53 protein-coding genes and 1 pseudogene (1 of these 54 only partly in view) are annotated in these 55388 nt (G+C 65.0%); 26 read left to right on the top strand and 28 right to left on the bottom strand.

Annotated features, from left to right (window positions below; translation table 11 throughout):
- Positions 1–964 carry the 3' portion of a TonB-dependent siderophore receptor gene (locus J4P02_RS12080; protein WP_426190407.1) on the top strand. The gene continues 1466 nt to the left of window position 1, outside the view, so only the last 964 of its 2430 coding nucleotides appear in the window; its start codon lies off the left edge, out of view; its stop codon occupies positions 962–964.
- 81 nt (positions 965–1045) lie between these two features.
- Here the strand turns inward: J4P02_RS12080 and J4P02_RS12075 are convergent, their stop codons facing one another.
- Genes J4P02_RS12075 through J4P02_RS12065 form a run of 3 tightly spaced genes read right to left on the bottom strand, consistent with a single transcriptional unit; the run spans position 1046 to position 3855 of the window.
- On the bottom strand, positions 1046–1732 hold the full coding sequence (locus tag J4P02_RS12075; protein WP_426190405.1) for a hypothetical protein: 687 nt from the start codon (positions 1730–1732) through the stop codon (positions 1046–1048).
- Between the two features lie 12 nt (positions 1733–1744).
- Positions 1745–2638 (bottom strand): TIGR03915 family putative DNA repair protein, encoded by an 894-nt coding sequence (locus tag J4P02_RS12070; RefSeq protein WP_426190403.1) that lies wholly within the window; start codon positions 2636–2638, stop codon positions 1745–1747.
- Complete coding sequence (locus J4P02_RS12065) at positions 2635–3855, bottom strand: putative DNA modification/repair radical SAM protein (protein ID WP_426190401.1); 1221 nt, start codon at positions 3853–3855, stop codon at positions 2635–2637. The genes J4P02_RS12070 and J4P02_RS12065 overlap by 4 nt, the downstream gene beginning before the upstream one ends.
- A gap of 175 nt (positions 3856–4030) precedes the next feature.
- On the opposite strand from J4P02_RS12065, the gene J4P02_RS12060 reads away from it, so the two are divergent.
- Positions 4031–4684 (top strand): sel1 repeat family protein, encoded by a 654-nt coding sequence (locus tag J4P02_RS12060; RefSeq protein ID WP_426190399.1) that lies wholly within the window; start codon positions 4031–4033, stop codon positions 4682–4684.
- Positions 4685–4757: 73 nt separating this feature from the next.
- On the opposite strand, the gene J4P02_RS12055 is transcribed toward J4P02_RS12060, so the two are convergent.
- Together J4P02_RS12055 and J4P02_RS12050 are read right to left on the bottom strand one after the other, a co-directional pair.
- A complete protein-coding gene (locus tag J4P02_RS12055; protein WP_426190397.1) occupies positions 4758–6146 on the bottom strand; it encodes an ATP-binding protein in 1389 nt (462 codons plus the stop codon).
- The gene (locus tag J4P02_RS12050; protein ID WP_426190395.1) at positions 6143–6853 is read right to left on the bottom strand and encodes a response regulator; all 711 of its coding nucleotides are present in this window, start codon (positions 6851–6853) and stop codon (positions 6143–6145) included. Before J4P02_RS12050 ends, J4P02_RS12055 begins: the two co-directional genes overlap by 4 nt.
- 216 nt (positions 6854–7069) lie before the next feature.
- Here J4P02_RS12050 and J4P02_RS12045 point away from each other — a divergent pair, with 216 nt between their 5' ends.
- From J4P02_RS12045 to J4P02_RS12025, 5 genes are read left to right on the top strand one after another with little or no spacing between them, the layout of a single operon-like run.
- Positions 7070–9442, top strand: coding sequence for a TonB-dependent receptor (locus J4P02_RS12045; RefSeq protein ID WP_426190393.1), 2373 nt, complete (start codon positions 7070–7072; stop codon positions 9440–9442).
- A gap of 29 nt (positions 9443–9471) precedes the next feature.
- Positions 9472–10152: a Fe2+-dependent dioxygenase gene (locus tag J4P02_RS12040; RefSeq protein ID WP_426190391.1), complete on the top strand. Its 681-nt coding sequence runs from the start codon at positions 9472–9474 to the stop codon at positions 10150–10152.
- Between the two features lie 25 nt (positions 10153–10177).
- The gene (locus tag J4P02_RS12035; protein ID WP_426190389.1) at positions 10178–11290 is read left to right on the top strand and encodes an ABC transporter substrate-binding protein; all 1113 of its coding nucleotides are present in this window, start codon (positions 10178–10180) and stop codon (positions 11288–11290) included.
- Positions 11287–12351, top strand: a complete 1065-nt coding sequence (locus J4P02_RS12030) for a FecCD family ABC transporter permease (protein ID WP_426190387.1) — start codon at positions 11287–11289, stop codon at positions 12349–12351. The genes J4P02_RS12035 and J4P02_RS12030 overlap by 4 nt, the downstream gene beginning before the upstream one ends.
- The gene (locus J4P02_RS12025) at positions 12348–13127 is read left to right on the top strand and encodes an ABC transporter ATP-binding protein (protein WP_426190385.1); all 780 of its coding nucleotides are present in this window, start codon (positions 12348–12350) and stop codon (positions 13125–13127) included. The genes J4P02_RS12030 and J4P02_RS12025 overlap by 4 nt, the downstream gene beginning before the upstream one ends.
- A gap of 4 nt (positions 13128–13131) precedes the next feature.
- Here the strand turns inward: J4P02_RS12025 and J4P02_RS12020 are convergent, their stop codons facing one another.
- From J4P02_RS12020 to J4P02_RS12000, 5 genes are all read right to left on the bottom strand, one after another.
- Complete coding sequence (locus J4P02_RS12020; RefSeq protein ID WP_426190383.1) at positions 13132–13929, bottom strand: transglutaminase domain-containing protein; 798 nt, start codon at positions 13927–13929, stop codon at positions 13132–13134.
- The gene (locus J4P02_RS12015) at positions 13926–14876 is read right to left on the bottom strand and encodes an alpha-E domain-containing protein (protein WP_426190381.1); all 951 of its coding nucleotides are present in this window, start codon (positions 14874–14876) and stop codon (positions 13926–13928) included. Before J4P02_RS12015 ends, J4P02_RS12020 begins: the two co-directional genes overlap by 4 nt.
- Before the next feature lie 3 nt (positions 14877–14879).
- The gene (locus tag J4P02_RS12010; protein WP_426190379.1) at positions 14880–16289 is read right to left on the bottom strand and encodes a circularly permuted type 2 ATP-grasp protein; all 1410 of its coding nucleotides are present in this window, start codon (positions 16287–16289) and stop codon (positions 14880–14882) included.
- A gap of 468 nt (positions 16290–16757) precedes the next feature.
- The gene (locus J4P02_RS12005; RefSeq protein ID WP_426190377.1) at positions 16758–17258 is read right to left on the bottom strand and encodes an AAA family ATPase; all 501 of its coding nucleotides are present in this window, start codon (positions 17256–17258) and stop codon (positions 16758–16760) included.
- Between the two features lie 68 nt (positions 17259–17326).
- The gene (locus tag J4P02_RS12000) at positions 17327–18517 is read right to left on the bottom strand and encodes an EAL domain-containing response regulator (RefSeq protein WP_426190375.1); all 1191 of its coding nucleotides are present in this window, start codon (positions 18515–18517) and stop codon (positions 17327–17329) included.
- A gap of 260 nt (positions 18518–18777) precedes the next feature.
- On the opposite strand from J4P02_RS12000, the gene J4P02_RS11995 reads away from it, so the two are divergent.
- On the top strand, positions 18778–22380 hold the full coding sequence (locus J4P02_RS11995; RefSeq protein WP_426190373.1) for a transporter substrate-binding domain-containing protein: 3603 nt from the start codon (positions 18778–18780) through the stop codon (positions 22378–22380).
- A 14-nt stretch (positions 22381–22394) separates the two neighbouring features.
- Here J4P02_RS11995 and J4P02_RS11990 read toward each other — a convergent pair whose 3' ends face one another.
- Positions 22395–23150 (bottom strand): ArsR/SmtB family transcription factor, encoded by a 756-nt coding sequence (locus J4P02_RS11990; protein WP_426190371.1) that lies wholly within the window; start codon positions 23148–23150, stop codon positions 22395–22397.
- Between the two features lie 81 nt (positions 23151–23231).
- Here J4P02_RS11990 and J4P02_RS11985 point away from each other — a divergent pair, with 81 nt between their 5' ends.
- The 3 genes from J4P02_RS11985 to J4P02_RS11975 are packed head-to-tail and all read left to right on the top strand — an operon-like array spanning position 23232 to position 25265.
- A complete protein-coding gene (locus J4P02_RS11985; protein ID WP_426190369.1) occupies positions 23232–24374 on the top strand; it encodes a cytochrome P450 in 1143 nt (380 codons plus the stop codon).
- A complete protein-coding gene (locus tag J4P02_RS11980) occupies positions 24371–24739 on the top strand; it encodes an antibiotic biosynthesis monooxygenase family protein (protein ID WP_426190367.1) in 369 nt (122 codons plus the stop codon). The genes J4P02_RS11985 and J4P02_RS11980 overlap by 4 nt, the downstream gene beginning before the upstream one ends.
- 31 nt (positions 24740–24770) lie before the next feature.
- Complete coding sequence (locus J4P02_RS11975) at positions 24771–25265, top strand: DUF1543 domain-containing protein (protein ID WP_426190365.1); 495 nt, start codon at positions 24771–24773, stop codon at positions 25263–25265.
- On the opposite strand, the gene J4P02_RS11970 is transcribed toward J4P02_RS11975, so the two are convergent.
- Complete coding sequence (locus J4P02_RS11970; protein ID WP_426190363.1) at positions 25247–26200, bottom strand: LysR substrate-binding domain-containing protein; 954 nt, start codon at positions 26198–26200, stop codon at positions 25247–25249. The two genes, J4P02_RS11975 and J4P02_RS11970, sit on opposite strands and share 19 nt — an antisense overlap.
- Before the next feature lie 120 nt (positions 26201–26320).
- Here J4P02_RS11970 and J4P02_RS11965 point away from each other — a divergent pair, with 120 nt between their 5' ends.
- Positions 26321–26956 carry a LysE family translocator gene (locus J4P02_RS11965; RefSeq protein ID WP_426190594.1) on the top strand — a complete coding sequence of 212 codons (636 nt, stop codon included), beginning with the start codon at positions 26321–26323 and terminating at the stop codon, positions 26954–26956.
- Positions 26957–26974: 18 nt separating this feature from the next.
- Here J4P02_RS11965 and dmeF read toward each other — a convergent pair whose 3' ends face one another.
- Positions 26975–27967, bottom strand: coding sequence for a CDF family Co(II)/Ni(II) efflux transporter DmeF (gene dmeF, locus J4P02_RS11960; protein WP_426190361.1), 993 nt, complete (start codon positions 27965–27967; stop codon positions 26975–26977).
- 9 nt (positions 27968–27976) lie between these two features.
- Entirely contained in the window at positions 27977–28252 is a 276-nt protein-coding gene (locus J4P02_RS11955; RefSeq protein ID WP_426190359.1) for a metal/formaldehyde-sensitive transcriptional repressor, read from the bottom strand.
- Between the two features lie 212 nt (positions 28253–28464).
- On the opposite strand from J4P02_RS11955, the gene J4P02_RS11950 reads away from it, so the two are divergent.
- Entirely contained in the window at positions 28465–29487 is a 1023-nt protein-coding gene (locus J4P02_RS11950; protein ID WP_426190357.1) for a diguanylate cyclase domain-containing protein, read from the top strand.
- Here the strand turns inward: J4P02_RS11950 and J4P02_RS11945 are convergent.
- The 4 genes from J4P02_RS11945 to J4P02_RS11930 form a co-directional block, all read right to left on the bottom strand.
- Positions 29481–29924, bottom strand: coding sequence for an NUDIX hydrolase (locus J4P02_RS11945; RefSeq protein ID WP_426190355.1), 444 nt, complete (start codon positions 29922–29924; stop codon positions 29481–29483). The two genes, J4P02_RS11950 and J4P02_RS11945, sit on opposite strands and share 7 nt — an antisense overlap.
- 27 nt (positions 29925–29951) lie before the next feature.
- On the bottom strand, positions 29952–30290 hold the full coding sequence (locus tag J4P02_RS11940; protein ID WP_426190353.1) for an FKBP-type peptidyl-prolyl cis-trans isomerase: 339 nt from the start codon (positions 30288–30290) through the stop codon (positions 29952–29954).
- Between the two features lie 73 nt (positions 30291–30363).
- Complete coding sequence (locus tag J4P02_RS11935) at positions 30364–30756, bottom strand: Imm10 family immunity protein (RefSeq protein ID WP_426190351.1); 393 nt, start codon at positions 30754–30756, stop codon at positions 30364–30366.
- 23 nt (positions 30757–30779) lie between these two features.
- Complete coding sequence (locus J4P02_RS11930; protein ID WP_426190349.1) at positions 30780–31211, bottom strand: DUF4265 domain-containing protein; 432 nt, start codon at positions 31209–31211, stop codon at positions 30780–30782.
- 191 nt (positions 31212–31402) lie between these two features.
- On the opposite strand from J4P02_RS11930, the gene J4P02_RS11925 reads away from it, so the two are divergent.
- From J4P02_RS11925 to J4P02_RS11910, 4 genes are all read left to right on the top strand, one after another.
- Complete coding sequence (locus tag J4P02_RS11925; RefSeq protein ID WP_426190347.1) at positions 31403–32002, top strand: LemA family protein; 600 nt, start codon at positions 31403–31405, stop codon at positions 32000–32002.
- Between the two features lie 54 nt (positions 32003–32056).
- Complete coding sequence (locus tag J4P02_RS11920) at positions 32057–33067, top strand: M48 family metallopeptidase (protein WP_426190345.1); 1011 nt, start codon at positions 32057–32059, stop codon at positions 33065–33067.
- A 216-nt stretch (positions 33068–33283) separates the two neighbouring features.
- Entirely contained in the window at positions 33284–35107 is a 1824-nt protein-coding gene (locus J4P02_RS11915) for a monovalent cation:proton antiporter-2 (CPA2) family protein (RefSeq protein WP_426190341.1), read from the top strand.
- Between the two features lie 135 nt (positions 35108–35242).
- Entirely contained in the window at positions 35243–36349 is a 1107-nt protein-coding gene (locus J4P02_RS11910) for a DNA alkylation repair protein (RefSeq protein ID WP_426190339.1), read from the top strand.
- 16 nt (positions 36350–36365) lie between these two features.
- Here J4P02_RS11910 and J4P02_RS11905 read toward each other — a convergent pair whose 3' ends face one another.
- Both J4P02_RS11905 and J4P02_RS11900 read right to left on the bottom strand, forming a co-directional pair.
- Complete coding sequence (locus J4P02_RS11905) at positions 36366–36734, bottom strand: hypothetical protein (protein WP_426190337.1); 369 nt, start codon at positions 36732–36734, stop codon at positions 36366–36368.
- 31 nt (positions 36735–36765) lie between these two features.
- Positions 36766–37386 (bottom strand): TetR/AcrR family transcriptional regulator, encoded by a 621-nt coding sequence (locus J4P02_RS11900; RefSeq protein ID WP_426190335.1) that lies wholly within the window; start codon positions 37384–37386, stop codon positions 36766–36768.
- A 153-nt stretch (positions 37387–37539) separates the two neighbouring features.
- Here J4P02_RS11900 and J4P02_RS11895 point away from each other — a divergent pair, with 153 nt between their 5' ends.
- From J4P02_RS11895 to J4P02_RS11885, 3 genes are all read left to right on the top strand, one after another.
- Entirely contained in the window at positions 37540–39042 is a 1503-nt protein-coding gene (locus J4P02_RS11895; RefSeq protein ID WP_426190333.1) for an MFS transporter, read from the top strand.
- A 96-nt stretch (positions 39043–39138) separates the two neighbouring features.
- The gene (locus J4P02_RS11890; RefSeq protein ID WP_426190331.1) at positions 39139–39558 is read left to right on the top strand and encodes a hypothetical protein; all 420 of its coding nucleotides are present in this window, start codon (positions 39139–39141) and stop codon (positions 39556–39558) included.
- Positions 39559–39675: 117 nt separating this feature from the next.
- Complete coding sequence (locus J4P02_RS11885; RefSeq protein ID WP_426190329.1) at positions 39676–40611, top strand: phytanoyl-CoA dioxygenase family protein; 936 nt, start codon at positions 39676–39678, stop codon at positions 40609–40611.
- Positions 40612–40617: 6 nt separating this feature from the next.
- On the opposite strand, the gene J4P02_RS11880 is transcribed toward J4P02_RS11885, so the two are convergent.
- Positions 40618–41523 carry a LysR family transcriptional regulator gene (locus tag J4P02_RS11880; RefSeq protein ID WP_426190327.1) on the bottom strand — a complete coding sequence of 302 codons (906 nt, stop codon included), beginning with the start codon at positions 41521–41523 and terminating at the stop codon, positions 40618–40620.
- 130 nt (positions 41524–41653) lie between these two features.
- On the opposite strand from J4P02_RS11880, the gene J4P02_RS11875 reads away from it, so the two are divergent.
- Both J4P02_RS11875 and J4P02_RS11870 read left to right on the top strand, forming a co-directional pair.
- The gene (locus J4P02_RS11875; protein ID WP_426190325.1) at positions 41654–43300 is read left to right on the top strand and encodes a GMC family oxidoreductase; all 1647 of its coding nucleotides are present in this window, start codon (positions 41654–41656) and stop codon (positions 43298–43300) included.
- Between the two features lie 195 nt (positions 43301–43495).
- The gene (locus tag J4P02_RS11870; RefSeq protein ID WP_426190323.1) at positions 43496–45121 is read left to right on the top strand and encodes an MFS transporter; all 1626 of its coding nucleotides are present in this window, start codon (positions 43496–43498) and stop codon (positions 45119–45121) included.
- Between the two features lie 83 nt (positions 45122–45204).
- Here J4P02_RS11870 and J4P02_RS11865 read toward each other — a convergent pair whose 3' ends face one another.
- Positions 45205–46431 carry a DUF2599 domain-containing protein gene (locus J4P02_RS11865; protein WP_426190321.1) on the bottom strand — a complete coding sequence of 409 codons (1227 nt, stop codon included), beginning with the start codon at positions 46429–46431 and terminating at the stop codon, positions 45205–45207.
- Positions 46432–46619: 188 nt separating this feature from the next.
- On the opposite strand from J4P02_RS11865, the gene J4P02_RS11860 reads away from it, so the two are divergent.
- A complete protein-coding gene (locus J4P02_RS11860; RefSeq protein WP_426190319.1) occupies positions 46620–47363 on the top strand; it encodes a glycine-rich domain-containing protein in 744 nt (247 codons plus the stop codon).
- 66 nt (positions 47364–47429) lie between these two features.
- Here J4P02_RS11860 and J4P02_RS11855 read toward each other — a convergent pair whose 3' ends face one another.
- On the bottom strand, positions 47430–48857 hold the full coding sequence (locus J4P02_RS11855; RefSeq protein ID WP_426190317.1) for a serralysin family metalloprotease: 1428 nt from the start codon (positions 48855–48857) through the stop codon (positions 47430–47432).
- A gap of 282 nt (positions 48858–49139) precedes the next feature.
- On the opposite strand from J4P02_RS11855, the gene J4P02_RS11850 reads away from it, so the two are divergent.
- A complete protein-coding gene (locus J4P02_RS11850) occupies positions 49140–49436 on the top strand; it encodes a hypothetical protein (protein WP_426190315.1) in 297 nt (98 codons plus the stop codon).
- 45 nt (positions 49437–49481) lie between these two features.
- Entirely contained in the window at positions 49482–49811 is a 330-nt protein-coding gene (locus J4P02_RS11845; RefSeq protein WP_426190313.1) for a DHCW motif cupin fold protein, read from the top strand.
- Positions 49812–49817: 6 nt separating this feature from the next.
- Here J4P02_RS11845 and J4P02_RS11840 read toward each other — a convergent pair whose 3' ends face one another.
- Complete coding sequence (locus J4P02_RS11840) at positions 49818–52178, bottom strand: DNA polymerase II (RefSeq protein ID WP_426190592.1); 2361 nt, start codon at positions 52176–52178, stop codon at positions 49818–49820.
- Between the two features lie 569 nt (positions 52179–52747).
- On the opposite strand from J4P02_RS11840, the gene J4P02_RS11835 reads away from it, so the two are divergent.
- Positions 52748–53077, top strand: coding sequence for a hypothetical protein (locus J4P02_RS11835; protein WP_426190311.1), 330 nt, complete (start codon positions 52748–52750; stop codon positions 53075–53077).
- A gap of 127 nt (positions 53078–53204) precedes the next feature.
- On the opposite strand, the gene J4P02_RS11830 is transcribed toward J4P02_RS11835, so the two are convergent.
- The 4 genes and pseudogenes from J4P02_RS11830 to J4P02_RS11815 form a co-directional block, all read right to left on the bottom strand.
- Positions 53205–53597 carry a DUF2846 domain-containing protein gene (locus J4P02_RS11830; protein ID WP_426190590.1) on the bottom strand — a complete coding sequence of 131 codons (393 nt, stop codon included), beginning with the start codon at positions 53595–53597 and terminating at the stop codon, positions 53205–53207.
- A gap of 347 nt (positions 53598–53944) precedes the next feature.
- Positions 53945–54196 carry a DUF7660 family protein gene (locus J4P02_RS11825; protein ID WP_426190309.1) on the bottom strand — a complete coding sequence of 84 codons (252 nt, stop codon included), beginning with the start codon at positions 54194–54196 and terminating at the stop codon, positions 53945–53947.
- A gap of 110 nt (positions 54197–54306) precedes the next feature.
- A complete protein-coding gene (locus tag J4P02_RS11820) occupies positions 54307–54624 on the bottom strand; it encodes a hypothetical protein (protein ID WP_426190307.1) in 318 nt (105 codons plus the stop codon).
- 5 nt (positions 54625–54629) lie between these two features.
- Positions 54630–54986 (bottom strand): annotated as a pseudogene (locus J4P02_RS11815) (hemagglutinin repeat-containing protein); the annotation flags it as partial.
- Positions 54987–55388 lie beyond the last annotated feature (402 nt).

Below are 55388 nucleotides of genomic sequence, written 5' to 3'. Positions count from 1 at the left end.
GAGCTGGGGCGGCTGGCGCTACGACTATGCCGGCTCGCCGGCCGGGGTCATCGACAACCTGAATGACTGGGATGGCCACTCGCCCAAGCCCAGCCAGAACGTCAGCGGCAAAGCCTCGATGGACGAAAACCAGTACGCCGCCTACCTGACCTCGCGCCTGCGCCTCACCGACGACCTGAGCCTGATCCTCGGCAGCCGAGTGATCAACTGGCAGCGCGACACCAACGATCGCCCCTACGGCGGTAGCGAAACCGAGGTCAAGCGTGAAGAGAACGGCGTGTTCATCCCTTACGCCGGGGTGGTCTACGACCTGGACGACACCTGGTCGGTGTACGCCAGCTACACCAGCATCTTCAACCCCCAGGCCTCCTGGGTGCGCAGCGAAGACAACAAGCCCCTGGACCCAATGGAGGGCAAGGGCTACGAGGTGGGGATCAAGGGCAGCCACTTCGACGGCCGCCTGAACTCCAGCCTGGCGCTGTACAAGCTGCAACAGGACAACCTGGCGATCTGGCAGCACGACAACGTCTACAGCGCCGAGCAGGACACCACCTCCAAGGGCGTGGAACTGGAGTTCAACGGCGAGCTGGCCGAAGGCTGGCAGGCGTCCGCCGGCTATACCTACTCGGTCACCACCGACGCCGACGACCAGCGGATCAACACCGGCCTGCCGCGCAACAGCTTCAAGACCTTCACCAGCTACCGCCTGCACGGCCCGCTGGACAAGCTCACCCTGGGCGGCGGAGTCAATTGGCAGAGCAAGGTCGGCAACGACCTGCACACCTTCACCCAGGGCAGCTACGCAGTCACCAACCTGATGGCCCGCTACGACATCAGCCGCAACCTCAGTGCCTCGCTCAACCTCAACAACCTGTTCGATCGCGAGTACTACAGCAACGCCGGCACCTACGGCAACTACGGCGCCCCGCGCAACCTGATGACCAGCTTCAAGTACAGCTTCTAACGACAGCCCAAGCGCGTCGAGGCTGACTCTCGACGCAGCCAGCCCCACCCGCCTGCCCCAGAGTGAAGGCGGGCGCGGCCCTCAGTGGCCGATAGCGAACAGGGTGATGACCTGTCGCACCCCATCCACCACCAGTAGCGCCGCCTGGGAGGCCATCGAGGTGTAGAGAAAACTGACAATCAGCACACAGAGCTCGAACCAGACGAACATCGGCCAGTTGCTGGCGCGCATCGGTCGCTGCTGCATCAGTTGCCTCACCCCGTTGCGTGGCAGGTGATAGACGATCTCGAACACCTGGGTCTCACGAAAATTCTTGAACACCGCATACACCACGGCAAACCCTGTGGCTCCCGCTATCCACCAGAAAGCGACACGTTCGACAGCGTTTTGCCCCTGCGGCTGATAGCTGACACTTTGCTGAAAAAACGGAATGCCCACTGCCGAAACTAGCGGGATGACTATCCCGAAGTAGATCACCAAACCCAGGCTGGCCATGGCCACACCACTGGCAAACACACTGATGCGGATCACCCAGGCCAGAAACCCGGGAGAAAACTTCGAATAGGCCCTTTGGGTTTCGATCACCAGCAGCGGGATCAGCATGGTCAATACCCCAACCCCGATATCCACGGCCTTGAACCCGGTCTTGGGCAGCAGCAGTGCCGCCAGGAAGGTCACCCCACGGCTGCCCACCCGCCACATCATTTTGGCGTCGTCGCTCACCGACTTCGACCAGAATTCCTCGGTTATTCCTTTGCCATCATCCATAGGCTGCCTGCCTTATTGTTCAACGCCGCGCATTGTCATGGATGGCCCCGATGCCTGCCCAGCGCTTTCGCTGCGGGCCTGGCCAATCCGCTTGCCCGGACGTGCCGCCACCGCGCTGGCCTGGCCATCGCGCTGCTTGCCGTGGCGTGCCTGGTTGATCAGGGCGGGAATCAGCGGACCTTCCGGCAGGTGCTTCCAGAAGCGCATTGGCAAATGCCCCTGCATGGCCTTGGGGTTGAGCCGCGCCGGGTTGAAGATATGGCTGTAGTAGGCCAGCCACAGCTCGCCGCCGGGGTCTCCGCTGGCCTGGGCCAGTTGCTGCCAGGCAGCGGGGCAACGTCGTTGGTAGTGCAGTTGCGTGCCGTCGAAATACACCCCGTCCCGGGGCGTGGCGATCATCCAGCGCTGGCGCCCCATGCGCCCGATAAAGTGCCGGCTGGCCGCATCCAGGATGTCGTGAGCCGGTTCGTGCCAGGCCACGAACTGCGGCTGCTCGGGCCCGGTTGAAGGCCCTTGGGCCAGGCTGACAAAGCGCACGAAGGCATGCAGGTGATGGGCCTCGCGGTCCACCTGCTTGATCCGCCGCTGCAGTTCGCTGCCCAACCGATCGCCGCTGAGCATGGCCGTGCGATCGCCATGACTGACCCGCCACAGCACCTCGTACAGCAGGCTCCAGCGCTGTTCGCCGCGATAGCAGGCGGCGCGCTGCAACAGCTCCAGCAGGGCCAGGGGCACTCGCGCCTGGAACGGCCCGGCGTGGGCCGGAAGGTCCTCGTCACTGGCAAACAGATCGGCCTCTCGCGCCCCGGCCCAACTGACCCGGCTCGGGTCGATGGAATGGCTGAGCAGCCAGCGCGCCTGCTGGCGCCAGGTGTCGAACAGCTCGTCGCAGTCCAGGCTGATCATCCCCAGAGCCCCATCTGCTGCGGTTGCGGGCGATCCCGCAGTTGCTGGTAAAGCTGCGCGCTGCTGGTTTCCGCCTGCTGCGGGTGATAGTCGCTGGTGATGAAGAACGGCCTGGCCTTGCTCAGCACGCAGCGCATGCGCGCCAGGTCCTCGTAGCGGATGCGCCGCTCGCGGCGCAGTTCCACCAGGCGCTGGGTGGTGCGCAGGCCGATCCCCGGAATGCGCGCGATCAGCGCCGGTTCGGCACGGTTCAGGTCCAGGGGAAACACACTGCGGTTGTCCAGGGCCCAGGCCAGCTTGGGGTCGATGTCCAGGGCCAGGTGCCCCGGCCCCTTGAGCAGTTCGTTGGCACTGAAGCCGTAGCCCCGCATAAGAAAATCGGCCTGGTACAGGCGGTGCTCGCGCAGCAGTGGCGGCGCGGCCAGGGGCACGCTTTTCGGGCTGTTGGGAATCGGGCTGAAGGCCGAGTAATAGACCCGGCGCAGACGGAAGTTGCCGTACAGGGCCTCGGCACTGTGGAGGATGGTGCTGTCGTCGCTGTCATCGGCGCCGATGATCATCTGGGTGCTCTGCCCGGCCGGGGCGAAGCGTGGCGCCCGGGGTTCGTTGCGCACGCTCTGCTCGCCGGTGTAGATGGTGCCCATGGCCTGCTTGATCGAACCCAGGTGTTTTTCCGGGGCCAGGGCCTTGAGGCCCCGGTCGGTGGGCAACTCGACATTGACGCTGAGGCGATCGGCATAGCGTCCGGCCTCCTCGATCAGCCGCGGGTCGGCGTCGGGGATGGTCTTGAGGTGGATATAGCCACGGAACTCGTGCTTCTCGCGGAGCAGCCTGGCCACCTGCACCAGTTGCTCCATGGTGTAGTCCGCCGAACGGATGATCCCGGAGCTGAGGAACAGCCCGCTGACGCAGTTGCGCCGGTAGAAATCCAGGGTCAGGCGCACCACTTCCTCAGGGCGAAAGCGCGCCCGCGGCACGTCGCTAGAACGGCGGTTGACGCAGTACTGGCAGTCGTAGAGGCAGAAGTTGGTCAGCAGGATCTTCAGCAGCGAAACGCAGCGCCCGTCCGGCGTATAGCTGTGGCAGATGCCCATGCCATTGCTCGAGCCCAGCCCGCTCTTGCCTTCGGAGCTGCGTTTGGGTGCGCCGCTGCTGGCGCAGGAAGCATCGTACTTGGCGGCGTCGGCGAGGATGCTCAGCTTGTCGATCAATTGCATGGAAAGGCCCGGATACTGTTTTTATATACAGTACAGAGTGCGCCCGCAAAACCACAAGAGACTGGCCGGGTGGAAACTGAAAAAAACTGAGCGCCACGCGCCAGCGGCCTGGTGCTATTGACGAAAAACCTTAAGATACGCCCGCCCCCACAGCCCCTGGAAAGGACTCTGCCCCATGCCCCGCCTCTACCGTTTCTACCTGTTCGGCATCGCCCTGCTGTCGAGCCTGGCGGCCAGCGCCGCGCCCAACGACCAGGCGCTGATCGATGCCGTTTACAACAAGGTCCAGGCCCAACAGGAATGGCAGGCCCAGGCCAGGCACTGCCCCGCCGAGCAGATGCCGAGCATGGCGAGCAAACGCGCCACCCAGGCCAACCGCTGCGAAAACCCGGAGCAACTGGGGGCCTGCCTGCAACGCTGCGAAGGCGGCGACGCTAGCGACTGCTACTGGCTGGCCAACACCCTGCAACAGAGCAAGGGCCCCGCGGCCGGCTATGAACCGCTGTACCAGCGCGCCTGCAGCCTGGGCCTGGTATCCGGGTGCACCAACCGCGCCGCCGGCATGCTGGTGGCCGAAGGCGATAGCCAGAAGAGCCAGCAGTGTGCCGCGCAGACCTTCAGCAAGGCCTGCGACCTGGATGACCCCTGGGCCTGCACCATGTACGGCTTCCACCTGAGCCGCGGCATCGGCACAGCGCCGGACGCCGATCGGGCGCTGCAAGTGCTGGATAAATCCTGCAAGTACGGCACTGCCGACCCGGCCTGCCGCGGCGCCCGCCAGTTGCAGGAAGAAATCCGCCAGGCCATCCAGGCGGCCCGCCCTCAATAGCACCTCGACCCAGGGCAGGTCCTTCAGTCAGGCCTGTGCGCCGCGCCTTGAACCGGGCGCGCAGGCCTTCCCCTCACAGCACCGCACGCGGCAGGTACAGGCTGGCTTGCAGCCCCCCTTCCGGGCGGTTTTCCAGTTGCAGCCGGCCGCCATGGGCCTGGGCCACCGAATGGGCAATGCTCAGGCCCAGGCCGAAACCGCCGGTGGCGGCATTGCGCGATTCATCGACCCGGTAGAAGGGTTCCAGCACCTGTTGCAGCAAGGCCTCGGGAATGCCTGGGCCCTGATCGCGCACCTGGATCTGCAACCACTGCTCATCGTCCAGCACCGCTATGTCCACCTGCCGGCCATAGCGCACGGCATTCTCCAGCAGGTTGTGCACGCAGCGCTTGAGGCTGCGGGCGTATCCGGGCAGCGGTGCGTGGGCCGCGCCGTGGATCGGGATCGATACCCCCAGGTCCTGGAAGTCGCTTTGCAGGCTTTGCAGCAAGGCGTTGATCTCGATGTTCAAGCGCTGCTCGTTGACCTCGCCGCTGGCGACGAAGTCCAGGGTGCTGGTGACCATCTGCTCCATTTCCTCAAGGTCGCGGCGCAGGTGCTCGCGGATCGGCGTGGCCCCCAGCAGCTCGGTGCGCAGGCGCATGCGGGTGATGGGCGAGCGCAGGTCGTGGGACACCGCCGCGAGAAACCGCGTGCGCTCGGCCAGGCTGGCGATCAGCCGTTGCTGCATCAGGTTGAAGGCCTCGGCGGCGCGGCGCACTTCCAGGGGCCCGTCGAGCGGCAGCGGTGGGCGCTGGATATTCTTGCCCAGCTTGCGCGCCGCCTCGGTCAACTGGGTCAGCGGGCGGATCGCCAGGCGCACCGCCACCAAGGCCAGCAGCACCACCAGCAGAATCCGCAGCAGGTAGATGCGCAGCACGTAATCCAACACCAGGTCCCCCGGGGCCTTGCTGCTCCAGCCCTGGGCTTCCCGGGCATCGACCCGCAGCCAGCGGCCGTCGGGCAGTTGCAGCTCCAGCAGAAACAGCCCCACGGTCGGCCGCGCCGAAAGCAGCGCCGGCAAGCGCGCCGGGCTGCCGGCGTGGTCCACCAGGGCCAGGCGCAGCACCCGCAGTGATTCCGGGTGGCCGATCTTTTCCCGCAGCACCTTGTTCAGCAGGCGCACCGTGGGCTGGGTCGCCGGGTCGTCGGCGGTGGGCTGGTCGCTGGGCCGCTCCTGCAGGCTCAGGTGCAGGTCGGGGCTTTCCAGCATCTGGATCAGGCTGTCCACCTGCTGCGGGTTGCGCGCCGACACTCGGATCAGGTCCGCCAGCCGGCTGGCCACCAGCCGCGCGGGAATCTCCAGGGCCTGGCGATGGCGGATATCGAACCAGATGCTGCTGGTGGCGATCTGCGCCGCCAGCATGCCCACCACCAGGATGATCACCAGCCGGCCGAACAGCGAATCGGGAATCAGCTTCACGGCTCGCTCACCACGTCGCTGGCGGTGAGCATGTAGCCCTCGTTGCGCACGGTCTTGATCAACTGCGGCGCCAGCTGCTGGCGCAGGCGGCTGATGCACACGTCGATGGAGCGGTCGAACGGCGTGCTGTCCTTGTCGAACGCATGATTGAGCAGGAAGTCCCGGCTCAGCGGCCGGTTGGGGTACTGCAGCAGCAAGCGCAGTACGCGGAAATCGGAGTTGCCCAGGCTCACCACCACACCCTCAGGGGACAGCAGGTGGCGTGCCCGGGTATCCAGCAGCCAGCCGGCAAACTGGATGCTCGCCACTTCATCCACCCGTGCGCGGTCGGGAAAGCTCTGCACCCGGCGCAGCACCACCTTGATCCGCACCAGCAGCTCGCGCGGGTCGAAGGGTTTGGGCAGGTAGTCGTCGGCGCCCATCTCCAGGCCGACGATGCGGTCGATCAGGCTGCCACGGGCGGTGAGCATGATCACCGGGATATTGCTCGCCGCCCGCAGGTCGCGGCACAGGCTCAGGCCGTCTTCGCCGGGCAGCATCAGGTCGAGAACGATCAAATCGATGACATTCAGTTCCAGGCGCCGGCGCATTTCCCGGCCGTCGGCGGCGGTGCTCACCTGGTAACCGGCCTCGCGCAGGTAGTCACAGAGCAGTTGGCGGATTTGCGGATCGTCATCGACGACCAGCAGGTGGTCTTGTTTGGACATGGGGAAGTCTTCAAGCCTGCAAGGGGCCCCAGCAGTAGCGCAAAAACGCCGCGCCGGACCAGGGAAATGTAATGGAATGTTGTGGCATGGCCCTGGGCTGCATTGCCGATACAAAACCCCGTCATTGGGGGCTGGGTGGCTTATTAGACTACCGAATCTAAATAAGATCGATTCGGATTTAGCCACATTCAGCGCACTTTTATCGCAGGTATTTCGATGCACGGCCCCTCCCCCCTTCTTCCGCAACGCTTGCCCCGCAGCCTTTCACCGCTGGTCGGCCTCACCGCCCTGAGCCTGCTGGCGCCCCACGCCCAGGCAGATACCGATGGCGATGCGGCCAGCCTCAAGCTGCCCACCACCCAGGTCCAGGGCAACGCCGGGAGTGCCTACAAGAGTGACCGGGTGAGCTCGGCGAAAATCGCCACGCCGCTGCTCGACGCCCCGCAAAGCATCAGCGTGGTGCCGCAGCAGGTGCTCAAGGAACAGAACGCGCAAACGTTGCAGGAAGTGCTGCGCAATGTACCGGGCATCACCTTTATGTCCGGCGAGGGCAACCTGGGCTGGGGCGACCTGTTCTCGATCCGCGGCTTTTCCTCGGAGCAGAGCCTGACCGTGGACGGCGTGCGTGACGCCGGCATGTCGACCCGCACCGACACCTTCAACCTGGCCCAGGCCGAGGTGTTCAAGGGCACCGGTTCCGTGGAATCCGGGGTTTCGGCGGTGGGCGGCAGCGTCAACCTGCAAAGCAAGGAAGCGCACCTGGGCAACGCCAACCGCATTTCCGCCGGCCTCGGCACCGACGCCTACCGCCGGGTCACCGGCGACTTCAACCAGCAGCTCAACGACACCACCGCCGTGCGCCTGAACCTGATGCGCCACTACAACCAGGTGTCCGAGCGCGACAACGTCGACTACGACCGCTACGGCCTGGCGGCGTCGCTCGGGGCCGGCCTGGGCACAGACACCCGACTGTTCGTCGACCTGTTCTACCAGAAGGATGACAACACCCCGGATGGCGGCGTGCCGATCCAGCGCGGCACCCACGGCAAGCGCATGCCCGGGGTCAAGCGCTCGAACTGGTACGGCGACGCCGACACCTACACCCAGCAGACCAAGACGATGTCGCTGACCGCGCGCCTGGAGCACGACTTCGCCGACGACTCGCAACTGCGCAACCAGTTGCGCTGGGAGCGCACCGACAACTTCGCGGTGCTGTCGCCGGCACGCTTCTTCGCCGCCGACGCCAACGGCAACAAGAGCTGCAGCGCCAGCCGCTGCGCGACCCTGGGCTACACCGGGGTGGGCGGCCTGAGCCGGGTGCCGGGCAGCACGGTGAACGCCTACAGCGACTACCTGAACAACAGCAACACCGCCTACGGCATCCTGCGGGGCAACGACTTCGGCCTGTCCAAGCGCTACACCATCCTCGACAACCAGACCGACTACCAGTTCGCCTTCGACACCTTCGGCCTCGGCCATCAGGTGGCCAGCGGCCTGGAGCTGTACCACGAGACCTACGGCGGCCTGAGCCGCAACGCCAAGGTGCCCAGCGGCGACCTGTGGTTCGACATGGCCGAGCCGTCCCACGACTTCGCCAGCACCTACACCCGCAAGGGCTCGGGCGAGCCACATTCGACCATCGACGATGCCGCGCTGTACTTCAGCGACACCCTGACCCTCAGCGAGCAGTGGCAGCTGCTGGGCTCGCTGCGCTACGACCACTGGCAGGCCGAGACCCGCCAGCGCGGACAAAGCGACGTGAGCAGCAGCGATGGCGCCTGGAGCGGCCGCGCCGGGGTGGTGTTCAAGCCCCTGCCCAACGGCAGCATCTATGCCTCCTACAGCGAAGCGGCGCAGCCTTCGGCCATCGGCGCCTCCACCAACAACCAGATCTACGGCGCCGCCAGCACCCGCCGCTACAGCCCGGCCAAGTCCACCACCTATGAACTGGGCACCAAGTGGGACCTGCTGGATGAACGCCTGAACCTCACCGCGGCGATCTTCCGCACCGAACTGCAGAATTCCTGGGAATACCAGCAGGGCGAAACCGCCCCGGTGCGTGCCCTGCCGGCCAAGCGGGTGGACGGCGTGGAGCTGGGCCTGCAAGGCAACATCACCGAGCGCTGGAGCGCCTACAGCGGTTTCTCGGCGCTCAAGAGCCGCCAGACCAAGGGCGCCAATCAGGGTGCGGAGGCCAAGAACGTCCCCGACCTGACCGCCAACCTGTGGACCACCTACCAGTTCACCGACGACCTGAGCCTGAGCTACGGCGCCAACTACGTCGGCCGCCGGCGCTACAGTGACAACCAGTACGTGGGCGGCCTGAACAACAACAGCAGCTACGCCAACGGCCCGGCCGGGGTGGCGGCGATCTACACCCGCGACCACGAGAAAGCCCCCGGCTACTGGCTGCACAACCTGGCGGCGCAGTACAAGGTCAACCGCCAGACCACCCTCAACCTGAACCTCAACAACCTGTTCAACACCTTCTACTACAGCCAGATCGGCGCCTCCTTGGACGGCTTCCAGCTGTATGGCATTCCCGGCGCCGGGCGCACCCTGACCGCGAGTGTCGACTATGACTTCTAAGCCGCGCCCACGGCAGCCGGGAGCGACCGATGCTGCTTGAGATCCCCGGGGTCTTGAGCCCCGATGAAGTGCGCGAGATGCGCCTGCAACTGCTGGCCCAACCGTGGATCGACGGCAAGGCCACTGCCGGCCTGGGCTCGGCCAAGGCCAAGCACAACCGCCAGCTGGCCGAGGACTCGCCCATGGCCATCGCCCTTGGCCAGCGCATCCTGGCCCGGCTTTCGGAGCATCCGCTGTTTATGTCCGCGGCCCTGCCCAAGCGCATCTACCCGCCGCTGTTCAACCGCTACGGGGTGGGCGAAGGCTTCGGTTTTCATATCGACAACGCCATCCGCGGGATCAAAGGGGTGCGCGAACGGGTGCGCACCGACCTGTCCGCCACCCTGTTCCTCGGCGACCCGGACAGCTACGACGGCGGCGAGCTGATCGTGCGCGACACCTTCGCCACGCACCCGGTGAAACTCGCCGCCGGTTCCCTGGTGCTCTACCCCGGCAGCAGCGTGCACCGGGTCAGCCCGGTGACCCGCGGCGAGCGCCTGGCGGCGTTCTTCTGGATCGAAAGCCTGGTGCGCGAGGACAGCCAGCGCAGCCTGCTGCTGGACATGGATGTGGCCATCCAGCGCCTGACCCAGCAACAGGCCGACGAAGAATCCCTGCTGCAACTGTGCGGCGCCTATCACAACCTGTTGCGGCGCTGGAGCGACGTTTGAGCCGCAACCAACGGAGGAAATTCCCATGTTCAATGCCTGCAAACCGCCGAGCTGGCTCGGCGCCCTGCTGCTGGCCGCCGGCCTGCTCGCCGCCGGCAGCGCCAATGCCGTGGTGGTCACCGATGTGCTCGGGCGCCAAGTGGATATCCCGCACCCGGCGCAACGGGTGGTGCTCGGCGAAGGCCGGCTGCTGGGCGCCCTGGCCCTGCTCGACCGCGATAACCCAAGCGCCCGGGTGGTGGGCTGGCAGAACGATATGCGCCAGCTCGACCCTCACAGCTTTGCCGCCTATGCCCGGGCCTTTGCGCAGATCGAGCAGATCCCGCTGATCGGCCAGGCCTCGGAACAGAGCGTCAGCGTGGAAAAGATCCTCGCCCTCAAGCCCGACCTCGCGGTGTTCAGCATCGCCGGCCATGGCCCCACCGAGCACAGCCCGGTGGCCGATGTGCTGGCCCAGGCCGGGGTGCCGGTGCTGTTCGTGGATTTCCGGGTCAACCCCATCAGCGGCACCCGTACCAGCCTCGAGGCCCTGGGCCAGGCCCTGGACCGCGAGCCGCAGGCCAAGGCCTACCTGGCCTTCTACCAGCAGCACCTGCAGGCGGTTACCGAACGCCTGCAAGGGCTGACTGAAGCCCAGCGGCCCAAGGTCTTCCTGGAACTGCTGGCGGGGGTCTGGCAGGCGCCGGGGCACACCACCGGCAGCAGCGGCATGGGCGAGCTGATCCGCGCCGCGGGCGGGCGCAATATCGCCGCTGGGGTGGTGCCCGGAGCCCTGGGCGATATCAGTGTGGAGTTCGCGCTCAAGGCCGACCCGGATCTCTACATCGCCAGTGGCAACAACCCGCCGGGGGTGACCCTGGGCGCCGGCGTCAGCCTTGAACAGGCCCAGGCCTCCCTGGCCAAGGTGCTGGCGCGCCCGCAGTTCAGCCAGCTGCGGCCGATCCGCGACGGACAAGGCCACGGGCTCTGGCACGACTTCTACAACTCGCCCTACAACATCCTGGCCCTGGAGCTGCTGGCCAAGTGGACCCATCCCGAGCGCTTTGCCGACCTCGACCCGCAGCAGACCCGGGCGCAACTCAACCGCGAGTTCCTGAAGATCCCACTGGACGGCCAGTACTGGGTCGACGCGCCATGACCGACCTGTCCCTGGCGCAGCCGCCCGCCGCACTGCTGAAGGGCCACCGGCAACGCCTGCAGCGACGCCTGTGGCTGCTGGCAGCCCTGGCTGCAGCGCTGCTGTTGGCCCTGGCCCTGGACCTGGCCAGCGGCCCTTCGGGCTTGGGCCTGGCAGCCTTGCTGGACGGCGTGCTGCACCCCGGCCAACTGAGTGCCACCGACCGGGTGATCATCTGGAACGTGCGCCTGCCCTATGCGCTGATGGCGCTGCTGGTGGGCGCGGCGCTGTCCCTGGCCGGGGCCGAGATGCAAGCGATCCTCGACAATCCCCTGGCCAGCCCCTTCACCCTGGGGGTGTCGTCGGCGGCGGCGCTGGGCGCTTCGCTGGTGATTGTGTTTCCCCTGGGCGGGCTGTGGCTGAGCCAGAACGCGGCGATTTCCCTGGCCGCCTTCGTCTTTGCCTGCGCCTCGGTGCTGCTCCTGCAGTTGATGTCGCGACTGCGCGGCGCCGGGGCCCAGAGCCTGGTGCTGCTGGGCATCGCCCTGGTGTTCAGCTGCAACGCGGTGGTGGCGCTGCTGCAGATGATGGCCACCGAGGACATCCTCCAGCAGCTGATTTTCTGGACCCTGGGCAGCGTCACCCGGGCCGACTGGCCCAAGCTGCTGATCCTGGCCACGGTGCTGGCCCTGGTGCTGCCCTTCTCCTGCGCGGCGGCGCCGTCCCTGACCTTGCTGCGCATGGGCCAGGACCGAGCCCAGAGCCTGGGGGTCAATGTACGGCGCCTGCGTTTCCTCGCCTTGCTGCGCATCAGCCTGCTCAGCGCGGTGGCGGTGGCCTTTGTCGGCACCATAGGTTTCGTCGGCCTGGTAGGACCGCATATCGCCCGCCTGCTGGTGGGCGAGGACCAGCGTTTCGTGCTCCCGGCCAGCGCCCTGGTGGGCGCCCTGCTGCTGTCGCTGTCGTCCCTGGCGAGCAAGTGGCTGATGCCCGGCATGGTGGTGCCGGTGGGCATAGTCACGTCCCTGGTGGGGGTGCCGTTTTTCGTTCTCCTGGTGTTCAAACGCGGAAGCTCGACATGAACTCATCCCCCGGCCTGTGCGCCGATGCTCTGGGCGTGCGCCACGGGCGCCGGCCGATCATCCACGACCTGTCCCTGCCGCTGCTGCAACCCGGCAGCGTCACCGCCGTGCTCGGCCCCAACGGCGCCGGAAAATCCAGCCTGCTGCGGGCCATGGCCGGCCTGCACCCACTGCAGGGTTCATTGCGCCTGGACGGCGTCGAACTCGCTGACTATTCGTTGCAGGAGCGCTCGCGGCGGGTGCTGTACATGCCCCAGAGCCTGCCCGCGAGCCTGGACCTGTGCGTGCTCGACTGCCTGCTCGCGGCCCTGGACAGCGCTGCGAGCCGCGAGCAGCGCCTGATCCGCGCCTTCGCCGCCCTGCAACAGGTGGGCATTGCGGCCCTGGCCGACCAGTTGCTCAGTCGCCTGTCCGGCGGCCAGCGCCAACTGGTCAGCCTGGCCCAGGTGCTGGTGCTCCAGCCGCGGGTGATGCTGCTGGACGAACCCACCAGCGCCCTCGACCCGGGCTTTCAGCTCAAGGTCATGCACTGCGTCCGGGCCCAGGTCGAACAGCAGCAGTGCATTGCCCTGATGGTGCTGCACGACATCAACCTGGCGGCGCGCTTTGCCGACACCCTGGCGGTGCTCTGGCAAGGTCGGCTGTACGCTTGCGGCACACCACGCCAGGTGCTGACCCGCCAGCTGTTCCAGGAGGTGTACGGGGTGCAGGCGCGGGTCGAACCGCTGCCCGGCACCAGCAAGCTGCAGGTGATAGTCGAGCACGCCCTGGACTGAGCGCCTACTGGTGCTGCACCTGCAGCTGCGAGCTGACCTGCACCCGCGCCTGCATCTGCTCGGCGCCGCCACCCCGGCGCATGCCGCGCACCGGGCAGGCGTCCAGGTAATCCAGGCCCACCGCCAGTTTCAGGTGCCGCTCGGGGCGCGCCAGGCGGTTGCTCACATCGAAGCTGTACCAGCCGTCGTCGAGCCAGGCCTCGGCCCAGGCATGGCTGGCCAGGTGGCTTTGATCCTCGGTGCACAGGTAGCCGGAAACGTAGCGCGCGGGAATCCCCAGGCTGCGGGCGCAAGCGAGGAAGGCATGGGTGTGGTCCTGACAGACCCCGGCCGCCCCGGCAAAGGCTTCGGCCGCGGTGCTGCCAACACCGGTGGCGCCAGGGCTATAGGGCATGTGCTCGGCCAGGGCCTGCATCAAATCGATCAGCGCCACGCGGTCGCGACGCTCGCCGCAATGCCGTCGGGCGAAGGCACTCAGCGCCTCGTCGGCGCGGCTCAGCGGGCTGCTGCGCAAGAACGGCAGCGGCGAACGGCTGTCACCCTCCACTTCGCGCTCGCCATCGATCTGCACCTGGCCAAAGGCCGTGAGGACAATCGCGCCATGGGGTTCGTCGAGGGTCATCACGTGCAGGATGTTGCCATAGGGATCGCGCTGGGCACGCACCTGCCGCGGCAGTTCCAGGTACCAGTCGAGAATCCGCTGGCGCGGGCTGTCCTGGGGCGTCAGGCGCAGGAACTGGATGCTGGTGCAGACCTCGTCGGCGTAGCTGTAGGTCGTGTCGTGACGAATGGACAGGTTCATACCACCTCCAGATAGGATTCATGCACGGTCTGCCCCAGGTGGCGGATCTGCCCGATGCAGTCGGTGAGCCACTGGTGCAGCCCGGAAGCGAGAATCTCCTCGATCCCGGTGTAGCGCAGGCGCGCGTTGAGTTCGGCGGCCAGGCGTTGCGCCGGGCGGCCATTGTCCCCCGGCAGGCTGGCCAGCAACTGGTCCAGTTCCTCGACGCAGGCATGCAGCGAGCGCGGCACATCGGCGCGCAACAGCAGCATCTCCGACACCTGCTCGGCCCCCGGGGCATTGCGGTAGATCTCGTTGAACGCCTCGAACGAGGACAGGGCGCGGAGCAAGGCGCTCCACTGGTAGTAGCCGCGGGCCGAGTCGTCGCTGACTTCCTCGGATTCCTCGCCGAACATTTCATAGCGCGCATCCAGCAGGCGCAGGGTGTTGTCGGCGCGCTCGATAAAGGTCCCCAGGCGAATGAAGCGATAGGCATCGTTGCGCATGATGGTGCCGGCGGTGGCGCCGCGGAACAGGTGCGAACGTTCCTTGACCCATTCGCAGAACTGGCTGATGCCGTAGCGCCCCAGGCCATTGCCGGCGATATTGCGCATTTCCAGCCAGGTGGCGTTGATGTTTTCCCACATGTCGGCAGTGATCCGCCCACGCACCGCGTGGGCGTTGCTGCGGGCCGCCTGCAGGCAGCAATAGAGGCTGCCGGGATTGCTCGCGTCGAGGGCGAAGAAATGCAGCATGCGCTCGCTGTTGAGTTCGCCGTGGCGCTGCTGGTAGTCGTCCAGGGTGCCGGCGGCCAGCAGTGACATGGCCAGTTCGGCGCGGCCGTCGCCGCGCCCGGCTTGGGGCATCAGCGACAGCGAGTAACTGACCTCGAGCATGCGCGCCAGGTTCTCGGCACGCTCCAGGTAGCGGGACATCCAGTACAGATCGGCTGCGGTTCTTGAAAGCATGCGTCAGTCCTCCACCACCCAGGTGTCCTTGGTGCCGCCGCCCTGGGACGAGTTCACCACCAGCGAGCCTTCACGCAGCGCCACCCGGGTCAGGCCGCCAGGCACCAGGCGGGTTTCCCGGCCGGACAGGACGAACGGCCGCAAATCGATATGCCGCGGCGCGATGCCGCTTTCGACAAAGGTCGGGCAGGTGGACAGCGACAAGGTCGGCTGGGCGATATAGGCCTCGGGGCGGGCCTTGAGCCGGGTGCGGAATTCTTCGATCTCGGCCGCGGTGGCGGCCGGCCCCACCAACATGCCGTAGCCGCCGGAGCCCTGGGTTTCCTTGACCACCAGGTCCCCCAGGTTGGCCAGCACATGGGACAGCTCGGCAGGCTTGCGGCACTGCCAGGTGGGCACATTGTTGAGGATCGGTTCCTCGCTGAGGTAGAAGCGGATCATCTCGTCCACATAGGGGTAGATCGACTTGTCATCGGCCACCCCGGTGCCCACGGCGTTGGCCAGCACCACGTTGCCCGAGCGGTAGGCGGCAATCAGCCCGGGCACCCCGAGCATCGAGTCGGGGTTGAACGACAGCGGGTCGAGGTAGGCGTCGTCGAGCCGGCGGTAGATCACGTCCACCGCCTGGGCGCCGGCGGTGGTGCGCATGAACACCCGGTCGTCGCGAACGAACAGGTCGGCGCCTTCCACCAGTTCCACGCCCATCTCCCGGGCCAGGAACGCATGTTCGAAATAGGCACTGTTGAAGCGCCCGGGGGTCAGCACCACCACCGTCGGGTGCTCCAGGGGGCTGGCGCTTTTCAGGGTGTCGAGCAGCAGGTTGGGGTAATGGTCGATGGGCGCGATGCGCTGGGCGGCGAACAGCTCGGGGAACAGGCGCATCATCATCTTGCGGTCTTCGAGCATGTAGCTGACGCCGCTGGGGGTGCGCAGGTTGTCTTCGAGCACGTAGTAGCGGCCGTCGCCGTCGCGCACCAGGTCGACCCCGGCGATATGCGCGTAGAGATCCCGGTGCAGGTCCAGGCCCTGCATGGCCACCTGGTAACCCTCGTTGGCCAGCACCTGCTCGGCGGGAATCAGGCCTTCCTTGAGAATCCGCTGGTCGTGGTAGATATCCGCGAGGAACAGGTTCAGCGCCTGCACCCGCTGGATGCAGCCGCGCTCCACGCTGCGCCACTCGCTGGCCTTGATGCTGCGGGGAATGATGTCGAAGGGAATCAGCCGTTCGGTGCCCTGCTCGTCGCCGTACAGGGTGAAGGTGATGCCGGCGCGGTGGAACAGCAGGTCGGCTTCGCGGCGGCGCTGCTCCAGCAACTCCAGGGGGGTGTCCGCCAACCAGCGGGCGAAGGCTTGGTAATGGGGTCGACAGGTGCCGCCGGCAGCGTACATCTCATCGAAAAAAGCGCGGGACATAGCCAACTCCTTGCCGTGATGGGCACGGCCTCTTATCTGAACCCTGTGTGTGCGTGACCCGGCCTTGAATCTGCAGGGATCATCGATCCCGGACTGCTGGACACCTCCCGAACCTGATGCCTGGGCAACCCCTGCTGCCCTGTTGCAACAGAGATAGCAATCGCTATGCCGCAAATGCCCCGGCAGCGCTGGAGACGGCGCAGGACAGGTAAAACCTGCAAAAAGCGACAAATAAATACAAAAAAGTGACTTAAACCCCGAGCCCTAGCCCCCGGACAGGCCCCGCGCCTGAAGCCTGGGCGCAGCGCCATGAGCGCAATCGGTGCAGAAAATCCGCGAGGCGGATCTTCTGCCCTGTTTTCGGGAGTTTTCCGCGCTCGGCACCGGCACTGGCCGTCAGCGCCCACAAAACACTGACTGTAGCTGCACCCAGGAGGTTCAAGGATTTGCTTGGCGATGCCTGTGCCGTCAGCCAAGGCCCGACAGGTGCGCAAGGATCAGCGCCACCGCCTGCTGCGGTGACAGTTGCGCGCTGTCCAGGCGCAACACTGGCCAGATCCAGGGCTGATAGTCGTGGTCGAGCACCGATTGCCAGCTGGGCTTTTGCAGCCCTGGCACATCCAGCTGGCGCTGTTCGACCCGCCGTCGATGCTCCAGCACATCGCTGCACAGCACCTCGATCTCCAGCAGTCCCACGCCCTGGTCCTGGGCCAGCCGCTGCCAGGCCGCGCGGCTTTCGGCCACCGGGTTGACGCAATCGGCCAGCACCGGGTTGCCCAGGGCCAGGTTGGCCGCGGCCAGTTGCAGGGCGATTTCGTAGCCGGCCGTGCCGACTTCGGCCAGGCCGGCATTGCGCAGGCCCTGTTCGAGGCTGTCGATACGCAGGTAAGTGGCCCGCAGTTGCGGCGCCAGGGCGCGGGCGATGGTGGTCTTGCCGGAGCCCGGCAATCCGCTGAAGACGATAAGCATGGGCAGTCCTTGCGGGTTCAGGGGCGGCCAGCTTCCAGGCTATGCCGGGCGCTGTAAAGCGGCGTGGCTCAATCCGTGGCCGGGCGGCGCGGCCAGGCCAGGAAATCGGCCTCGGCCATCGGCCGCGCGTACCAGTAGCCCTGGCCCAGGGTACAACCCAACTCCAGCAGCAGCTGTCGTTCGAGCTGAGTTTCCACGCCCTCCACCACCAGGCACATCTCCAGGTTGCGGGCCAGGGCCAGGGAGGCGCCGACCACCGCTCGGCAGCGAGGTTGGCGCAGCAGCTCACGGACGAAGTGGGCATCGAGCTTGATCTGGTTGAAGGGCAATTCGCACAGGCGTTGCAGGGAGGAATAACCGGCGCCGAAATCGTCGATGGCCAGGTTGCACTCCATCATGCGCAGGCGCACCAGGTTTTCCAGGCTGATGGCCGGGGCCTGCACCAGGCCGACCTCGGTGATCTCGAAGGTAACCAGGCGCGGCGGCACCCGTTGCTGCTCGATCACCTGGCGAATCTGCCCGACTGTCTCGCCATCGGCCAATTGTCGCGGCAGCAGGTTGAACGCCAGTTGCAACTCTTCGCCCTGATCAAGCAGGCGCCGCTGCAAGGCCATGCCCTGCTCCAGTTGCTGGCGAAACACTGCATCCAGCAAGCCCTGGGCCTCCAGCTCATCGATAAAGGCCGCCGGCGCCAGCACCCCGCGTTCGGGATGGCGCCAGCGCATCAGCACTTCGGCGCCCTGGCAGCTGGCGTGCTGCAAGTCGAACTTGGGCTGGTAGAACGGCACGAACTGGCCCTGCTCGACGCCCTGCACCAACGCCTCGCGGCTGACCGCGGCAAACGCCTGGGGCGCATTCACCGGCGCTTGCTGCTGGCGTTGCAGGTAGAGCTCGAGCATGGCTTGCAGGGCGGCCAGCTCGGCCGGCTTGCCCACATCGCCCAGCACGATCAGGCCCTGCAGGCTGATCATCTGCTGCACTGCGCGGCGCAGGTCGGCCTCGATCAGGCTGTAGAGAATCACCGCCCGCACCAACTGTTCCGCGCTGGCCCGGCGCAGGAATTCCAGGCCATCCATGCCCGGCATCTGCAGGTCGCACAACACGATGTCCGCCGGCCCCTGGGCACGCAGCAGGTGCAACGCCTCAAGGCCGTCGCCGGCAGCCAGGGGCGCAACCAGCCCCAGGCGCTGCAACTGTTCCAGGGCCAGCATCCGCTGCACCGGGTGGTCTTCGAGCACCAGGACTTTCAAGCTCTTCAAGTGCGGCTCCAGGAAGGCGTGACAACAATCGGCAGAGGCGGGAAAACAGCATCGCTAGCAGCAAGCGTATCGCTAAGCACCAGCCGGTCAAGGCGCCACCCCTACCTTCGGTCCAGTGCCTGTGCCGGGCTTGCCCTGGTGGCGGCACCCCGGGAAAATAGCCCGCTGGCGCCGCCCCCCTTGATCTATATTTACCCCCAGCTGCCTGCCGCCCTCGCCCCCAATACCTGCCTATCACCCTTACCCCACCAGGAGCCTCGATGCCTCGTTTTCTCCTGCCAGTGCTGATCTGGCTGGCATGCTTCCCGGCCTTCGGCGACAACCCGGTGCCCTTGCAGCTGCTCAACTACGAAACACCCCATCACCATGAACTGCCATTGGGCAATGACGACTGGCAGTGGCTGCGCAACAAGCGCGAGCTGGTGCTGGGCACTTCGCGGCAGAACCTGCCCCCCCTGGAGATGGTCAACGAGGCCAACGAATACGAAGGCATCAGCGCCGACTATGTCGGCCTGCTGGCCGATGCCCTGGGGGTGAAAATCAGCCTGCTGGCCTACGACAGTCGCGAACAGGCGTTCAATGCCCTGGCCAGGGGCGAAATCGATCTCATCGGCAGCGTAACCGCCAGCGAGGCCCAGCAACGCCACCTGCTGCTGAGCAGGAGCTACCTGATCAACCGCCCGACCCTGGTGGCGCGCCTGGGCGACTCGCCGCCGCTCAAGAGCGGGCTGGCCGGACGGCGCCTGGCCATTGCCCTGGACAGCATCACCGAGCCCGTGGCCCAGGCCATGTACCCCAAGGCTCGGATTGTCGCCTACCCCAGCGCGGATGCAGCCATGGCCGCGGTGGCCTTTGGCGACGCCGACGTGCTGCTGGGGGATGGGGTGTCGGCGCAGTTCCTGATCTCGCGCAACTACAGCGACTACCTGCGGATCATCTACAGCGGCCCGGCCAGCGTCTCCGGCTTCGCCTTCGCCGTGGCACCCGGCAACCAGCAGTTGCAGCACCTGCTCGATAGCGCCCTGCAGGCAGTGCATAAAGAGCAGGACATCAGCATCCGCAATCGCTGGGGCGACCGCCTGCTGCTGAGCCTGGAAAAGACCGAGCTCACCCCCGACGAGCAACGCTGGATCCACAACAACCCAGTGGTGCACATCGGCATCCATCGCTACCTGCCGCCCCTGTCCTACTTCGACACCGACGGCAACCACCTGGGCATCACCGCCGACCTGATCGCGATGCTTGAGGCCAAGACCGGGCTGAACTTCGAGATCGAGCCCCAGCCCAGCCTCAAAGACCTCAGCGACGCGGTGCGCGAGGGCCGGGTGCAAATGGTCGCCGACCTGGCGCGCAACCCGGAGCGCGAGAGCTACCTGCACTTCACCCGGCCCTACCTGGTGGGGCCTTACATGCTGATCACTCGCGACGAACCCCAGGCGCCGAAGACCCTCGAGGAAATGGCCGGCAAGACCCTGCTGATCGGCAGCGGCCATGCCCTGCTGCCGCTGCTGCGAGAGCGCTACCCGCAGATCCGCGTCCAGGAAGTGCAGACCAATTTCGAGGCCCTGACCCTGCTGCGCGAGCATCAGGGCGACGGCGCGGTGCAGGCCGAGATTTCCATCAGTTTCAACCGCCCGCGAATCAAGGAAGACCAGCTCAAGGTCAAGTCGACCCTGGACCTGCCCCTGCTCAACGAGTCGTTCGGCATTCGCCGCGACCAGTTGGAGCTGTTCACTATCATCGACAAGTCGCTGCGCAGCATCGCCCCCGACGCCATCACCGAGCTCAACAACCGCTGGCGCTCCAAGGCGGCAGTGGCCCCGCCCTCCTGGCGCGACTACCGCACCACCCTGTACCTGGCGGCCGCCGGTTGCGCGCTGCTGCTGCTGATCGCCCTGGCCTGGGGCTACGCCATGCGCCGCCAGGTCAGCCAGCGCGAACGCGCTGAACACGCCCTCAACGACCAGATGCGCTTTATGGACGCGCTGATCAACGGCACCCCCAACCCGATCTACGTGCGCGACCTGCAGCGGCGCCTGGTGATCTGCAACGACAGCTACCTCAAGGCCCTGGGCAGCGACCGGCAGAGCGTGCTGGGCACCACCCTGGAGGAACTGGCGGTGCCCGAGGCCCGCGAGTTCGCGGTGGATTTCCAGACCATCCTCGACGGCGGCCAGCCGTTGCTGATCGACCGCCAGGTGCACATCCGCGGCCAGCGCCTGAACATCTACCACTGGATGCTGCCGTACCGGAACGCCCAGGGCGAAATCCAGGGCATCATCGGTGGCTGGCTGGACATCAGCGAGCGCCAGCAACTGCTGGACGAACTGACCCAGGCCAAGAACGACGCCGACAAGGCCAACCGGGCCAAGACCACCTTCCTGGCCACCATGAGCCACGAGATCCGCACCCCCATGAGCGCGGTGATCGGCATGCTCGAACTGGCCCTCAAGCGCGCCGACCAGGGCCAGCTCGACCGCGCCTCGATCGAGGTGGCCTACGGTTCGGCCCAGGGCCTGCTAGAGCTGATCGGCGACATCCTGGATATCGCCCGGATCGAAAGCGGGCGCCTGAGCCTGAGCTCCGAACGCGCCCAGCTGCGCGAGTTGGTGGAGTCGGTGTTCCGGGTGTTCGATGGCCTGGCGCGGCAGAAGGGCCTGCGCCTGGAGCTGGACCTGGACAGCAGCGCCAATGGCGAGGTGCTGGTGGACCCGCTGCGCTTCAAGCAAATCCTGTCGAACCTGGTGAGCAACGCGATCAAGTTCACCGAACAGGGCGAGGTGCAGATCCGCCTCAGCGCCGAAAGCCCGGAACCCGGCCTGCTGCAGTTGCTGCTGACGGTCCGCGACAGCGGCATCGGCATTGCCGCAGAAGACCAGCAACGCCTGTTCCAGCCCTTCAGCCAGGTGCCCGGCCAGCATCAGGACGCCCGCTCCGGCACCGGCCTGGGGCTGGTGATCTGCCGCACCCTGTGCGAGATGATGGGCGGCCAACTGAGCCTGGAAAGCCGGCCCGGGCACGGCACCCTGGCCCGGGTGCAACTGCGCCTGAGCCGCCTCGAGCCCCTGCCCCAGGCGCCGGCACCGGTTGTGCCGGCGGCCGCCCCCGAGGCCGAGCGGGCACCGCTGCATATCCTGGTGGTGGACGACAGCCAGGCCAATCGGCAACTGCTCTGCGAACAGTTGCGCTATCTGGACTATTCATTGAGCCAGGCGCAGAACGGCGCCGAGGCGCTGCGGATCTGGCAGCGGGAAACCTTCGACCTGGTGATCACCGACTGCAATATGCCGGTGCTCAACGGCTATCAACTGGCCGCGCAGATCCGTGCCGCCGAGCAGGCCGAGGGCCGACCGGCGGTGCAGATCTTCGGTTTCACCGCCAATGTCCAGCCCGAGGAAGAACAGCGTTGCCTGGACGCCGGGATGAATGGCTGCATCTTCAAGCCCATCGCCCTACCGGAGCTGGACCGCCGCCTGCGCCAGTTGCCGATCCTGCCGCGCAGGCCGCTGCGGGCCGGCAGCCAGCGCTATGACATCCAGCAACTGGACCACCTCACCGGCGGCGATCCGCAGTCCACCCAGCGCGTGCTGCAGGGGCTGCACCAGAGCAACCAGCAAGACCTGGCCCAGGTGCGCCAACTGCTGGCCGGCAACGCCAGCCAGGGCGCCGCGGAACTGGCCCACCGCATCCGTGGCGCGGCACGGATCATCCGCGCCCGGGACCTGATCGACGGCTGCGAACACCTGGAACAGATCTGCCGCGAAGCCGCCGACCCGCAGCAGATCAAACTCGCCCTGACCCACCTGGAGCAGGCCATGGTCGACCTCGACCGTGACCTGCGCGAAGCCCTGGCTTCCGGCTGATCAGCCGCCGGCCCTCACTCCGCCAGGCTCAGCAGTTCGCGACTGGCGGAGGAGGTCAGCGGCCGCGAGGGTTGAATCAGCGCCATGCTGAAGCGCTTGCTGATATAGCGCCCGCCGGTGGCGGTGAGGGTCAGGGCCCGGCTGTCCAGGTCACGGGTCAGCCACTTGCGTTCGAGCAGCGCCTGCAACAGCGCCGCGCCCAGGGCCCCACCCAGGTGCGGGCGACGCATGCTCCAGTCCAGGCACGGACAGGCGAAGCGCCGGCGCAGGCTCTTGAGCTCGGCCACTTCAATGCCCAGGCCACGGAAGAACTCCTCGCCGCTGGCGCTGACCCGGTACTCCTCGCCCTCGCCGTCCAGCAGCAGCCAGCCGGCTTCGAGCATGCGGTCGTGCAGTTGCACGCCGAGGGTGCCCGCCAGGTGGTCGTAGCAGGTGCGGGCGAACTGCAAGCGGTCCGGGGTTCGCGGGGTGAAGGTCCGGCTGCTGCCCTGGGCGATCACCATCAAGGACTCCAGGGCCTGGGCCACCAGCGGGTCGCCGAGGGCGTAATAGCGATGCCGGCCCTGCACCCGCACCCGCAACAGGCCCGCCTCCTTGAGCTTGGCCAGGTGGGCGCTGGCGGTGGAGGTGCTGACCTCGGCAATCGCCGCCAATTCGGTGCTGGTGCGCGCGTGGCCGTCCATCAGCGCACAGAGCATGCGGGTGCGGGCCGGCTCGGCAATCGCCGCCGCCACATGGGAAAGTCCCAGGTCGTTCTGCACTACATTCATATTTCGCTCCATGACGAATCGTGTCTTCGAAAGGATGAGGATAGTAGCAACCTGGATATCTGCCGAACAAAGAGACAAATCATGGACCCGATCAGCGCTGCTACCCATTTCGACCCCTACCACTGCCACTACACCCGCCTGCGCGAACAGGGCGGCCTGAGCTACGACTCGACCCTGGGCCTGTGGCTCGCCAGTACGGCCGCCGCGGTGGCGGCGGTGCTCGCCCACCCGGCCTGTCGGGTACGCCCGGCCCAGGAACCGGTGCCCCGGGCCATCGCCGGGCGCCCGGCCGGGGAAGTGTTCGCGCGGCTGATGCGGATGAACGATGGCCCGCGCCACGCCTGCCCACGAGCCGCCATGGCGCCCATGCTGGAAGACGCCGCAAGCATCGACCTGGGTCCCTGGCTGGCCCGCTGGCGCCCGGCCCTGAGTGCGCCGGGCTGCGCCGCCGACCTGCAACGCTGGCAATTTCGCCTGCCGGTGGCGCTGCTGGCGGGCTTGCTGGGTGTAGCGCAGGAGCACTGCGAGGAACTGGCCCGGCGCACTGGCGAATTCGTCGCCTGCTTCTCGCCCCTGGCCAGCGCGGAACAAGTGCAGGCCGCCGACCGCGCCGCCCAGTACCTGAGCAGCAGCATGCAGGCGCTGGTGGAGGCTCCGGTCCACAGCCCCTGGCTGAGGCGTATCCTCGCGCAGCGTGGCGCACTCGAACCGCTGGACCTGCAAGCCAATCTGCTGGGCCTGCTGGCCCAGGCCCACGATGCCTGCGCCGGGCTGCTGGGCAATGCCCTGATCGCCCTGTTGGCCGACCCGGCGCTGCGCCAGCAACTGGCCAGCGATCCCCACGCGCTGCAGGCCTGGCTGCTGCAACGCCAGCGCCTGGACCCGCCGGTACACAACACCCGGCGCTTTATCGCCGAGGACTGCAGCCTGCTGGGGGTCGAGCTGCGCGCCGGCGACTGCGTGCTGGTGCTGCTGGCGGCGGCCAATCACGACCCGGCCCTGACAGCGCTTAGCGACCACGACCCGGCGCGGCTGGGCTTCAGCTTCGGCGCCGGGGTACACCGCTGCCCGGGCCGGGGCCTGGCGCTGAACCTGGTGCACAGCCTGCTGCATCAACTGTTGCAGGCGCCGAACCTGGCACAGCTGGCGTTGAGCTGGGATTACCAACCTTCGGTCAATGGCCGCATCCCCAGGTTCAGCGACCTTGGCGAGGTCGGCCAATGATCGCGGTGATCTTTGAAGTTGTGCCCCATGCAGCAGGGCGCGAGCACTACCTGGCCCTGGCCGCGGCCCTCAAGCAGGAACTCGAAGGCCTCGACGGCTTCATTGCCATCGAGCGATTCCAGAGCCTGAGCCAGCCCGATAAACTGCTGTCCCTGTCGTTCTGGCGTGATGAACAGGCCGTGGCGGGCTGGCGCCGGCTGGAATCCCATCGCCGGGCTCAGGCCCTGGGCCGTGACTCGCTGTTCGCCGATTACCGGCTGCGGGTCGCCGGGGTGCTGCGCGACTATGGCCTGCACCAGCGCCAGCAGGCTCCCGAAGACAGCCGCCAAGCGCATGAAGCCAGGCACTCCGGGCCGCAGCGATAAAGCCAGTGCGAACGCAACCTGAGGAATCTGCATGCTGTTTGTGGTGATGCTGGGGGGCAAGCACCCCCGGGCGAATATCGAAGTCCATGATGTGCGCTTTGTGCTGGGCGAAAGCCTGGAGGCGGCTTACCCGCAGTTGCGCGAAGGCTGGTTCGGCAAGCCCCGGGGCCTGCATATCGACTCCTGGATGCGGGTCGACGGGGTCGAGGGCTACAAGGTCGAACTCAGCCCCCTGGCCCCGGCGCCGGACACCCCGCGCCTGTTCTTCCTCAACCTGGGCGGCTACGAGGCAGGCCGCTTCGGCGAGGCCCACAGCTACCTGCTGGTAGTGGCTCGCGACCCGCTCGAAGCCAAGGCCAAGGGCAAGCGGCAGATGCTCGCCCATTGGCACAAGGCCCATACCGATGCCCTGTTGGATGTCGATGATTGCCTGCCGATCGACCAGTTGGAGGGGCGCTATATCCATCTGGTGCCGGGGCCACACCAGGGGCTGGTGCAGCATAACGACTACATCGTTATCGGCTGAGTAGCGGACGCGATGTAGTGCAGCTCGAAGTCGTCGATGCGGGTCACCTGGCTCAGCAGGAAACTGCGCAGGCGGGCGATGGCCTCCTGGCGCGGCCCGTCGCGCAGCCACACCAGGTAGTAGGCATCCCCCGAGGCCACGGCGTGGGGAAAGGGCAGGCCGACCCGTCCGCAACGGATATCCTCCGCCACCAGGTGCAGGTCGCCAATGGACAGGCCGTGCCCGCCCATGGCTGCGGAAATCGCCTGGTCCAGGGTGTCGAAGACATTGCCCCGATCCAGCCGCACCTGCTCCGCCAGGCCTGGGCTCGGCTGGCCCTGCAACCAGCGGCGCCAGTCGCGACGATCCGCCGAGGGGTGGATCAGTTCGGCCTCCCGTAGCCGCGCCAGGGTCCAGGCCGGCCCCTCCAGCACCTGCGGCGGGCCGATGGGAATCAGCCACTCATCGAACAGCTTGCAAGCCTCGACCCCGGCACCGAACTGGCCGTTGCCCAGGAGAATCGCGCAGTCGTAGGGCTCGGCGTAGAAGTCCACATGGTCGAAGTCCATCCAGACGCTGGCCATCTGCACCGCCAGCGCCGGCTGCTCCTGCTTGAGCCGTTCCAGCACCCGCAACAGCCAGCGCATGGTCAGGGTCGAAGGCGCCTTGAGGCGCAATTGGCCACTGTTGGCGCGCAACGGCAGGCAGGCGTCCTCGATAATACGAAAGCCGGACTTCAACTCCCGGGCCAGGCGCTGGCCCACTTCGGTCAGCACCAGGCGCGGGCCATGGCGCTCGAACAGGCGGCAGCCAAACTGGTTTTCCAGGGTACGGATATGCCGGCTGATGGCGCTCTGGGTCAGGCACAGTTCTTCGGCGGCGCGGGTGAAGGAGCTGGAACGGGCCGCCACTTCAAAGGCGCGCAAGGCGTAGAGCGGCGGCAGGGACTCGACCACGGGCAGGCACTCATGATGATAAAAAATCATAGTAGGTCACAGCTTTTTGCGTTTTTCAACGCAGGCTGCAGCCAGCAAGCTAGGCCCTTGTGCAACTTTCGAGAGCAGTGAACCGTGGATCTGAACCTGTCGTTATTGTTGGCCTACCTGCTCAGCGTACTGATGCTGGTGGCCACCCCAGGGCCGGTGGTGGCGCTGATCGTCAACACCAGCCTGCATGCCGGACCGCGCCAGGCGCTGCTGACCGCCCTGGGCACCAACGCCGCCTCGCTGCTGCTGGCGCTGGCGGCGGTGCTGATGCTCAGCACCGGGCTGGCGCTGAACCCGCAACTGATCAGTTGGGTGAGCCTGTTGGGCTGCTGCTTTATCGCCTGGCTGGCCCTGCAGGGGCTCAAAGATGCTCGGGCCAGCGGCAGCGAGCAGGCGGCGCCCCGACCCAAGCGCGGTCGCCAGGGCCTGCTCAGCGGTTTTCTGCTGGGCATCGGCAACCCCAAGGACATCATCTTCTTCGTGTCCTTCTTCCCTCAGTTCATCCAGGTCACCCGCTCCTTCCAGCACAGTGCGCTGCTGCTGACCCTGGTCTGGGTGCTGGTGGATTTCGCCGTGCTGGGGGCCTATATCCTGGTGGCGCGCCAGGGGTTCTCGCTGAAGTACAAGCGCCTGGTCAGCAGCGTCTCGAGCCTGGTGCTGCTGGCCGTGGCCCTGGTGGGCATGGCTTATTCGCTGCTGGAGCTGTGCCGGCCGGACACGCTGTAAGGCGCCCGGCCGAGGGCCTCAGACACTGCGCAGTTCCAGGGTCAGGTGCGCCAGCCCGGGCAAGGCTTCCAGGCGGCCGCGCAGGGCCTCATGGCTGAGGGCCTTCTCGGCCAGCACGCTGACGATCGCCGCCCGCGCCTCGGGCCCCACCTGCCACACGTGCAGGTCGACGATGCGGGCATCCCCGGGGCCTTCCAGCGAGGCACGGATCTGCTGCGCCACCTGCTCGTCGCTGGCATCGAGCAGCACCGCGGCGCTGGACTTGATCAAGGCATAGGACCAGCGGGCAATCACCAGCGCACCGACGATGCCCATCGCCGGATCGAGCCACACCCAGCCCAGGTAGCGCCCGGCCAGCAACGCGGCAATCGCCAGCACCGAGGTCAGGGCATCGGCCAGCACATGCACATAGGCCGAACGCAGGTTGTTGTCGCCCTGGGCCCGGTGATGCTCGTGATGCTCGTGATGCTCGTGATGCTCGTGATGCTCGTGATGCTCGTGATGCTCGTGAGCATGATGATGGGCGTGAGCATGACCGTGGTGGTGTCCATGACCACCGCCCAGCAACCAGGCGCTGAGGATGTTCACCAGCAACCCCACCACGGCAATCAGCGTGGCTTCGCCAAAGGCCACTTGAGTGGGCTGGAACAGCCGCACCAGGGATTCGCCGGCAATCCCCAGCGCCACCAGGCCGAGAATGATCGCCGAGGCGAAACCCGCAAGATCGCCGACCTTGCCCGTGCCAAAGCTGAAACGCCGGTTGCCGGCATTGCGCCGGGCAAAGCCGTAGGCCGCCGCCGCAATACCCAGGGCCCCGGCGTGGGTGGCCATGTGCAGCCCGTCCGCCAGCAGGGCCATGGAGCCAGTGAGGTAACCGGCGACTATCTCTCCGGCCATCATCACCAGGGTCAACACCACCACCCACAGCGTGCGCCGGGCGTTGTCATCGTGATCGGCGCCGAGAAACTGATGATCGTGGGCCAGGTGTGCCGCGTGCTGAGACAGATTCATGACGCGCTCCTACTTGGAATAACGGCGGATGGCCGCGAGCAGTTCATCCACGCCCTGGGCGCGCTCGGCATCGCTGAGTTCGGGGTTGGCCACGTGCTCCAGGGCGTGGGCTTCGATGATCTCGCCCATCAGCCCGCTGATGGCGCCACGGGTGGCGGCCACCAGATGCAGGGTCTTGCCGCAGTCGGCTCCGCTTTCCAGGGCCCGCTCCACGGCCTGGACCTGGCCGAGGATGCGTCGCACCCGCTTGAGCAGCTCGTCCTTCTGTGCCTGAGTGTGTGACATACCTATACCCCCTATACCTATATGGCGAGCATTCTGCTCCCGCCCTGCACAGGGCGCAAGCGCCGCTGCATCACCAGCGGCTGGACGGTCGCCTGCATGGGGCTGGCTGGGTTAGCGCTGGAAAAACCGTGCGGCGCGACAAGCGCCTGGATTAACATAGCCATGTGCCATCCTCCCTTCAGGATCTCTTCTTCCATGCTGTCCAGAATCCGATGATTGCCGTCTGGTCCCTGCTCTGCCTGACCCTGCTGCTGGCCCTGCTGGCGTTATGGCTGCTGCGCCGCGAGCGCCGCGCCCAGGCCCAGTTGCGCGCCTATCGACAAGGCCTCGAAGGCACCCCTGACGAGGCTGAGCGCTTCAAGCGCAGCCAGTACTTCGCGCGCATCGGCACCTGGGACTGGGAAGTGGACACCCAGCGCCTGTACTGGTCGGAGGCCATCTACGGCATGTTCGGCTTCAAGGTTGGCGAAGTGGTGCCCTCCTACGAGCTGTTCTGCTCCCGCGTGCACCCCGAGGACCGCGAGCGGGTTCGCGCCGGCGAGCTGCGCTGCCTGCAGACCGGCGAGAATCATGACGAGGAATACCGCGTGGTGTGGCCCGACGGCAGCATCCATTGGCTGCGCGAGACCGGCAATGTGGTGAAGAATGTGCACGACACCACCATCAAAATGCTAGGCGTGGTGCGCGATATCACCGATGAAAAGGTCTCCACCCGCCAGTTGCAGCAGCTGGCGCACTTCGACCCCCTGACCGGCCTGCCCAACCGCCTGATGCTCGAACAGCGCCTGTCCCAAGCCCTGGAACAGGCGCGCCACGCCGAGACCCGGGTGGCCCTGGTATTCGTCGACCTCAATGGCTTCAAGGCGATCAACGATCAGTACGGCCATGCCGCCGGCGACCGGGTGTTGAGCGCCACCGCCCAGCGCCTGCAAGGCATGCTGCGGGCCAGCGACACCGTGGCGCGCATTGGTGGCGATGAATTTGTGCTGGTGCTGGAGGGCTTGTCTGCGGGGCTCGATCTGGCGGAAGAGGCCCGGCGCATTGGCGAGAAAATCTTCAGCCAACTGTCAGCGCCGGTGGAAGTCGACAGCCGCCAGCACAGCATCGGCAGTAGCCTGGGGGTGGCGGTGTTCCCTGACCACGGGGCGCGCATGGACCAACTGCTGCATATCGCCGACCTGGCGATGTACGAAGCCAAGCGCAGCGGCAACAACCAGTATCGGCTGGCTCAATAGCGCTCGGGCAACGCCCCGCAGCCATCGACCTCACGACCTTCCAGCTGCTGGCGCACAAAGGCCAGGGCGCCCTGGAACAGCGGGTGCCACTCGGCCGAAGGCGGGCTGGCCAGGGGATGCCAGAAGAAGCTGAACTCATGCCCGCCATCGTCGGCGCACTGATGGCGCCAGGTATCGGGCAGCGCCGCCGCCCGGCACTGATGAAAGGCCCAGACCTGCCCGGCAAAGCCTGCGTCCCAGACCCCCAGCGCACCGCTAGCGACGCCCTGCACCCCGGCTTCCTCCGCCAACTCGCGAACCGCCGCCACAGCGCTGCACTCCCCCGGTTCCAGGCTGCCCTTGACCAACTGCACGCCGGCCAGGGGGTGACGAAACACCAGGATTTCCAGACAACCCCGGCGGCGCAGGACGACCGGGCAGGCTGTAGTGGGCAGCATTGGGCAGGGTTCCAGGCACAGGGAGGTTCAGTCGTCGCGGGTCAGCACTTCCAGCAACTCGATTTCGAACACCAGGTTGGCGTTGGGCGGGATCGCGCCCATGCTGCGCTCGCCATACCCCAGGTGCGCCGGCACCAGCAGCTTGCGCTTGCCGCCCACCCGCATGCCCATCAGGCCCTGGTCCCATCCCTTGATCACCCGGCCGGTGCCAATCACGCACTGGAAGGGTTTACCGCGATCGTAGGAAGAATCGAAGCTGCTGCCATCTTCCAGGAAGCCCCGGTACTGGGTGGTGATCAGGGCGCCCTTGACCACGGCCTTGCCGTCGCCCGGCTGGATTTCGATGATCTGCAATTCGTCGCTCATGCTGCACTCCCGTTCAATCGCCCCATCGCGGGACTGCGGCGGGCTTTTTCGCAGAAATGCCGGCGCTTGGCAATCACCCCTGGCGCACCTCGATCAAGCTGCCACAGCCCTCGAATATGCCCTCGAGCGCCACCGCCATCGCCTCCAGGCTTGCCAACTCGGCCGACCAGCGCACCACCAGCGCACTCAGGTCGCGGCACCAGGCCTGGGTCGTGGAGAAGTGCAGGGTCAACTGGCCGGGTTCCAGCAGCAGCCGATCGACACCGCCGTAGCCGGCCATCTGCTGCCCGCCCAGCTCGAGGTAATAGCTGTCCATGCCCAGCGCCTGGTCCTGTTCGTCGAAGCTTTCCGCGCGTTGCAGCAGCAGGTAGTGCTCGGGTGCTTGCGGGTCGTCGGCCAGGCCGAAGATCCGCACCTGGTCTTCAGTGAAGGCGCTGTAGGTAGTGGCCTGGAACATCAGTTGCATGGGTGTGGCTCCTGGTTGATGGGTCATTGGCGCAACAGCCCGGTTTCATAGTCCAGCCAGTCCTGTTCGAAGCATTCCTGCAGGTAGTCCAGCACGGTATCCAGCGATACCGAAGGCGGCACATTGACCGAATAGAAGCGTTGGCTGAAGCCTTCCCAGCGACAACCCAGGTCGCTGATCCGCTGCAGTACCGGGTTTATCTGAGCCTCGCCAGCAACCATGAATATCAGGCGCAAGGTGCTGTTGCCGCTGCTGCGCACCACCTCGCAGAACCACTGCAGGCCATCGGCCTCGGTGCGCACCTGCACCTCGTCGCCGCTGCACAGTTCCTGGGAATAGAAGGGAATATTGGCGATGCGGTAGCAGCCATCGGCCAGCCGTTCGGCCCAGACCCCTTCGCTGGCCGCCGGTGGATAGTCGTCGACAACCGACAACCTGAGCATGATCTTGTCCATCACCTGTCCCTGGATCGAGCCTTTCAAAGTCCGTTGCTGATGCGGGCAACGCGACGCGGAGCGCTTTTTCGCAGAATTGCCGGCGCTTGGCAATCCTTGCCGGGCCGGTCTAGACCGCGCAACGCTGCCACGGCCGGGGAATAATCCGTTACCATTGCCGCCCCCACGCCCCACCCAGATAAGGACATCCCATGGCCCCGGCCGATATCGTCACCCTGGTGCTGCTGGCTGTACTGGCGCTGTACCTGGTCAGCCTGTACAACCGCCTGACCAGCCGCCGCATTCGCCTGCACAACGCCTTCGCCCAGATCGAGGTGCAGCTCAAGCGCCGCTATGACCTGATTCCCAACCTGCTGGAGGCCGTCAAGGGCTACCTGCAGCACGAACACAGCACCCTGACCGAGCTGGCCCAGGCCCGCAACCAGGCCAGCAACAGCCTGCAAGCGGCAGCGGCGCAGCCTGGCGACAGCGAGAAAATCGCCCGCCTGGGCCAGGACCAAAGCGCCCTGGACCACGCCCTGAGCCGCCTGCACCTGAGCCTGGAAGCCTACCCCCAGCTGCAGGCCTCGCAGAACATGGCGCAGTTGAGCGAAGAGCTCATCAGCACCGAGAACAAGGTGGCGTTCGCCCGCCAGGCCTTCAACGACGCAGTGACCGACTACAACCTCTGCAAGCAACGGGTGCCGGCGCTGTTTTTCGCCCGCCTGTTCGGCCACAAGGCCGATGCCGCGCTGCTGCAGTTCGCCGACAGCGCAGAGATTCAACAGGCCACTCGGCTGTCCTTCTCGTAACACAGGCGTCCCTGTACAGGCTGTATAGGGCCGCTTATTGCCCCGGAACATTGCATGAAGTTTTTCCAGCACCAGGCCCGCGCCAGGCGCCACACCCTCAAACTGCTGCTGTTGATGACCCTGGCCGTGGCCTGCCTGAGCGCCCTTGGCAGCCTGGGCCTGGGCCTGCTGTGGCGGGAGCTGAACCAGGAATACAACCAGCCCAAGGTATTCAGCTGGACCGTATTTGCCGCGGTGGCGCTGAGCATCCTGTTGGTGGTGCTGCTGGGCAGTTGCTACAAGACCTGGCGCCTGCGCGCCGGTGGCCGGGTGATCGCCGAATTCCTCGGTGGACGCCTGCTCAATGGCGCCCCGCGCAGCCCCGAGGAACGCCGGCTGTTGCATATCGTCGAGGAAATGGCCCTGGCCTCGGGCACCGCGATGCCCGGGGTGTACCTGCTGCCGGAAGACGCGATCAACGCCTTCGCCGCCGGCCTCGACCCCCAGCAGGCGGTGCTCGGCGTGACCCGCGGCGCCCTGGTCCACCTCGACCGCGACGAACTGCAAGGCATGATCGCCCACGAATTCAGCCATATCCTCAATGGCGACATGCGCCTCAACACTCGGCTGCTATCGGTGATTCACGGCCTGCTGGTGTTCAGCCTGGCGGGCATCCTGGTGCTGCGCCAGGCCGAGCGCGAGCACCTGGGCAGTGATCGCCACCGGTTTATGTGGCAGATCATCTACGCCGTGCTGGGCCTAGCCCTGTTGATCTTCGGCTCGCTGGGCAACCTGCTGGGCAGCCTGATCAAGGCCGCCATCAGTCGCCAGCGGGAGTTTCTCGCCGACGCCTCGGCGGTACAGTTCACCCGCAACCCCGAGGGCATCGGCGGCGCCCTGAAGAAGATCGGCGCCCACAAGGCCGGCTCACGCCTCAAGGCCTTTGGCGCCGCGCAGTACAGCCACATGTACTTCCATCAGGAGGCGAAAACCCGCTGGGGTCGCCTGTTCGCCACCCACCCTCCCCTGGCCGCGCGCATCCAGCGCCTGGACCCGCAGTGGGATGGGCGCTTCGCGCCCCGGTAGCCGAAGCACACAGCGCCTCAGTGCAACATTGAACTGCGACCATGGCCGCCAGGTCAGCCGGTTCCAGCTCGACGACGTGTCCTGAAGCCCGCCAGGCCTGTCACAACAAAGATCCCGTTTTCGTTCCAGTGTTGACCGGAGACAGTGGCGGCCGCCGGTGCAACCTTCGGCCATCACCCTCCAGCCCCAGCGCACCGTGTTACCAGGAGTTCCCCCATGCCCCATGAAGGCAACCTGCTACAAGCCGCCGTCGTGTTTCTCTGCGCCGCGGTGCTGATCGTGCCCCTGGCCAAGCGCCTGCAACTGGGCGCGGTGCTCGGCTACCTGCTGGCGGGGGTGTTGATCGGCCCGTCGGTACTGGGCCTGATCGGCAACCCGCAGAGCGTCAGCCATATTTCCGAGCTGGGGGTGGTGCTGTTGCTGTTTATCATCGGCCTGGAGCTGTCGCCCAAGCGCCTGTGGGTGATGCGCAAGGCGGTGTTCGGCGTCGGCCTGGCCCAGGTGCTGCTGACCGGGATGCTGATCGGTGTGATAGCGCTGTTTCTGTTCGGCCAGTCACTCAACAGTGCCATCGTCCTGGGCCTGGGCCTGGCCCTGTCGTCCACCGCCCTGGGCCTGCAGAGCCTGGCCGAGCGCAAGGAGCTGAACAGCCCTCACGGGCGCATGGCCTTCGCCATCCTGCTGTTCCAGGACATCGCGGCGATTCCATTGATTGCCATGGTTCCGGTGCTGGCCGGCGGTGATCACCACAGCAGCAGCGCCGATGACCTGCGCCACGGTCTGCAGGTGCTGGGCAGCATCGCCGTGGTGGTGGTCGGTGGGCGCTACCTGCTGCGTCCGGTGTTCCGCATCGTTGCCCGCACCCGCTTGCCGGAAGTGTCCACCGCCACCGCCCTGCTGGTGGTGATCGGCACCGCCTGGCTGATGGACCTGGTGGGCGTGTCCATGGCCCTGGGGGCCTTTCTTGCCGGGCTGCTGCTGGCCGATTCCGAGTACCGCCACGAGCTGGAAGCACAGATCGAACCCTTCAAGGGCCTGCTGCTGGGGCTGTTCTTCATCAGCGTCGGCATGGGCGCCAACCTCAGCCTGCTGTTCAGCGCACCGGTGGCGGTACTGGGCCTGACCCTGTTGCTGATCGGCCTCAAGCTGCCGCTGCTGTATGTGGTCGGGCGCCTGGCCGGCGGCCTCAATCGGGAAAGCGCGGTGCGCCTCGGGGTGGTGCTGGCCGCCGGCGGTGAATTTGCCTTCGTGGTGTTCAAGATCGGCCGCGACCAGGGCCTGTTCGAAGCCCAGCTGCATGATTTGCTGGTGCTCACCATCACCCTGTCCATGGCCCTCACGCCGCTGCTGTTGCTGGCCTGTTCGCGCTGGCTCAAGCCCAAGGCCAAGGCCGTGGATATGCCCGCCGAATACCGCGAGATCGATGCCGACAACCCGCGAGTGGTGATTGCCGGGATGGGCCGCATGGGGCAGATCGTGGCCCGTATCCTGCGGGCACAGAAGGTGCCCTTCGTGGCCCTGGACACCTCGGTGGACACCATCGAGCTGATCCGCAGTTTCGGCGGCATGCCGGTGTTCTACGGCGACCCCATGCGCCCGGAGATCCTCAGCGCGGCCAAGGTCGGCCAGGCCGAGTATTTCGTGATTGCCACCGACGACCCGGAAACCAATATCAAGACCGCGGAAAAGGTGCGCAAGCTCTACCCGCACCTGAAGATCATCGCTCGCGCACGTAACCGCCAGCACGTGCACCGGCTGGTGGACCTGGATGCCCAGGCGGTGCGGGAAACCTATTACTCAAGCCTGGAAATGAGCCGCCGCACCCTGGTCGGCCTGGGCTTGAGCCAGGCCCAGGCCGACTCGCGGATCCAACGCTTTACCCAGCACGACGAACAGCTGCTGGCAGACCAGCACGCGATGTACGACGACGCCGCCAAGGTGCTGCAAAGCGCCCAGGAAGCCCGGGCCGAACTGGCCCGGCTGTTCGAGGCCGACGAGCAGGATGAGCAAGTGGAGAGCCCGCTGCCGCCAATGCGCTGATCTGGCCTGGGCATGAACCCATGATGCGGCGCGCCCTTCGCTGGCAAGCCAGCTCCTACACAACCTGTCCTGACAGCTTCTGTCAGGGGGGTTGTGTAGAGTGGGCGCCGCCTCGCTTCTGAATGGATACACCCCATGAGCTCTAGCCAAGAGAAGGCCCCGGCCCTCAAGGAAATCTTCAACCACGAACGCCTGGAGCACATCGCCCGAGAGATGCACCGGGTGTACCCGGCCTTTCGCCACCGGGACTTCCTGCACCTGGCCAGCCAGGGCCTCGATGAGCTGTCGCTGATGCAGCGCCTGGCCCGGGTCAGCGACAGCCTGCACCAGGTGCTGGACCTGGACTACCCCGGCAGCCTCGAACGGCTGCGGGCCCTGGCGCCGCGCCTGAACAGCCGTTTCGTGTGCATCTTCCTGCCGCACTTCGTCGCCAGCCACGGCCTGGATCAATTCGACCTGTCCATGGACGCGCTGAAGTACTTCACCGGCTTTGGCTCCTCGGAATTCGCCGTGCGGCCGTTTATCCGCCAGGACTGCCAGCGCAGCCTGGCGCTGATGCTGGAGTGGGCCGCGGATGCCGATGAGCATGTGCGCCGGCTGGCCAGCGAAGGCAGCCGCCCGCGCCTGCCCTGGTCATTTCGCCTGGAGCAGTTGCAGGCCGACCCGGAACTGGCAGGGCCGATCCTCGAACGCCTGAAGAACGACCCCAGCCTGTATGTGCGCAAGTCAGTGGCCAACCACCTCAACGACATCAGCAAGGAACATCCGCAGTGGCTGCTGGAACGCTTGCAGGGCTGGCCGCTGGAGCAACCCCACAGCGCCTGGATCGCCCGCCACGGCCTGCGCAGCCTAATCAAGCAAGGTGAACGCCAGGCCCTGGCACTGATCGGCGCCGGCGCCCGGGCCCAGGTGCAAGTGGAGGCATTCAAGGCGAGCCCGAGCGCCCTGCAACTGGGCGACGCCTTGAGCCTGTCGCTGCAATTGCAGTCCACCAGCCCCGAACCCCAGCGCCTGGTGGTGGATTACGCCATCGACTACGTCAAGGCCTCGGGCGCCACCTCACGCAAGGTGTTCAAGTTCAAGACCTTCACCCTGCCAGGCGAAGCCCGCCAGCTGTTACAGCGCCAGCAGCAGATCCGCGACTTCAGCACTCGGCGCCATTACCCGGGGCACCATCAGGTGCACCTGCTGGTCAACGGCGATTGCCTGGCCAGTGCGCACTTCGAGCTGCTGCCGGGTTAAACGCGACGGCCGCACCCTAGCCACCATCCGCTGACAAGCGGATCAGGTGCTCAGTGCAGCCGAAGCCGACCAGCGACCTGCCGGTCCAGAACACCTCCGTCACCGAGATGCATCGGTCATAGCCCTCTCCCTCCAGGGTGCCGTCAGCCTTGAACACCCGCAGGTAGCCATCGATGGCGTACAGCGAACTGTCGCCATCGCCGGGCATGGTCATGCGCGGTATCCAGCGGCTCCAGCTGAACAGTCGGTACTTCTGGTAGTAGAAGGCCTGGTTAGGGCTGTAGCGGCGCTCCCGGTAGGGCATGCCGTAGTACACCCAGACATAACCCTGGTAAGCCAGCAACAGGGCGAGCGCAGCGCCGATCAAGCGCTTGGCGGTTTTCATTGACAGGTGATTCCTTGTACCTGGGGGGATTTCAGCGCTGCTCGACACCCAGCATGCGCAGGCAGGCCTGGACGATGGCCTCGGCCAGGACCCGGCCGTCTGCCTCGCCGGCGGCGATCACATCGTCAGTGGCGCCATGCACCCCGGCATAGATCAAGGACGCCATGACCCCGGGCTGTGCCAGCTGCCAACTGCCGGCGTGCTGGCCGCCTTCGAGAATGCCCAGCAACTGCTCAAGGATCGCGCTCTTTTCCGGGTTTCCGCGGTCATGGTGATGATGGCTGGGGTAGACGATGTCGTGCAGCCGGTAGCTGTCGAGGTAGGCCTGCACGCTGGTGCGGATCCAGCTTGAGATGCGACCCACCCAGTCATCCTCGGCGCAGGCATCCAGCGCCTGCTCCAGGCGTTCGAGGAAGTGCCGGGTATAGCGCTGGCCGAGGGCCGCCAGCATGTCGTTCTTGGAGTCGAAGTAGTGATAGAAGGTGCCCTTGGCCACCTCGGCCCGGGCGACTATCTCGCTGATGGTGGTGGCCTCCACGCCCTGGCTGAGGAACAGGCTCTCGGCGGCGGCCATCAGCTCTTCCAGGCGCACTTCAGCCGGTTTGGTGCGCGGTCGCGGCTGCTCGGGGGACGGGGGGGTATTGCGGCTCATGCAGCCATCCATGCGGTTCGACAAGGGCGACATATTAGGGCAATTGCCAGGGAAAAGAGAGTTGAGAATCCTTGTCATTTTCCATTGACCGACGGTCAGTCGAAACACTAAGCTGGCCCCGCAAACCCATTCCAGACACCGCGGGAGATTCATATGCAACGCTTTCGCCGCCCTGCCCTGGTAGCCGCCGCCTACCTCGGGACCTTCCTCGCGTCCCTCGACATCAGCATCGTCAACCTCGCCCTGCCGACCTTGCAGCAGGCCCTGGCCACTGGCCTCGGCGGCCTGCAATGGGTGGTCAATGCCTACGCCATCTGCCTTTCGGCATTCATGCTGTCGGCGGGGCCCCTGGCAGACCGTTTCGGCCACAAGCGCTGCTGGCTGATCGGCGTACTGCTGTTCTGCCTCGGCTCGGCGCTGTGCGCCCTGGCCCAGGAACTCTCGCTGCTGCTGGTCGGGCGCGCGGTGCAAGGGCTGGCCGGGGCCCTGCTGATTCCCGGGGCGATGCCGATCCTCAGCCATGCCTTCCCCGATGCCCGGCAACGGGCCCATGTGATTGGCGGCTGGTCGGCCTTCAGTGCCCTGGCGCTGATCCTCGGGCCGCTGCTGGGCGGGCTGCTGCTGGAGCACCTGGGCTGGCAGAGCATCTTCCTGATCAACCTGCCCATCGGCCTGTTGGCGCTGGCGCTGGGCGGCTGGGGCATCAGCGAGCGCAAGCATCCCCAGCAGGCCGCGCTCGATCCTCTGGGGCAGATTCTCAGTGTGCTCTGCCTCGGGGCCCTGAGCTACGGGCTGATCGTCGCCGGCGAGCAGGGTTTCGCCAGCCCCGCGGCCCTGGCTTCCTGGCTATTGGCGGCCCTGGCCCTGCTGGGCCTGATCTGGGTGGAGGGTCGAGTGCAGCGGCCGCTGGTGCCGCTGGCGCTGTTCCGCCAGCGACCCTTCGCGACGGCCAACCTGGCGTCGTTTATCCTCGGCTTTTCCTGCTACAGCAGCCTGTTCTTCTTCTCGATCTTCCTGCAGCAGATCCAGGGCTGGTCGGCCGCCGACAGCGGCCTGCGGATGCTTGCGCAGTTCGTGGTCACGGGCTGTGTGTCGATACTCTTCGGCCGCCTGCACCAGCACCTTCCCCTGCCTTGGCTGATGGTCGGCGGCTATGGCCTGGTGGGCCTGGCAATGAGCGCCATGACCGTCTTCGATAGCCATACGCCCTACTGGCTGGTGGGCGGGTTGTTCGGCCTCCTGGGGTTGGGCATGGGCCTGGCGGTGCCGGCCACAGGCTTGATGGTGATGGCCTGTGCGCCGGTGGAGCGTGCCGGGATCGCCTCGGCCAGCATGAACGCCCTGCGCCAGACCGGCATGAGCCTGGGTATCGCCCTGCTCGGCAGCTTGATGAGCGCCCGGGCGCTGCAGGTGCTCAGCGACTCGGCCAGAGCGGCCGGCATCGACAACGCCGCCGAGCTGGCCAGGCAGGCGGTGATCGAGCACCATCTGACGCTGCACCCACCACTGTTCAGCGAGCTGTATGGCGCCGCCATGACCAGCGGCTTTCGCCTGGCCATGGCCCTGGCCGGTGCAGCCAGCCTGTTGGCCATGGGGCTGTTGCTGGGCACCCGCCAGCAACCGGCTCGCGCGCCCGCCGCCGAGACCGACCGATAGCCCGACGCCCAGCCGACGCGTTGACAAGCGCCGTGGCGCCGCCGACCATCTGCGCCCGCCAGCACGGGCGGATGCTGGGATCGAGGAGTGACAAGGGTGAAAAGGATAAACGCACTGCTGTTATTGCTGGCCGCTGCCTGCAGCACGGCCCAGGCCACGAGCACGGTCGAGGCCGCGCGCCAGTCGCTGAAGAACTACGGCCTGGCCAACTGCCTGGGCGAGCGCTTCCCGGAACCCTCGGCCATGGGCCAGGATGTCCGCCATGCGATCGGCATGTATGGCGTGCTGGGCGCGGGCTTGCACAACGTGCTGCAGAACGAAGACACCCTGGAAACCCTGCACGACCCCTACAACGCCACCACCGACTATGTGACCGCGGCCTATGCCCGGGCTTCGGGCCGCAGCAAGTACAGCCCCACCAAGGTGGTGTTGCATGCCTGCCTCGAGGTCTACAACTCCAGGGCCTTCGATGACTTTATCCAGACCCAGGATCGCTATATCCGCGACGACAGCTAAGGCGCTGCGCAGCCTTGCCGATGTCGCAAAGACACCGCCCGAGGTCGAATCCAGCCTGGCGTCCCGGCGCGTGCCGCCCATACTCAGGGGCCTTGTCCCCGGTAATGGAATGCCCCTGTGAACCTGCCCTCGGTTCTGCCCGACACCGCCGCTGCCCTGGTCAACCCGCTGCGCCTGGAGCAACACGACCTGCAGCAGTTCCACGAGCGTGGCTTCATCAAGCTGCGTCAACTGCTGACACAGTCCGCCATCGAACAACTGCGCGAACTGGCCGACAGCCAGTTGCGCCCTGCCCAACCGAACACGGCAAGCCATGGCGACGGCTTCGGCCGCCTGACTCACCAACTGGGGCAGGTCGGCATTCTCGAACGGCTCTACCAGCAACCGGCCTTTGCCCAGGCACTCACCGGCCTCACGGGCGGCCGGCTGATTGTCAGCGAGGCCCAGAGTTTCGAGCTGCCAGTGGGGCGCACGGGCTTTGCCTGGCATTACGATTCGCTGAACTTTCGCTATATCCGCCCCCAGGACCCGGCCTTCAGCCTGTGGCTGCCGTTGCAACCGATCCGCCCGCAAGGCCAGGGCGGCGGCATGGCCTGGGTGCCGCTGTCGCTGTGCTCGGCCCAGGCCAATTTCCAGTATTCGCGGCAGTTGGCCGAGAAGCTGGCGCGGGGCGAATCGGTGGCCGAGCTCAGTGCGCAGTTGCAACAGACCTACGGTACCCCTGGGCCACTGATCGACTGCTTCGAACAGCAGCGCCTGGAGGATGCCTTCGAGCCCGGCGACGCGCTGCTGTTCAGCAAATACCTGTGGCACCGCTCCAGCCCCCTGCTGGCCGGTGAACAACCGCGCCGCCAGGCCGTGACCCTGCGCCTGCTGAGCGCCGAGGCCTGCCTCGACCCGCTGTTGCAGCAAGGCGAAACCCAGAGTGCCGGTGGCCTGGGCATGGGCCGCGAAGGCGGACCGTTGAAGGCTGAGTCCTATGGGTCGCGGTTTGTCGATATTGCGCCGGGGGAACCGATTCGCCAGTCGGTGCATTGCGGGCCGATGCTCTGATTCCGCTCAGGCCCGGGCCGTCACCTCGGGCCCCAGCAACACCGCCTGCTGGCTCGCGCACAACTCCATCACATAGTCCCAGACCACCCGCAGCCGCACCGACTTGTGCAGCTCGCGGCGGGTGCTGATCCAGTAGGCGCGCTGGATGCTCTCGGCCGGCAGCAGCGGCACCAATTGCGGGTCGGCAGCGGCCATGTAGCACGGCAACACGGCGATCCCCAGGCCCGAGCGCGCGGCTTCCTGCTGGGCAATCACACTGGTGCTGTGGAACACCACCCGCGGGTTGCGGCAGAAGCTGTTGAGAAACATCAGTTCCTGGCTGAACAGCAGGTCGTCGACGTAGCCGATCCAGGCGTGGCGCCCCAGGTCCTCGCGGCTGCGCAGGGGCGGCGCGCGGTCCAGGTAGGCCTGGCTGGCGTACAGCGCCAGGCGGTAGTCGGTGAGCTTGCGGGTCACCAGCATGTCGGCACTGGGGCGTTCCAGGTGGATGCTGATCTCCGCCTCGCGATTGAGGATGCTGACAAAGCGCGGCACCGCCACCAGCTCCACCTCCAGCCCCGGGTAGCGCTCGAACAGGCCGTGCATGCGGCTGGCAAGGAACTTCACCCCCAGGCCTTCGGTGACCCCGACGCGGATCTTGCCCAGGGGCGCGCTGGACTGGGTGATTTCCTCCTGCACCAGCAGGGCCACGTTCTCCATGGCCTCGGCATGCTTGAGCAGCGCCTCGCCGGCCGGGGTCAACTCGTAGCCCTGGGCATGCTGGACGAACAGCGCGGTGCCCAGGGCCTTCTCCACCGCCTCGATATGCCGCGCCACCGTGGCGTGGGTGGTGTTCAGCCGGCGCGCCGCGGTGAGCAGGCGGCCGCTGCGTTGCAGCTCGAGAAAGAAGCGCAGGTCATTCCAGTCGAACATGGGATTCCTTGTCGGTGCCGCGCTCGGCACTGTTAGAAAACGCACAGCGGGTGGGCAAAAACTAACATTCTTTTGACGAAAGCTAACAACTAGGATGAAGGCACAACAAGAACCAGAAGCGAGGTCACGGATGCTTCCCGCCTTTGACGCCTACGACTACATAGTGGTCGGCGCCGGCCCTGCCGGCTGCCTGTTGGCCAATCGCCTGTCGGCCAATCCCCAGCACCGGGTGCTGTTGCTGGAAGCCGGCGGTCGCGACAACTACCCCTGGATCCACATTCCCGTGGGCTACCTGTTCTGCATCGGCAACCCGCGCACCGACTGGTGCTTCAAGACCGAGGCCGAGCCCGGCCTGCAGGGTCGCAGCCTGAGCTACCCGCGGGGCAAGGTGCTGGGGGGCTGCTCGTCGATCAACGGCATGATCTACATGCGCGGCCAGGCCGCCGACTACGATGGCTGGGCCGCCGCGGGCAACCCCGGCTGGAGCTGGGAGCAGGTGCTGCCGCTGTTCAAGAAGAGCGAGAACCACTTTGCCGGCAGCACCGAGTTGCACGGCGCCAGCGGCGAATGGCGGGTCGAGCGCCAGCGCTTGTCGTGGCCGATTCTCGACGCCTTTCGCGATGCGGCGCAACAGAGCGGCATCCGCAATACCGATGACTTCAACGGTGGCGACAACGAAGGCTGCGGCTATTTCCAGGTCAACCAGAAGGCCGGGGTGCGCTGGAATGCGGCCAAGGCCTTTCTCAAGCCCATTGCCCAGCGCCCCAACCTGGTGGTGCTGACCGGCATCGAGGTGCAGCGGCTGATCCTCGAGGATGGCCGTGCCACGGCGGTGCGGGCCAGCTGCGAGGGGCGCCTGGTGAACTTCAAGGCGCGCCGGGAAATCATTCTCTGCGCTGGCGCCATTGGTTCGCCGAGCATCCTCCAGCGTTCCGGGGTGGGGCCCAGCGCGCTGCTGCAACGCCTGGGCATAGGCGTCAGCCATGCCCTGCCCGGGGTGGGTCAGAACCTGCAGGATCACCTGCAACTGCGCCTGATCTACAAGCTGCAGAATGCCCGCACCCTGAACCAGATCGCCGGCAGCCTGTGGGGCAAGATGGGCATGGGCCTGCGCTACCTGTATGACCGTTCCGGGCCGCTGTCCATGGCCCCCAGCCAGCTGGGCGCCTTTGCCCGCTCGGGCCCGGAGCAGGCCCGGGCCAACCTGGAGTACCACGTACAACCCTTGTCCCTGGAGCGCTTCGGCGAACCTCTGCATGCCTTCCCGGCCTTTACCGCCTCGGTCTGCGACCTGCGTCCGCAAAGCCGTGGCCGGGTCGAGATCCGCTCGCTGGAGGCCGGTGCCGCACCGCTGATCCAGCCCAACTACCTGAGCCATCCAGAAGACCTGCGGGTGGCGGCCGATGCCATTCGCCTGACCCGGCGCATCGTCAGCGCCCCGGCCCTGCAGCCGTTCAAGCCCAGCGAGTACCTGCCCGGCGCCGAGCTGCAAAGCAGCGAGCAATTGCAGGAAGCCGCCGGACGCATCGGCACCACCATTTTCCATCCGGTGGGCACCTGCCGTATGGGCAACGACCCCCAGGCGGTGGTGGACGCACAATTGCGGGTGCATGGAATTGGCGGGTTGCGCATCGCCGATGCCTCGATCATGCCCAGCATTACCTCGGGCAATACCTGCTCGCCGACCCTGATGATCGCCGAGAAGGCCGCCGAACTGATTCTGGCCTCGGTGCCCAGGAGCAACCTGCAGAACCAGAAAACCGCCACCCCGGCATGACTGTAGGAGCCGGCTTGCCGGCGAAGGCGGCCTCAAGGTCGACGCCAGGCTCAAGGGCCTATTCGCTGGCAAGCGGAACGCCGCCCGGCCAGCTCCTACGTAGGTACGCAGCAGCAATGGATTCACCCGATGTAGGGTGAAGCGCAACGACGTTGGCAGTGGAACAACAACAATAATCACTGTAAGGAAAGCCCTATGTCAGAACACGCTCAGCCTCTCAATGCGTCCCTGGACGACTCCGCCGCCCGGAGCAGCCAGAAAGTGATTTTCGCCTCGTCCCTCGGCACGGTGTTCGAGTGGTACGACTTCTTCCTCTACGGCGCCCTGGCGGCGGTGATCAGCAAGCAGTTCTTCGCCGGGGTCAACGACACCACGGCCTTTATCTTCGCCCTGATGGCCTTTGCCGCCGGCTTCGTGGTGCGGCCCTTCGGCGCCCTGGTGTTCGGTCGCCTGGGGGACATGATCGGGCGCAAGTACACCTTCCTGGTCACCATAGTGCTGATGGGCGTGGCGACCTTCGCCGTGGGCCTGTTGCCCAACTACGCCAGCATCGGCATCGCCGCGCCGATCATCCTGGTGGCCCTGCGCATGCTCCAGGGCCTGGCCCTGGGCGGCGAATACGGCGGCGCCGCGACCTATGTCGCCGAGCACGCGCCCCAGGGCAAGCGCGGCCTGCACACCAGCTGGATCCAGTCCACCGCAACCCTGGGCCTGCTGCTGTCGCTGTTGGTGATCCTGGCGTGCCGCTACTTCACCGGCGACCAGTTCGAGGTCTGGGGCTGGCGCCTGCCATTCCTGCTGTCCATCGTCCTGCTGGGCATTTCCACCTGGATTCGCATGAGCCTGCATGAGTCGCCGGCCTTCCTGAAAATGAAGGAGGAAGGCCACACCTGCAAGGCGCCGATCCGCGAATCCTTCGGCAAATGGGACAACCTCAAGGTGGTGCTGATCGCCCTGTTCAGCATTAACGCCGGGCAGGCGGTGACCTTCTACGCCGCGCAGTTCTACGTGCTGTTCTTCCTCACCCAGTTCCTCAAGATGGACCCCGCCCTGGCCAACAGCCTGTTGATCATCAGCGTGGTGATCGGCGCACCGATGTTCATCTTCTTCGGCTGGCTGTCGGACAAGGTCGGGCGCAAGCCGGTGCTGATGCTGGGCCTGCTGCTGGCCACGGCGCTGTACTTCCCGATCTTCAAGGCCCTGGCCCACTACGCCAACCCGGCCATCGACCAGGCCAGCCGCCAGGCGCCGATCAGCGTCACGGCCGACCCGGCCACCTGCACCTTCCAGTTCGACCCAGTGGGCAAGGCGCGTTTCGACAGCCCCTGCGACAAGGTCAAGACCTTCCTGGTGAAACAGGGCCTGCCCTACAGCAGCATCGCCGCTCCGGCCGGCAGCCCGGTGCAGGTGAATGTGGGTGAGGTGAAGATCGACGGCTTCGACGAGGCCGCCCTGCGCGGCGCGGTGACCCTGGCCGGCTATCCGCAGCAGGCCGACAGCCAGAACGTCAACAAGGTGATGGTGGTGCTGCTGATCGTCGCCCTGATCCTGATTGCCGCCATGTGCTACGGCCCGCTGGCGGCACTGATGGTGGAGCTGTTCCCGACCCGCATCCGCTACACCTCGATGTCCCTGCCCTATCACATTGGCAATGGCTGGTTCGGCGGTTTCCTGCCGACGGTGTCCTTTGCCCTGGTGGTGTACACCGGGGATATCTTCTACGGGCTGTGGTACCCGGTGCTGATCACCGGGGTCAGCCTGGTGGTGGGCCTGTTGTGCCTGCGGGAAACCCGCCATGTGGATATCAACCAGGTCCCATAGGAGCCGGCTTGCCGGCGAAGGCGGTCTTGCCGGCGAAGTTGGGCTTGCGGCCCTCTTCGCGGGCAAGCCCGCTCCTACGGGCCTCAGGTGTTGTTGCAACCCTTGGCGATGGAGTCTTCGTTGGAGGTGTAGGGCCGCGATGGTTCCAGGTTCCATTCTGGCTTGTCGCGGGCAATGTTGAAGTGGCAGACCAGTTGCCGGCGCATGCTGCCCACGCTGCTGTCGCGGTTGTCCGGATTGTTCTTCCACTGGGCGTCCAGGTAGTGGTCACTGGCCAGCTCATTGAAGAAGTTGTTGGTCTGGTTGTCCTTGACTCGGCGCCCGCAGTCGGTGGGCGTCACTTCCAGGGTCATGACCTTCTTGCCGAAACCCGGGTCGTCCCGCTCGATCCACACCGCGCTCTGCACATAACGCTCGCAGCCATTCTTCTCGGTGATGGGCTGGATCACCTGCTTCTTGCTGTCGTAGACAAAGCTCGCGTCCTGCTGCGGGGTCTGCGGCAGTTTCATATTGATCACCGGCAGGTACTGCTGCACCGCCCGGTACCACTGGAGCTGATTCAGCCGCGCGCCTTCCAGGCCCGGTTCCTCGGTGTAGAACAGGGCCAGGATCGATGGCGACTGCGGCGGTTTTTCCTCCCACTTGGCCAGACGCAATTCGTTCTGGGTACCGAAGGATTCGGCGGCGATCTGCGCCATGGCACGGATGCTCTGGTAAAAAGCCGGGCCCGCGGCGCTGTTGCGCTCGTCGCGCACATCGAAAGCGCACTGGCGCGAGTGGTCGCCACGATTCTGCCGGTAGTTGGCGCCCCACTGCTCGGCATTGCTCACACCGATTTCGTGGCAGTACTTCTCGACACTGCCGGGGGTACGTCGCGAGTCGGTACAGCCCTGCTGCGCACGGTCGTCGGTGGCGGCGTCGATGGGGAAGGAACAGAGCACCGCGTAGTCCTGGTGGTCCTTGGGGTTGCCGAAGATGGTGTCGAAGATAAAGCCGCTTTGCAGGCCGTAGGCCAGCTTGCGGAACTTCGAGTCCTTGCGCAGGTAGGACGCCGAGACCCCGCCGCTGGCCTGGCTTTTCGGGCTGATGCTGTAGAACTGGTAGTCGGTGGACGGCCAGGTGGCGCGAAACAGCACTCCGGAACAGAGGAACGCCGGTTTCGATGGGCCGCCGCAATCCTGGCGGGTGTCGTTGTACAGCTGGTTGAGGCGCGCCACCGTGTCGCTGCCCTGATCAGCCTGAACGCCGGGCAACAGGCACAGCGCGGCCAGGCCGACGGCCAGGGCGATGGGGGTTGTGCGTGCTTTCATAACAAGACTTCCCTGTGGTGTGAACAAGCCGGCTGAGGATAGAAGCGGCCTTTTTCCACGGCTGGGTTTTTCCGCCTGCTGTCCCGGAGAGCCGCGGCAAGCCGCGAGCCCCAGGCTCGGGATCTGGCACTTGCCGCTGGCCACCTGCCGTGCCACTGTCTCGGCTCTTTGTGCAGCGGAGACCGAGCATGCTGTTGATCCTTCCTGTGGTGGCGGCCCTGGCGCTGATCCTGGTGTTCTGGCGCCGCCAGAAGGCCCTGGTGGGGCTGCGCCGGGAAGCCTATATCCGCTCCTTCAGCCTGCCTCCCAGGCTGTTCGAGCCCTTGCGCACCCAGCATCCGCACCTCGGCCTCAAGGACTGCCAGCTTGTAGCCCAGGGCCTGCGCCAGTTCTTTCTCGCCTACCTGAAAAGCGGCCAGCGCTATGTGTCGATGCCGTCCCAGGTGGTGGACGATCTGTGGCACGAATTCATTCTGCATACCCGGGAATACCAGGCCTTCTGCGACCGTGCCTTTGGCCAGTTCCTCCATCACACCCCAGCGGCAGTGCTCGGGCACAACGCCGAGCAGCAGAGCGATAACGGCCTGCGTCGGGTCTGGCGTCAGGCCTGCCTGGAAGAAAACATCAACCCCGCCAGCCCCAGCCGCCTGCCGTTGCTGTTCGCCCTGGACGCCAAGCTGAAGATCACCCGGGGTTTTCACTATGTCGCCGACTGCCAGTCGCTGCGGCGCCTGACGGACACCGGCGCCGGTAGCACGCTGATTCATTGCGGCAGCGATTTGCACAGCAGTGCCGTGGACAGCGATTCGAGCAGCAGTGCGGACAGCGACAGCTCGCGCTTCGGCGGTGATGGCGACAGTGGTGGCAGCGATGGCGGCGGCGACAGCAGCGGTTGTGGCGGCGGGGGGTGTGGCGGCGGCGGTGGCGATTGAGCTGGCCTGATTGAAGGTCGGCCAGCAGAGCGGCGCTGGATGCGCCGCTCTGCTGGCGGGTGTCGATCAGGCGATGATGTCGGTAACGGCCGCCTGGCCCACGGTGCCCACGGCGAAGTCCACCGCGCCATGCCCGGTCAGGTCGATCATCAGGCTGGTCTGGTTGGTTTCGGCAAAGTAGGTGAGGATCGCGTCGCCGGCATGGCCGGTGAAGCCGCTGACGAAGTTCAGGGTCGCGCCGCTGGAGGCGAACAGGCCGCTGAGGTCGATCTTGTCCTCGCCGCTGGTGAAATCCATGATCCAGTCCGGGGCGTCGAAGGTCGAGTCCGAAGCCGCGCCGAAGACAAAGGTGTCGGCCCCTGCCCCGCCCCACAGGGTATCGCCACCGCCACCGCCGTAGAGGATGTCGTTGCCGGCACCGCCTTCGAGGATATTGGCCGCCGCGTTACCGATCAGCAGGTCGTTGCCCGAACCGCCGATGGCATTTTCCACGGTCACGCCATGGGCGATGGAGACGTTGCCCACCAGGCCACCGACATCGGAGAAACCACCCTCGTTGAGGTTGATTTTCTGGTTCTGGCTGAAGCCGGAGAAATCCAGGGTGTCGTTGCCGCCACCGTCCCAGACTGCAAACACCAGCTTGTCGGCATTGGAGTGGGCGCTGTAGAAGTCGCGTCCGGTATTGGAGTTGAAGCCGTACACGGTGTCGTCGGCGCGGGTCTCGAAGTTGGCACCGTAGAGTTTCTGCACCGCGACGATATCGTCCAGCAGGGGCGCCGAGGCGTAGGCGCCGCTGCCGTCCTTGCTGAAATCCTGCTTGGTGTTGCTCTCGCTCCAGTAGCTCATCAGGCTGTAGCCGCGAGTGTCCTGGGCGTAGCTGGCGTCCTTGTAGGTGGGGTTGCCGCTGCCGGCGTTGTACACCCCCGGATGGGACAGGCCCAGGGTATGGCCGATTTCGTGGGTCAGGGTCTGGCGCCCGTAGTTGTTGGTGCCCGGGGTTTCATTGACCCGGTACTGGTCGTTGATCAGGTACCAGGACTGGCCGTCGTAGCTGCCGCCGGACGGCAGGTAGGCGAAGGCCGCGCCGCCAGTGCTGACGTTGTAGTTACCGAAGGTCATGTGGCCGTCGCCGCCCTTGTCGGCTTCGCTGAAGCTGACCTTGGCCACGTCCGCCCAGGACTGCATGGAGAGCAGCGCCTGGGCTTTCTGCAGGGAGCTGAACTCGCTGAAGCTGCCCAGCTTCGGGTTGTAGTTGGCCGGTTTTTCGGTGAGGAAGCTGTAGCTCAGGTCAATCTTGCCGTCGCCATTCTGGTCGTGCCAGGACAGCCCCTTGCGCAGGATCGAGTCGGCCGCCTGGTCGGCGGTGTATGAAGGTTTGCCATTGACCAGGGTGCTGCCGCCGCGATCGTACAGGTGGCTGAAGGCCTGAACCTGCAGGTAGGCATCGCTGCCCTGAGCGGCCGCATCGAACTGGTTTGCGCTTGCTTTTGGCATGCTTACGTCCTTGTTCCAGATAAAGAAAATAGCGATAGCGCACACACGACCCCGCCTGCGAGATCGTCCTATCACTCGCCCGTTTGAGGCGCTGGAAACCTGACATATTCGTCAGCATCGAGTCCAAGGTTTTTTTTGTCTGACAAAAGACCGAAAAGGCTCAGCCCCGGGCTGCATTTTTCACTCGCAGCGGCTGCGCGCCGAAGATAGGCTAGGCACAGATCCGCGGTCCGAAGGGCTTGACCAAGCCAGCACGCGGAACCTCTTCACAAGGAGTCGGCAATGCGCAAAATCCTGCTGCTGGGCACTTTGACCCTCTTCACCGGCGTTGCCCACGCCGGCGATATCCCGCTGTTCAATGTCTCCTGCCCGGGCAATCTGGCGGTCAGCGCCGACCAGGGCGGGCCGGTGTACATCAATGGCAAGGTGGTCGCGAGCAGCGCCGTGGATGACCGGCATTTCCAGGTCAAGACCGCTGAAGTCAGCCTGTCCATCAGCGTCGAGGACGACGACTCGGTAACCGTCAAGTACAGCGACAAGCACGGCGCCAGCGGGCTGTGCGAAGCCGTGGACGACTGAGCCTGCCTCGCCGCCCGTTCTCTCAACCTGCCGCAAGAGTCATGCATGCACATTACTGGAATCCCCTTCGCCACCACCGACTGGTCGGCTATCGAAGCCACCGAACACCGTGGTGAAACCGGCAGCGCCTGGTGGCGCACCCGACAGTTCGGCCCGATCCGCGTGCGCATGGTGGAATACACCCCGGGCTACCTGGCCGATCACTGGTGCTCCAAGGGCCATATCCTGCTGTGCCTGGAAGGCGAGCTGCACACCGAACTGGAGGACGGCCGCCAGTTCGTGCTGACCCCGGGCATGAGCTATCAGGTGGCGGACAATGCCGAGCCCCATCGCTCCTTCACCACCGTGGGGGCCAAATTGTTCGTGGTGGATTGAGGCGCCTCAGAACAGCCCCATCTGCCCGCCCACCAGGGTGCTGAAATCGTCCTGCACAAACGGCAGGATGGCGTCCGCCACCGGCTGCAGTTGCCGGGTCAGGTAGTGTTCGTAGTCGATGGCGGCGCGGCGATTTTCCAGGGGCTCGGGGCCGGCCAGGGTCATCAAGTAGCTGATCCAGCCGCCATTCTGGTACTGCAATGGGCGGCCCTGCTCGCGGTTGTAGTCGTCGGCCAGGCGCGCAGCGCGCACATGGGGCGGCACATTGCGCTCATAGTCGTCCAGGGGCCGGCGCAGGCGCTTGCGGTAGATCAGCAGGTCGTCCAACTGGCCGCTCAGGGTGCGTTGCACGTAGTCGCGCACATAGTCCTGGTAGGGCTGGCGATGGAAGATCCGCCGGTACAGCTCCTGCTGGAATTCCCGGGCCAGTGGCGACCAGTCGGTGCGTACCGTTTCCAGGCCCTTGTAGACCATCTCCTGGCTGCCGTCGGCGCGCTGCACCAGCCCCGCATAACGCTTCTTGCTGCCCTCCTCGGCACCGCGGATGGTGGGCATCAGGAAGCGCTTGTAGTGGGTTTCGAACTGCAACTCCAAGGCGCTTTCCAGGCCGTATTCCTGCTGCAGATGTTCACGCCACCACTGGTTGACCTGGGCCACCAGGGTCCGGCCGATCAGGCCTGCCTGTTCTTCGTCATGCAGGCTGCCGAGCCAGACGAAGGTGGAATCGGTGTCGCCATAGATCACCTGGTGCCCCTGGGCTTCGATCAGTTGCCGAGTACGGGCCATGATCTCGTGGCCGCGCAGGGTAATGGAGCTGGCCAGGCGCGGGTCGAAGAAGCGGCAGCCGCTGGAACCCAGCACCCCATAGAAGGCGTTCATGATGATTTTCAACGCCTGGGACAGCGGCGCATTGTGCTCGCGCTTGGCCAGCTCGCGCCCTTCGGCGACCCGCTGGACAATGGCCGGAAGGCAATGCCGGGTGCGGGAGAAACGCGCACCGCGAAAGCCCGCCACTGAATGCTCGTCATCGGGCTGGCGCAGACCTTCCACCAGGCCCAGCGGGTCGATCAGGAAGCTGCGGATGATCGAGGGGTAGAGGCTCTTGTAGTCCAGCACCAGCACCGACTCGTAGAGCCCGGGCCGCGAGTCCATGACAAAACCGCCGGGGCTGGCCTGAGGCGGCAACTCGCCGAGGTTGGGGGCGACGAAGCCCTGGCGATGCATCAGTGGCATGTACAGGTGGGTGAAGGCCGCCACCGAGCCGCCGCTGCGATCGGCGGGCAGGCCGGTGACCGTGGCCCGCTCCAGGAGGAAGGTCAGCAGCTGGGTCTTGGCGAAGATCCGCGTCACCAGTTCGCAATCCTTGAGGTTGTAGCGGGCCAGGGCCGGCTTGTCCTCGGCGAACATGCGGTTGATCTCGTCCATGCGCTGGTAGGGGTTGTCGATCGACTTGCCTTCGCCGAGCAGGGTCTGGGCGACGTTCTCCAGGCTGAAGGACGGAAAGCTCCAGGTGGCCGAGCGCAGCGCCTCGATGCCGTCGATGATCAGCCGCCCCGCCGCTGCGGCGAAATAGTGGGTGCGACTGCCATGCTCGCGCCAGTGCATCTCCGCGCCGTCGCGTCCCAGGCGCAGGGGCACCGCCAGGCGCCGGGCGTGCTCATGGAGTACCCGCAGATCAAACTGCACCAGGTTCCAGCCGATGATCGCGTCCGGGTCGTGCACGGCCAGCCACTGGTTGAGCCTCTCCAGCAATTGCTCGCGGCTGGCGCAGAACTCCAGGTCGAAATCCACCGCGCTGTCGTCCTCCCGGGCCTTGCCGAGCATGTACACCTGGCGTTGGCCGCAGCCTTGCAGGGCAATGGAATACAACTCGCCACGCTCGCTGGTCTCGATATCCAGGGACACCAGCTTGAGCTTCGGCCGGTAGTCGGGCGCCGGCTTCATCTGCGCTTCCAGGATCAGGCCATCGGGCCCCCGCTGGCCGCTGAACTGCACCGGCGCGGTGATGAAACGCTCCATCAGGTAGCGCTCCGGGGGCCGCACATCGGCCTCGAACACCTCGACGCCGGCACGCCGCAGGGTCTTCTCCAGGCGCATCAGCTGATTGTGCTGCGGGCAGTACAGGCCCAGCACCGGCCGTTGGTGGAAATCCCGCAGTTGCAGCGGACGCAGTTGCACATCCGGGTCATCGACCAGCAGCCGCTCGGCCTGGGCACGCTGCGCCGCCGGGACGAAGGCCACTGAAGTCTGCAACGGCAAGCGTATCCGACGTGGTCCCTGGTCGCTGGCCAGCCAGAATTCGACTTCCGTGCCCGCCGGCGTATCGCGCCAGTGCCGGGTCAGGACGAAGCCTTGTTGTACATCCACCGCTGCAACCTCAGAACGTTTCAAGGCGCCGATTCTACCTGCCCCGGGCGGCGATGGGGTGTCTGGATGATGGCTTTGCGGCTTTTGTCAGACAAAATGTAGTGCCTGAAAATTTTCACTACAAAACCGTTGACGAGAGGAATTGGCCTCTTGCATGATGCAGACGTCTCCCCGATCGGGGGACGAGGCAAAGGTGTTATGAGCAAGCTCGTCTGACCGCCGAGCTGTGACCCGGATGTGTACTGCCCACAAGGCAGATTGATGAAACTGACCTGGCATTGATCGTCCAGAACAAGGACGGGAAGCCGGCGAAAACTCTTCAAGATGCTTGTGGTCGATGGTTGGAATATCGGCAGCTTCATCCAGGTTTGCGCTGCTTCTCTTCGTTGTGACGCTATTGCGTAGCAGTTAATCAAGGCAACTACACGCATCAGGCTCTGGGCCTTATCTGTATCCGACAGACACCCTCTGTCGCCCTGTTTCCGGTATCAGGGTTCAACTTACCGACGTAGCAAGATGAATTAGCGAATCAACTTAGATAGATCGACAAATGGTCAAGGGGGCTACAAATGAATCTTAATAACCAACCCACTATTGATGAATTGGCACGTATGTTCGCCGCACAGAAAGACAGCCACGACAGCCACATCCTGTGGATTGCCAAGTCGGGCCAAGTGCATATCGACTGCCTGTCGCCCCATAACCATGAAGCAGAATTCGAGCGCAACAACCAGGAACTCGCGGCCCGCCTGAAGATGTACCGCCGCGGCCAGGGCTACGTCGGCAAGAAAGCCGCCGCCGACAAGGACTTTATCGGTCGGGTACTGGAAACCCTGAAAGCCGAGTGGCAGTCGCTGCGGGGCCAGGCGGAAGTTCGGGTGATTGATCGGTTCTGTTGAGCAAGGCGATCGACTGGTTGAACAAGGGTTGTTGAAATAAGAATAAAAATGGGGCGCTCTTTTGCAGCGCCCCTTTTTATGAGTCAGGAATCAGCAACATTCATTTTCAGGTAAATGACTTGCCGGCCTACTTGCTCTCCTTGGCGATAGTGCCCAGGGCAGCATCCTTGACCAGATAGCGACCTTCCACATCGCTGAGCAGCTTCAAGCTGTTGCGCGCCATGACCAGGCCAACGTCAACCTCCTGCTTGAGGTAGATAACCTCACCCGCCTTGACCGTCACGGTCATGTCCGCCCAGTTTTCAGCCTTGGAACTGATGACGTGCTGACCCGGGGTGACATAGAAATAGATGTACTGGTTGCCACGGTTGTAGCCCATTTCCGAATCGGCTTCCTTGTCATCGAGGAACACATTGAAGCGCACCATCATCCCGACATTACTGGGGCGAACAACATACACCAGCCCCTTGTCGGCAACGGCCGGCTTGGGCAGTGAGTACTGTGCGACTTCAGCCTGCATCTTTTCCATCGACGGCGCCGATGCACAGCCATAAAGCAGGGCCAGTGAAAGAACAGCTGCAGCTTTAAAGATAGTTTTCATAGGGTAAAGCTTCCTTGTGGTGAACAACGTTATTTTCCTGACAACATTTTTTCGAACTACTGTGCTTGGCATGCCGATATTTGATCGACATCCCGTGAATTTCCCACACGGCTGTCAAACCAACCTTTCAGCTCAATCGACCTAGTTCAGCCAGCGTTTGAACATCGGGTCGAGGTGAAGCTGCCCACCCAATATCGAAAAATATCCCCGGCAAACGCCGGGAGTATTTATTTCACCACTAGATAAGATCTGAGTTTACAGGCTAGTTATTCATACACTTTTGCAGCACACAATATCTTTGCAAAAGTTCTCCAGCTAGGGTTGACGACACCTTTATCTCCAGAGTTCTTTGCATACATATCTATTGCCCTCACCCAAGCTTCCATTGCACCTAAAAACCTGTCTAAATCTGGATTATCCCATTCATCAGGAGCCAGTATCAGTTCTTTTCTGAACGCTTCGACAAAATCTGCAAATTCTTCTTTTGTCTGTATATCTTCCACCTGTTCAAAATTCATAGACCCCTCACTTAAAAACGCCTCAAACACAAATAATCGAACCGTTATTTAGCTTGGTCATTTTCCACCCCTCCTCAGCAATTTCTGCGCCGGGGGGAGGGGGGATATTTCTAGTCAAACATTTCGTGCCTGAGCAAATAAAAGTCTGGACCTAACAACAACTTAATCTCCTCAGAGCGAAGAGTCGTATCCACATAAAGCAAAATCGGATAGTCCGAGAACATTTGCTCAACAGACTCTCCATCAAAAGGGTCAATATTTCCTTTCAGAACAAAGCTTTCTGACTCCTTGCCGCCAAACTTATAATAGACCCCTCCTAGGTATGAACTATCTCTCTCCTCAAAATAAAAATTTAACTTTTCCTCGACTTTTGATTTCGCCTCAAAAATAGCCACACCCTTGAAACCATATAAATCATAAGCAGCCATTTTAATCACTTAGGTAAAATAAGACTTGGAGTTCGACTTGTTGCCGAGGATGTCGAGCCATAAATCGTGAAGTTAACATCTCGTCGCTGTTTGTCCTCGTCGCGGACAGTGATTTGCCCATCGGAAACAGCAGCGTAAGTAGTACTGCAGTCATGCCCTTTGTTGTTGGCCCCTACTAGCAGGCGGCTACCCGCATAGAGGTAGGCTTCATTCCCTGCCGTCACCCGGCTGGCGGTCAGTTCAAGATCCTCACCGGCCTTGAGCGCCACATTACCGCCAGCCACCAAGGTCCTGGCAACCTGCTGAACATGATCCTCCTGACTTGTCACCTTCTTGGTCTTGCTCGCCGAATGCTGCTTATCTTCACACCGCCCAACATCTGATTAAGCACACAAACTCAAACCACTCAAGCAAAACAACCATACCTCAAACCAAAACCAACAGATCAAAATATATAACAGTTTTCCGTGCTAACGGTTTCATACCTCCAGGACTCTATGACTCCGCCCCTCGATACCAGAACCGAATACCGGCAATCCCGCGCCCATGTTATATAATATCGTTTACCCATAGCCTCCTCTACAACCCGATCAAACACTCTATTGTAGTTTCCTGCACCCCAGAGCGGCCCCTTACAATCACGAGTACAAATAGTGTAAAACTGCATCAATCTTTATTACGTTCTCTCTCCACTTCAACCAGAGGTCGATACTTATCATATAAAGCCCAATAATTGATAATCAGTGCTGGCGGCATACTTCCAA

This window comes from Pseudomonas sp. NFXW11, from assembly GCF_049887815.1.
Classification (GTDB): Bacteria; Pseudomonadota; Gammaproteobacteria; order Pseudomonadales; family Pseudomonadaceae; genus Aquipseudomonas.
The sequence above is the reverse complement of the archived record's forward strand: the minus strand, read 5'-3'. Positions and strand labels throughout refer to the sequence as shown.

What these genes read in the sequence shown, in the direction of transcription:
- J4P02_RS12075 (WP_426190405.1), bottom strand. Translation starts at nt 1,732, where the DNA reads ATGGATGATGGCAAAGGAATAACCGAGGAATTCTGGTCGAAGTCGGTG.
- J4P02_RS12070 (WP_426190403.1), bottom strand. Translation starts at nt 2,638, where the DNA reads ATGATCAGCCTGGACTGCGACGAGCTGTTCGACACCTGGCGCCAGCAG.
- J4P02_RS12065 (WP_426190401.1), bottom strand. Translation starts at nt 3,855, where the DNA reads ATGCAATTGATCGACAAGCTGAGCATCCTCGCCGACGCCGCCAAGTAC.
- J4P02_RS12060 (WP_426190399.1), top strand. Translation starts at nt 4,031, where the DNA reads ATGCCCCGCCTCTACCGTTTCTACCTGTTCGGCATCGCCCTGCTGTCG.
- J4P02_RS12050 (WP_426190395.1), bottom strand. Translation starts at nt 6,853, where the DNA reads ATGTCCAAACAAGACCACCTGCTGGTCGTCGATGACGATCCGCAAATC.
- J4P02_RS12045 (WP_426190393.1), top strand. Translation starts at nt 7,070, where the DNA reads ATGCACGGCCCCTCCCCCCTTCTTCCGCAACGCTTGCCCCGCAGCCTT.
- J4P02_RS12040 (WP_426190391.1), top strand. Translation starts at nt 9,472, where the DNA reads ATGCTGCTTGAGATCCCCGGGGTCTTGAGCCCCGATGAAGTGCGCGAG.
- J4P02_RS12035 (WP_426190389.1), top strand. Translation starts at nt 10,178, where the DNA reads ATGTTCAATGCCTGCAAACCGCCGAGCTGGCTCGGCGCCCTGCTGCTG.
- J4P02_RS12030 (WP_426190387.1), top strand. Translation starts at nt 11,287, where the DNA reads ATGACCGACCTGTCCCTGGCGCAGCCGCCCGCCGCACTGCTGAAGGGC.
- J4P02_RS12025 (WP_426190385.1), top strand. Translation starts at nt 12,348, where the DNA reads ATGAACTCATCCCCCGGCCTGTGCGCCGATGCTCTGGGCGTGCGCCAC.
- J4P02_RS12020 (WP_426190383.1), bottom strand. Translation starts at nt 13,929, where the DNA reads ATGAACCTGTCCATTCGTCACGACACGACCTACAGCTACGCCGACGAG.
- J4P02_RS12015 (WP_426190381.1), bottom strand. Translation starts at nt 14,876, where the DNA reads ATGCTTTCAAGAACCGCAGCCGATCTGTACTGGATGTCCCGCTACCTG.
- J4P02_RS12010 (WP_426190379.1), bottom strand. Translation starts at nt 16,289, where the DNA reads ATGTCCCGCGCTTTTTTCGATGAGATGTACGCTGCCGGCGGCACCTGT.
- J4P02_RS12005 (WP_426190377.1), bottom strand. Translation starts at nt 17,258, where the DNA reads ATGCTTATCGTCTTCAGCGGATTGCCGGGCTCCGGCAAGACCACCATC.
- J4P02_RS11995 (WP_426190373.1), top strand. Translation starts at nt 18,778, where the DNA reads ATGCCTCGTTTTCTCCTGCCAGTGCTGATCTGGCTGGCATGCTTCCCG.
- J4P02_RS11990 (WP_426190371.1), bottom strand. Translation starts at nt 23,150, where the DNA reads ATGAATGTAGTGCAGAACGACCTGGGACTTTCCCATGTGGCGGCGGCG.
- J4P02_RS11985 (WP_426190369.1), top strand. Translation starts at nt 23,232, where the DNA reads ATGGACCCGATCAGCGCTGCTACCCATTTCGACCCCTACCACTGCCAC.
- J4P02_RS11980 (WP_426190367.1), top strand. Translation starts at nt 24,371, where the DNA reads ATGATCGCGGTGATCTTTGAAGTTGTGCCCCATGCAGCAGGGCGCGAG.
- J4P02_RS11975 (WP_426190365.1), top strand. Translation starts at nt 24,771, where the DNA reads ATGCTGTTTGTGGTGATGCTGGGGGGCAAGCACCCCCGGGCGAATATC.
- dmeF (WP_426190361.1), bottom strand. Translation starts at nt 27,967, where the DNA reads ATGAATCTGTCTCAGCACGCGGCACACCTGGCCCACGATCATCAGTTT.
- J4P02_RS11955 (WP_426190359.1), bottom strand. Translation starts at nt 28,252, where the DNA reads ATGTCACACACTCAGGCACAGAAGGACGAGCTGCTCAAGCGGGTGCGA.
- J4P02_RS11950 (WP_426190357.1), top strand. Translation starts at nt 28,465, where the DNA reads ATGATTGCCGTCTGGTCCCTGCTCTGCCTGACCCTGCTGCTGGCCCTG.
- J4P02_RS11945 (WP_426190355.1), bottom strand. Translation starts at nt 29,924, where the DNA reads ATGCTGCCCACTACAGCCTGCCCGGTCGTCCTGCGCCGCCGGGGTTGT.
- J4P02_RS11940 (WP_426190353.1), bottom strand. Translation starts at nt 30,290, where the DNA reads ATGAGCGACGAATTGCAGATCATCGAAATCCAGCCGGGCGACGGCAAG.
- J4P02_RS11935 (WP_426190351.1), bottom strand. Translation starts at nt 30,756, where the DNA reads ATGCAACTGATGTTCCAGGCCACTACCTACAGCGCCTTCACTGAAGAC.
- J4P02_RS11930 (WP_426190349.1), bottom strand. Translation starts at nt 31,211, where the DNA reads ATGGACAAGATCATGCTCAGGTTGTCGGTTGTCGACGACTATCCACCG.
- J4P02_RS11925 (WP_426190347.1), top strand. Translation starts at nt 31,403, where the DNA reads ATGGCCCCGGCCGATATCGTCACCCTGGTGCTGCTGGCTGTACTGGCG.
- J4P02_RS11920 (WP_426190345.1), top strand. Translation starts at nt 32,057, where the DNA reads ATGAAGTTTTTCCAGCACCAGGCCCGCGCCAGGCGCCACACCCTCAAA.
- J4P02_RS11915 (WP_426190341.1), top strand. Translation starts at nt 33,284, where the DNA reads ATGCCCCATGAAGGCAACCTGCTACAAGCCGCCGTCGTGTTTCTCTGC.
- J4P02_RS11910 (WP_426190339.1), top strand. Translation starts at nt 35,243, where the DNA reads ATGAGCTCTAGCCAAGAGAAGGCCCCGGCCCTCAAGGAAATCTTCAAC.
- J4P02_RS11905 (WP_426190337.1), bottom strand. Translation starts at nt 36,734, where the DNA reads ATGAAAACCGCCAAGCGCTTGATCGGCGCTGCGCTCGCCCTGTTGCTG.
- J4P02_RS11900 (WP_426190335.1), bottom strand. Translation starts at nt 37,386, where the DNA reads ATGAGCCGCAATACCCCCCCGTCCCCCGAGCAGCCGCGACCGCGCACC.
- J4P02_RS11895 (WP_426190333.1), top strand. Translation starts at nt 37,540, where the DNA reads ATGCAACGCTTTCGCCGCCCTGCCCTGGTAGCCGCCGCCTACCTCGGG.
- J4P02_RS11880 (WP_426190327.1), bottom strand. Translation starts at nt 41,523, where the DNA reads ATGTTCGACTGGAATGACCTGCGCTTCTTTCTCGAGCTGCAACGCAGC.
- J4P02_RS11875 (WP_426190325.1), top strand. Translation starts at nt 41,654, where the DNA reads ATGCTTCCCGCCTTTGACGCCTACGACTACATAGTGGTCGGCGCCGGC.
- J4P02_RS11870 (WP_426190323.1), top strand. Translation starts at nt 43,496, where the DNA reads ATGTCAGAACACGCTCAGCCTCTCAATGCGTCCCTGGACGACTCCGCC.
- J4P02_RS11865 (WP_426190321.1), bottom strand. Translation starts at nt 46,431, where the DNA reads ATGAAAGCACGCACAACCCCCATCGCCCTGGCCGTCGGCCTGGCCGCG.
- J4P02_RS11860 (WP_426190319.1), top strand. Translation starts at nt 46,620, where the DNA reads ATGCTGTTGATCCTTCCTGTGGTGGCGGCCCTGGCGCTGATCCTGGTG.
- J4P02_RS11855 (WP_426190317.1), bottom strand. Translation starts at nt 48,857, where the DNA reads ATGCCAAAAGCAAGCGCAAACCAGTTCGATGCGGCCGCTCAGGGCAGC.
- J4P02_RS11850 (WP_426190315.1), top strand. Translation starts at nt 49,140, where the DNA reads ATGCGCAAAATCCTGCTGCTGGGCACTTTGACCCTCTTCACCGGCGTT.
- J4P02_RS11845 (WP_426190313.1), top strand. Translation starts at nt 49,482, where the DNA reads ATGCACATTACTGGAATCCCCTTCGCCACCACCGACTGGTCGGCTATC.
- J4P02_RS11835 (WP_426190311.1), top strand. Translation starts at nt 52,748, where the DNA reads ATGAATCTTAATAACCAACCCACTATTGATGAATTGGCACGTATGTTC.
- J4P02_RS11830 (WP_426190590.1), bottom strand. Translation starts at nt 53,597, where the DNA reads ATGCAGGCTGAAGTCGCACAGTACTCACTGCCCAAGCCGGCCGTTGCC.
- J4P02_RS11825 (WP_426190309.1), bottom strand. Translation starts at nt 54,196, where the DNA reads ATGAATTTTGAACAGGTGGAAGATATACAGACAAAAGAAGAATTTGCA.
- J4P02_RS11820 (WP_426190307.1), bottom strand. Translation starts at nt 54,624, where the DNA reads ATGGCTGCTTATGATTTATATGGTTTCAAGGGTGTGGCTATTTTTGAG.